Origin of the sequence: Agathobacter rectalis ATCC 33656 (genome assembly GCF_000020605.1) — a bacterium.
GTDB lineage: Bacteria > Bacillota > Clostridia > Lachnospirales > Lachnospiraceae > Roseburia > Roseburia rectalis.
In genome coordinates this window covers 2982571-3040241 of the sequence record NC_012781.1, presented here as the reverse complement: position 1 = coordinate 3040241, position 57671 = coordinate 2982571, and the positions used below count along the sequence as shown (strand labels likewise).

Here is a 57671-nt window from a genome sequence, read left to right as displayed (position 1 = left end):
TTGAGACAGTAGCAGCTATCAATCTGTTTGTAGGAACTGACATTAAGTATGATGAAAAGGAAGAGGTGGTAAATATGTGTAAGGCATGGGATGATCATAAAAAGCTTGGCATTCAGGAGGGGATACAACAAGGACTGCAACAAGGAAGATGCCTTGAAGTATATTCACTTGTTCAGGATGGTATATTAGAGCCCGAGGTGGGCGCAAAGAGAGTAAGTATGTCATTAGATGACTTCGTAGACGCAATGCAAAAAGCGGGCTACAAAATTCCTGAATTGGTGTAGTTTGATAGCTTAAAAGTATAACAGTAATTGCCCCGACCTATGTGTGTTGGGGCATGATTTTTATATGACAGGGGAAAGTAGATGTATCTTGTATCTGTATATTTTGACAAGACGGCAGTTCATATTTTACAACGATATATAAATAAAATAGCTGAGAAAACAGGTAATTCATTCATGGTGGATAACAATGTACCGCCACACATGACGATATCGGCAATAGAAGCCCGAAGTGAAAATGCTTTATTGGGAGCAATGGATAATCTGCGAAATTCACTGTTTAATGGGACGATTAGCATTGTGTCAGTTGGACAATTGCTGCCATATGTATTTTATGCCACGCCGGTGCTTAACGGATATTTACAGGATTTATCGGAAAAAGTATTTGATGAGGTGAAAAGCATTCCGGAATCTACAGTGAGCAGATATTACAAGCCAATGAGCTGGCTGCCACATATTACACTTGGAAAGACACTGACAAAGGAACAGATGCAGATGGCATTTTCAGTAATGCAGGAAAGCTTTGTGCCTTTTGAAGCGGCAATTACGGAGATTGGACTTGCCAGAGTTAATCCACATAGAGATGTGGTGCGATGGGAGTTAAAACAGCAGCAATAAAGCCACAGATAAACCGGTTTTTTGAAAGGATAATAAACATGATAATAGATAGAGAACGAGTAAAAAACACATTCGCAGAGTACACATCAGGATATAATGCCACAGACCCAAAGATTAAGCTTAAAATAGACCATACCTATAGGGTAGCGGAGCTTTGCGAGCTGATAGCAAGGAATTTAAAGCTTGATGAATATGAGACAGATGTGGCATGGCTCACAGGGATGCTGCATGATGTCGGAAGATTTGAACAGATTAAGTGCTATAACACATTTAACGATGCACTGTCTGTTGATCATGCCAATTTTGGAGCCGACCTGCTGTTTAAGGAAGGACTTATCGACACATATGTGGATGGATTTCATGATGATAAATACGGCACAATTGTTGAAAATGCGATAAGAAATCACAGCGCTTTCAGGATAGATGAGAGGCTTGACGAGTATACGGTTATGTTTTGCAATATACTAAGGGATGCTGATAAGGTGGATATTTTCAGGGTAAATGTAGATACTCCGGCAGAGGATATATATAATGTGACAACGGAGGAACTGAAAAATTCGCAGGTGAGTCCTGAGGTTATGGCAGCCTTTGATGAGAGGCACGCAGTACTTCGTTCCTGCAAAAAGACCGTGGTAGACCATGTGGCAGGGCATATTGCACTGACATTTGAGCTGGTTTATCCTATCAGTCTTCAGATAGCAAATGAGCGTGGATATCTTGACAAAATGATGGCATTTGAGTCGGATAATGAGGTTACAGGAAAGCAGTTTGAAGAGATAAGAGCGAAGCTAAACGAATATGTGGCGTCAGTCAAACCATTATAGTGACTAATGCAGGGCAGATGAAAAATATAGGGGAAAGGGATATGGCAGGCTGATGGTTGATCATGTTAAGAAGCTTGCCAAAGCGCGTGGCTGCAAGGCAATCATATTGGATTCAGGTATGCCTCGAAAAGCTGCACATACATTTTATGAGAAGTATGGATTTGAGAAAAGCTGTTATGGGTTTGAGTCGTTTTTGGAATAGCAGGTAGCTGAAATATAAAAATATAATGACAAGCTTACTTCTGTGTGCTACAATCAACTCAAAGCATTATATTTCTGTAAATACGACACCACAGCATATTTTTCCGGTGTGTATCACTTTGAAGAGGGCAGACCACTTCGCATTTTTCGACAAAGACATGGAAATTTTCAATGCTTTATGTTACCAGTTAATAGCAGGAAAATTGAAATGTCAGATGTGAAAACATTGCGAGAAAAGCGGGGTGTGGGGATTTTGCCGGCTTTTATATTAGCATACAGTATTTTAATTCGATTTCGAATTTTCCTGCTCACACAAGAAGAGGAGGTTAATTTGGGTACAAAGGACTCGAAGGCGAAGGAGTATTTGTCAGACAATACGAGGTTCAGTGAAATCTGCAATTATGTATTGTTTGACGGTGAGAAGGTTATCAAACCGGAGAATTTAAAGGAATGTGACACCACAGAGGTGTTATCAGTTTTCGGTATTGATAGGAAGCAGATTGTTAAGCAGAAATGGAGAGATTTGCTAAAGGGGGTGTCTGTAAAATATACAGAATCAGTATACATCGTACTGATGGGGATAGAGGCACAGACAGATGTTCATTATTCGATGCCGGTTAAGACCATGATTTATGATGCCATGAATTATGGAGAACAGGTCAACGAGGCGAAGAAGCAACATCAGAAAAACAAAGATTATAAATCATCAGATGAGTTTTTATCAGGGTTTACACTTGAGGATAGGCTGACACCGGTGATTACAATTACATTATATCTTGGAACAAAAAACTGGGATGGTCCAAGAAGTCTTGTTGAGATGATGCCTCATATGGACGAGAGATTTCGGCCATTTATCAACGATTACAGGATTAATCTGTTGAATCCACTGGAGATTACGGATTTTTCCAAGTTCAAAACAGGACTGAGACCACTGTTTGAAGTGCTAAAAAATGCTTCAGATGAGGGAAAGCTGAATGATTTAATTACAAAAGACGAAACCTTTACAAGGGTTGACGTTGAGACGATTGCGGCTATCAATCTATTTGCAGGAACTGACATTAAGTATGATGAAAAGGAAGAGGTGGTAAATATGTGTAAGGCATGGGATGATCATAAAAAACTTGGCATTCAGGAGGGGATGAAGCAAGGAATACAACAAGGAATGCAACAAGGAAGATGTCTTGAAGTATATTCGCTTGTTCAGGATGGTATATTAGACCCTGAGGTAGGGGCAAGTAGAGTAAGTATGTCATTAGATGACTTCGCAGACGCAATGCAAAAAGCAGGCTACAAACTTCCTGAGATGGTGTAGTATAATAGCTTAAAAGTATAGAAATTGCCCCAACTGATTTGTGTTGGGGCATGATTTTTATATGACAGGGGCAGTAGATGTATCTTGTATCTGTATATTTTGCCATGCAGGTGATTAATAGATATTTGCAGGAATTTATTTTGAATATGAAAAGGAATAATTTATGAATTATATAGGCACACAGAATTTTGAAACAAAACGATGCTTTTTACGAAGAATCAAACTATCCGATTATACTATGATGTATGAAAATTGGGCTAAGTATGATGAAGTTTGCAGATACTATCCATTTAATCCTGTTGATGACATAGAAATATATAGGGACAAGGTAAAGCATTGGATATCTAATTATGAGTCGGATTCATATTTTCATTGGGTAATTGAGTGGAAAGAAACGGGAGAATTGATAGGAACAATTAATTTGGGAAATGTGGAAGAAGCATGTCATATGTGTGATACATGCTATATGTTGTCTCCCGGATTTTGGAATAAAGGCATTATGACAGAAGTATTGGAGGCTGTCTTAGATTATGCCTTTGATAGAGTTGGATTTAACAGAGTTCAGGCAGAAGTATTCTATGGAAATGATGCTTCCTCTGCGGTATTAAAGAAATGCGGCATGGTGTTAGAAGGCATTGCCAGACAAAAATACTATAAAAATGGTGAGTATATCGATACTGCTTTATGGGCAATTATTGCAGGTGATAGGTTATATTGAGACAAGAACTGATATTAAGTATGATGAAAAGGAAGATGTGGTAAATATGTGTAAGGCATAGGATGATCATAAAAAGCTTGGCATACAGGAAGGAATACAACAAGGCAGATGCCTTGAAATATATTCACTTGTTCAGGATGGTATATTAGAACCTGAGGTAGGCGCAAGTAGAGTAAGTATGTCATTAGATGACTTCGCAGACGCAATGTAAAAATTAGGCTACAAACTTCCTGAGATGGTGTAATAATTAGAACAAGGATGTTGATAGTAAATATCAATGTCCTTGTTTCTTTGTAGAGCTGTTATGGGTTTGAATTGTTTTTGGAATAGCAGGTTAATAAAGTGAAATTGAAAAATTTGGACTGCACGATGCGATCCACACCAAATCAGCATAGTGTCATTGACATTTTGCCAATGTGTAGTATAATACTTATACAAGAGATTGCCAGTTTGTCCTCCGGTGTCCTTCGGACCCGGGGGCTTTTTATATATAGGAGGTACCATGGCAGATAAATCATACAAAAAGTATTAAAAATTTCTCCGTTTTAGGGATTGTACGTGCCAAAGATGGCGCCTATACTTATGGAACTAATGATGCATACGCCATAGCTATAATGTTTGCGCTATTACTAAGCAAATCCGACTTAAAGGACTTTATTTCATCTATGAGAACTGCTTTTGGCAAACTTCAAAAACAGTTACATACCATTTCAGCCACAGATATCATGTCCATAATGGGTTATGATGCAAATTGGACGAACTTAGCAAACTTAATATAATATACATTTTGCCAGAGACACTGACCTCTGGCTTTTTTATTAAAACACCAGCATGGAAAGGGTTAGGCACTGTTAACATCAAAAGCTATATTCTGTGTAGCTGAAATGACAAATAAAAAAAATAAAGCAAAAAGTTTTATAACTTGCAAGCAAAAGGGATCGAATCCGTACTTAATAAATAAAGGAAGAGTTGTAATGGACGATAGAGAAATAATTAAACTATATAATTGCCGATCTGAGGATGCATTGCTAGAAACAGAGAAGAAATATGGGAAACTTGTATCATTTATAATTGGCAAGCTGATAAAGAATCAGTTAGATGTTGAAGAATGTACAAATGATACATATTTAGGTGTCTGGTTTACGATTCCCCCAAAAACACCAGATAACTTGAAAGCTTATATTTTAAAAATTGCAAGGAATCAGGCGCTAAAAAAGTATGAACATATTCATGCGGCAAAAAGAGATATAGATATGTGTTTGCCATATGAGGAATTGAGTAATTATCTGGCGAAAGTGGGAGGAGAAAATTGGGAAAATAATGAATTGAAAGATATTGTTGAGGATTTTTTGGAATCGTTGCAAAAACCTCATCGACAAGTTTTTGTATTAAGATATTGGTACTTTATGTCGGTAAAAGAGATTATGAAATGTTGTAATATGAGCAAAAGCAAAGTCGAAACAATCTTATTTAGAACAAGAAAAAAGCTGAGAGAACAATTAGCGGAAAGGAAGTATTTATGAAAACTTTGAAATCAGATATTTTTTATGCAATGAATGAAATTAACGATAAATATATCCTAGAGGCTGCACAATGTTTAGAGCAAAAAAAGAAAAGCGATATTTCCTCACAAAAGAAGATCAAACTATTTAATGAAAGTAACGCACATAGCCGTAAACGGTTGGCTCGCGTTGCAACTGCAATGGCGGTAAGTATCATTCTTTTTACAACAGGAGGAATTGCCAATGCAGCGACAGGAGAGAAACTGGTTCAATGGATTAATGGGCTGTTTGGTGCGGAATTAGTTACAGATGAAAACGAAGGATTGATCGGAAAAGAAGTCATAGATAATTCGGAACCGGAGGTTACGCATGGTGAAGAAAGCGATATAGGGAATGCTGAGGGAAGAGCTATAACTGAAAGCCATATTATAAAGAGTGTCGCAGATGATAATATTGTGCTGCCATTATCTGTTTCTGAGTTTAAGGTGGAGAATGATACGACACCTGAAATTATTATGACTAACGGAAGTATGGCAGTATTTTATCTGGAGGATTATGCAGGTTGGAATTGTAAAGCAGGGGATATATTAACCTTTTCGTTTGAAAAATATGAGTCAGATGCGGTTTCTAATCAGGCGCTGGTTATAGGATATATTAAAGATGGGGTTATGTATGACGGAGAAAGTTTTGGAAGTCTAAGCGGAAGTTACGAATTAAAAGTTAGAGAGGGGGGAGAATACAATTTATATATTATTAGCGCAACTTCCGATTATTTAACATTGAAACAAGGCACTATCAATCTTAGTAAATAGAGAGGAAAAGTCAAATGGATTGGAAAGGGAGTACATCTTACCAAACTCAATTTAATTCTGCCGTAAGCACATGGAATAATTATAAATCTGGTGTTATTCGCAAAGACGCTTGGAATACGATTAACGATGTTACCATTTCTGATTACAATGAGGTAAGCTCAACTGCTGGAGTTACTTCTTCGGCTGGTACAATTAAGTTCAATACATATCAGATGGATAATTTTACATCTGCTCAGAAACGGAATGTATGCACACATGAGTTGGGTCATGCCTTAGGATTAGCTCATAATGCGAAAGGCGATGTTATGTATGCGTATGTAAGCTCAGTAACAAGTCTTTCTGCCAACGACAAGGCTTCCTATGACGCAAGTTATAAAAGATATTAAAGAAGGGAGGAAGATCTATGAAATTTCAGTCTAAAACCAAAATTGGTATTTTTATCGGAGCTGTTGTGATTTTGCTGGTTATTGGTGTGCTGTTTTTTTGCATTGCGAAACCTTCAACTTCTGACGAAATTAAGACATCATATTTGAGAGGTACTTTTTCGATTGATTATAGCGATCTGAATGCAGTTGTAGGCGATGCTGATTATGTATTCGTTGGTACGGTCGCAAGTGAAGAAGGTACTGTTTATAAAGATGCTGTTACGGTTGAAACAGACGATGGAAAGACTCGTGAAGTTTCCGGCCCATACACAAATTATACTGTGAACGTCACAAAAAATATCAAAGGCAATTTAGTTACTGACACGGCTATCCCGATTCAAAAATCTGGCGGACTTTCGGAAGATGGCTCACAATATTTTGTTTATGAGGGTGATGAGCTTCCGGTTGTAGGAAATGAATATATCTTTTTTGCTTATGCCCAGCCGGACGGGTCATTGTTAATTTCCGGTCCTGTTTCTAACATGAGTGTATCTGACAATACAAGCGATATTGCTCCTTTTAGCGATTCAACGGAATATAGCGACATTGTAGATGCGTATAATAATCAAGTCGATTCTGGACGGACTAGGTTTACTTCTTCTTATGAGGCAAAATAAATTAAAATTGCAGGAAATGTAAGAATGCTTTCCGATAGCTATATGATACTTATAACTTCGGATCAATGCGATCCGAAGTTATTTTTAGGCGTTGAAGAAATGACTTGAACATGTTTATATTGCCCGATAGTATCTTAAAAGGCATATTTTGATATGCTTTTTGGATTCACTTTAGTAATCAGTGTAAAAAGATTGCAGTATGGGCGAATTTAACTCGGTCGCGGAAAAAATAGGGTTTATATTGAAATGAGCTTTGGAGAAAGATGCCAACTATTCCAGCACTTTAAGTTTCTCTGTCAAGTAAGAATATTTTCCAGTAACTATATAATACTTATTTTTTGGAGCATACATGTTTGGTATATGGTAATTAGAGTGATAGGAAAAAAAACAGGAGGGGTCAATATGATTAAGAAAGTCATTAGCGTGGTAATTGCAATATGTTTGATGTTTATTTCAACCATTGGAAGTTCTATTCAGCCGATATATGCAGCATCATCGGCTCGGATTAATCCGGATGATATGTTGACAGTGCTGAACGATATAACAGTAGCGGGACAGTCATGGGAGAATATTGGTTTTGATTCGGAGGATATTGCCAATATAATGCAGATGCAAAGGAAAGATGACTCATATTATGCGTCGTTGAACACGGACATAGCTAGATTATCAGTAGAAACAGTAGAAACAAAGGCATTAGAAAACGCAATAGCAGGGCAAGGGTATATTCAATCTTATGCACAGAACGGTAATCCGCCAGCAACCCCACAAGAACAGAATGAAAGGATGCAATATGTTACACAAGTAGCATTAGAGAGATATGGTAATACATATAACACAGCAGATTTTAACAAATATGTACTTTATCTTTATATGTCCCATTATATAGACAATCCTAATTATACTAAAGAAAGTCCAGGATTTGATAATATATATGCTTATGTTATTACTTCAGATGATATTACAGCATATGAGAATTTTATAGCACAAAGTAAGTTTTCTATGTTCTCTACAAATCTGGTTAATTTTATGGATGAGTTCAAGTCTGCGGTAAATAATTCGTCAGACATTCTAACCGCGGTGGATGAGGGAAAAGTTATATCCATAAATACCGCAAATGCGATATATGGTTTATCTACGTTTGATCCGGAAAAAACCGCATCAAGAGCAAAGTTAATTGTCACTTCATTTAAGGACCACTATGAGAGTACGGCTTCTGTAAATGAATTATTAAATGCAATGTATGTAGATTTGGAGCCGGAGGATGTCAGCCAACAGTATATTGATGCATGTGTTACGGGATTTTTAGGAGTATTGGCAGGAACAACATTATTTGGCTTTGGTATGTCAATATCGCTATGTTATTATAACGTGTATGCAAATTTGTACGATAAGGCAAAGCTAACAGCATTGCATTATTCATTGTCAGGAAGAGTGGCTATCAGGCTTGATGAACTGATTGGGGGCTAAGTTATGAACGACGACAATGAAAATGTGTTGATTATTGCATATAACTTGTTCTGCACCATACTAATACCAGCAGTAATAGTATTGACAGGAATTTGGTCTTTGGAGTCGGAGAGCGATTTCACACATGGACGAACAGGAGGATTGCCGATGGGGGCATTGACTGTATTCGTTCCAGAGGTTATATTGGGTTTGAAGTGGAAAATGAAAAGGGCGTTTACAATTCCATGCTGTATTGCGTGGTGTATCTTCCTTCTTAAGATGGCACATTATTTCTTTGCTGTGGTTACAAATGCACCAATTACATATTATGGAACGGTGTGCATTGTGCTGTCTGGATTAATGTGGAGTATAGTCATGGAATTGAAGCAGGAATTAAAAGAATACCTTTTGGGGTTTCCACAGGAATATTGGCTTGTTCCGTGTTCTAATAGTTCGAGATATAACAAGGTGTTTCGCTTTATATGGTTAGTAGGCGTCGTTTTAGGAACGATATTTTTATTAATGATTAAATGGGGATGAGTCTTTGATAAAAGTTATATTTTATTTTTTGCTTGTAAGTATAGGAGCAGGTTTGGTGCAGATGAAAATACCGCTGTTTGGTCGTCATAGCAAGCGGTGGGAAGAACAAAATTATGCACAGCGGTTTGGCGGTATCTTTTTTCCGACATTCATTGCGCTTGTAGTTATCTTTTTATTTAATGAGTATAAGACGGCTCAATTACCCACTTTGAATGAAGAAATGCTGATGAATGGAGCGGAGTATTGTTTGGTAACTGATCTGAATGAGATAGGAGATGCGGATTATGCTTATGAGATAAAAAGCGGAAGCTCACAAGAGGAGATTTGCGGAATTATATCAAGTATATGTATAGACTTAAAAAGGGAAGATGATTTTGTAAATGTCAGATATGAAAACGGAGAATATATTATCATCAACAATGGCATAACAATAGGACGGGCTGTCATAAATGACAAAGCAACAACAGATTTGTTGAAAATATACTTTTGCAACTAAAAGTGGATGAGCGTTTCAGTGTAACCTTTAGGCGAGAATATCAAAAAATACAAAAAAATACAATTTATTCGGTTGACCAAATGATACTTTTGTCATATAATCTAATCAAAAATAGTAATAATTACTAATTTAACTGGAGATTATTAGCAGGAGGTACCTATCATGGACAAGAAGATTACAGACAGCATTATTTACATCGGTGTGGATGACAAGGACATTGATTTATTTGAGAGCCAGTATGTTGTTCCAAACGGTGTTTCATACAACTCATATGTGATTATGGATGACAAAATTGCAATCATGGATACAGCAGATGCAAGAGTTACGGATAAGTGGTTTGCCAATTTGAGAGAGGCGCTCGGTGATAGAAAGCCGGATTATCTCGTTGTTTCCCATTTGGAGCCGGATCATGCTTCCAATATCCAGAAGGTTGCAGAGGCATATCCTGATATGCAGATTGTAGGTAATGCAAAGACATTTAACATGATGGGACAGTTTTTCGATATAGACTTAACGGACAGAAAGGTTGTAGTGGCAGAGGGAGACAAGCTTTCTCTTGGAAAGCATGAGCTTACATTCGTCATGGCTCCTATGGTTCACTGGCCGGAGGTTATGATGGAGTACGAGTCAACAGACAAGGTGCTTTTCTCAGCAGACGGCTTTGGTAAGTTTGGTGCGCTTGATACTGATGAGGACTGGACATGTGAGGCAAGACGCTATTACTTCAATATTGTTGGAAAGTATGGTGCTCAGGTGCAGGCAGTTCTCAAAAAGGCAGCAGGGCTTGACATTGAAAAGATTTGTCCTCTTCACGGACCGATTCTCACAGAGAACCTTGGCTTCTACATAGATAAATATAATACATGGAGCAGCTATCAGCCTGAGGATGAGGGAATCCTTGTGGCATGTGCTTCTATTCACGGTAATACAAAGAAGGCAGCGGAGCTTTTAGCAGAAAAGCTCAAGGCTACAGGTGTAAAGGTTGCATTTACAGACCTTTGCAGGGATGATATGGCAGAGGCTGTTGAGGATGCGTTCAGATACGACAGGCTTGTGCTCTGCGCATGCACATATGATGGAGGCATTTTCCCACCAATGGAGGATTTCTTACATCATCTCAAGGCAAAGGCTTATCAGAATCGTAAGATTGCCTTCGTGGAAAACGGTTCATGGGCTCCTACAGCAGCACGCCAGATGAAGGCTATTGTTGAGGGCTTCAAGAATATTGAGTGTGTTGAGCCGGTTGTTACAATTAAATCTACTCTCAATAAGGCATCTGAAAAGCAGATGGATGAGCTTGTTGCAGCACTTACCAGATAGAATTATGGATTAACGAAGACCCGGACGTTTGTCCGGGTTTTTGTATTAAAGTATATATAAATATGCTATCATACAAACAAAGAAAAAAGCCATAATAGTACAATGTCAAATGAGGTAAACTATATGCAGCAGCGAATTACCATAAATCTTAACACAGATAGCAAAACAACCGACAAAACCACTATTCTTGAATACTGCCGCAGTCACGGCATTGCAGGGATAGAAACACCGTGCGGTGGAAAAGGAACCTGCGGCAAGTGCAAGGTGACGGTGGCAAAACCATACTATAAGGACGTGCTGGCCTGTCAGACGAAGATTTGTGACGGTATGGAAATTATTGTTGGAAGAAAAGAAAGCACCGGAACCAAAGAAGACAGCATGGTTGTTCTGACAAATGGAGAAAATGTATCGGAAAAATTTAATGAGCATGTGAATAGGAATGTTGAAGACACTCTGGCGGCCTGTGATATCGGAACCACAACAGTAGTCTGTTATCTGATTGATAAAGAGACCGGGCAGATTATCTCAACCAGAAGCGGTGCCAATCCACAGCGCAGCTTTGGAGCAGATGTACTTTCCAGAATTGATGCGGCAGCGAGGGCGGATGATAACGATAAAGCGAATGGCGGCCTGCAGATGATGCAGACACAGATAGTGTCCCTGCTTAACGGCTGGATATCAGAAATGCTCACGGAATGTGGCAGAACTAAAGTAAGCCGGTTTTCAGTTGCCGGAAACACAGTTATGTGTCATCTGCTTATGGGAATTTCACCGGAAAAGCTTGGCAAGGCACCGTTTATGCCGGATGAATATTTTGGCAGGGAATTTAATCCTTTGGATATAGGACTTGAGAATTGTCAAACCATGATTATATTTCCGGCTGTATCAGGCTTTGTAGGCGGAGATATTACAGCGGGTATGATGGAGACAGTGAACTGCAACGAGCTGACGCTATATCTGGATATCGGAACAAACGGTGAGATGGCGCTTGGAAAAGGCGACAGATATGTGTGCTGTGCCACCGCGGCAGGACCGGCTTTTGAGGGTGCGCAGATTGAGCTGGGCATGCCGGCGGCTAAGGGAGCCGTGGATAAGGTATGGCTGGAAGGGCGCAGAATTAAGTATTCGGTTATCGGAAATGACAGACCTGTTGGACTGTGTGGTTCGGGGCTTATCGATGCGCTTGCCGTTCTTCTGAAAGCCGGAATCATAGATGAAAACGGCACGATTTTAAGCGGACAGGAGCTTCCTATACTGTTTAGGTCGTATGTGTTTGAGGTGGAAGCGGAGGAGACTGCACAGAGCACAGAGTCCTCTCTCGCCGTTCATATTGCACCTGGAGTCTACATTACGCAGGAGGATATCAGGAAGCTGCAGCTTGCGAAGGGCGCGATAGCCGCCGGAATAGAAGTATTGTTTAAGGAATATGGCTGTACGCCTTGTAATATTGATGTTCTCACATTTGCAGGAGGCTTTGGAAACTACATTGACAAAGCAAGTGCGGCTGCAATAGGATTGTTTCCACAGGAGCTTTTGGACAAGGCAAAAGAAGTGGGAAATGCGGCAGGAAACGGAGCTGTTTCGGCAGCTTTATCGCAGGAAGCCTGGGAAAGAGCACTGGAGATAAGCGGGAACATGCGTTACATCGAGCTGGCATCGTATCCGCATTTCAATGAAATGTATGTGGAGCATATGAATTTTTAAATAATTGAAAAATATATATTTTTACTTTATTGTTGAACAAAATTGTCATATAATGACTTCGGGTGAGATTATATTTTTAAAAGAAAAGCTGATAGGGTGATCAGCATCAGGAGGAATATTAATGCGTAAAACAAAAATTATCTGTACTATTGGACCGGCCAGTGAACATGAGGATGTCCTCACCAGGATGATAAAGGCAGGTATGGATGTTGCCAGATTGAATTTTTCTCATGGCTCACATGAGGAGCATCAGGGCAAAATAGATTTAATCAAGAAGGTAAGACAGAAGCTTCATATGCCAATCGCAATCATGCTTGACACAAAGGGACCTGAGTATCGTATCAAGACCTTTGAGAATGGCAAAATAGAGCTCAAGGATGGAGATACCTTCACACTTACCACTGACGATATTGTAGGAAATCAGGAGAGAGTATCAGTAAACTATGAGAATTTGATCAGGGATTTAAAGGTTGGTGACCGTGTGCTTGTTGCGAACGGAATCATCATTCTGCAGGTCCGAGAGCTTAAAGGAAACGATGCAATCTGTGATGTTATCGCAGGCGGTACACTTTCAGACAGAAAGAGCATGAACTTCCCGAATAAGGTCATGAAGCATGCATATTTAAGCAAGCAGGACAAGGATGATCTGCTTTTTGGTATAAAAAACGAGGTGGATTATGTTGCCGCATCATTCGTTTCTACAAAGCAGGATGTAGCTGATCTGAGAAGCTTTTTGGATGAAAACGGTGGAGAGGACATTGATATCATCGCAAAGATTGAGAACCGTTCAGGTGTAGATCATGTGGAGGAAATCTGTGAGATAGCAAATGGAATCATGATAGCAAGAGGAGATCTCGGTGTTGAGATTCCGGGAGTTGAGGTACCGGCAATACAGAAGTATCTTATCAACAAGTGCCGTATGCTTGGTACACGCGTAATCACAGCAACAGAGATGCTTGAGTCCATGATTCACAATCCACGTCCTACAAGAGCTGAGCTTTCGGATGTAGCCAATGCTGTATACGACGGCTCATCAGCTATTATGCTTTCGGGAGAGTCTGCAGCAGGTAAATATCCTGTAGAGGCTGTAAAAAATATGGCAGAGACAGCAGAGTATACAGAAAAGCAGATAAACTACGGCAAGAGATTTGCCAATGCTGAGTTCCAGACAAAAAGCATAGTCGATGCCATTTCACATGCTACATGTGCCATGGCAATAGATGTGGATGCGAAATGTATCGTAGTCAGCTCGCTGACAGGCCGTACAGTGCGCATGGTCAGCCGTTTCCGCTGTCCTGTTGATATAATAGGCATGACAACCTCTGAAAAGGCATGGCGCAAGCTGAACCTGAGCTGGGGTGTAAAGCCGGTTCTGTGCGAGGAATACAACTCAATGGAGGTTATGTTCTACAATGCGATGAACGAGGCAAAGAGTGTCATGAAGCTCAAAAAGGGTGATCATATAGTGCTCACAGGAGGTCTTATCAATGGTAAGACAGGCAACACCAATGTAATTAAGGTTGAGACAGTTTAGTACATTTATACTATTGATTAAATCGTATATATGTCATATAATTCTTAACGATTAATAAAAACAATAAATTTAAAATAAACAATTTCGAGATGAAGTTTGCAGGAAAACGGCAGCGATTTTACATTATCAAAGCCTACCGAAGGAGTAAAACTCTCAGGTGCCGCAGCAGGCGGTGCAACTGTAAATGGATCGACTCTCTGGAGACACCCGCTTGGCGGGGGCCGAAGGTGCAACGTACGAATAGGAAGCAGTAGGAGTGCAGTGACTATGAATATATCATGGCACAGGCTGCTTCTCGTACGAATCTCTCAGGCAACAGGACGGAGAAGATATTGGACAGATATTCTTAAGATAATCTTCTTAATCCCATGTATCAGACTGTATATGCAGTGTATATGGGGTTTTTTATTTCAATTCACGTAAGTGCTGCTAAGCCTGCTTTTTCAATTGTTTCCAGATGAAATTATTTATATCAATAGTATTTGCTCAAAACACAAAGATCTTGTGTTTAGATAAAAAAGAGAGGCAGGAGTATTTCAATGTGGAACACAATCAACAATTTTCTTAGTGCAGTGGACAATTTCGTCTGGGGAGTGCCGCTCATGGTGCTCATCATGGCAGGAGGTATAATGCTCACAGTTCGTCTGGGACTTCTTCAGATGAGAAAGCTTCCTCTGGCACTAAAGTGGATGGTCAAAAATGAAGAGGGCGGCGATGGCGAGATTACGAGCTTTGGCGCACTCTGTACCGCGCTTAGCGCAACAATCGGAACCGGCAACATAGTCGGTGTAGCAACTGCAGTCGGTGCAGGAGGACCGGGAGCGCTTTTTTGGATGGTGCTTGCAGCCTTCTTTGGCATGGCAACAAAGTATTCAGAGGGACTTTTGGCTGTAAAATATCGTGTCATCGGCAAGGACGGACATAGTCTCGGCGGACCATTCTACTACATAGAGCAGGGAATGGGTGCAAAATGGAAATGGCTTGCAAAGATATTTGCATTTTTCGGCGTATGCGTTGGTCTTTTCGGAATAGGAACATTCAGCCAGGTAAACGGAATATCAAGTGCTGTAAACAACTTTTTTGACCCTAAAAACCAGCATACAGTAAAGGTTTTACCGTTCCTTGGTGAGTATTCATGGTCGGTTGTCATTGCTTCGCTTGTACTGGCATTCTGCGTGGCAGCAGTGCTTATCGGCGGAGTAAAGCGTATTGCAAGTGTCAGCCAGATAATAGTTCCTTTTATGGCTGTTATATATATTGTATTTGTGCTCGTGCTTGTGGTATGCAATATCACAGCGGTTCCGGCAGCGTTTGCTACAATAGTAAAGGCAGCGTTTTCACCGAAGGCCATAACAGGCGGTGCCGTGGGAAGCTTTCTTGTTGCAATGCAAAAGGGTGTTGCCAGAGGAATCTTTTCAAACGAGGCAGGACTTGGTAGTGCCCCGATTGCAGCGGCAGCAGCCCAGACAAAGGAGCCTGTACGTCAGGGTCTTGTCAGCATGACAGGAACCTTCATTGATACAATAGTTATATGTACACTTACAGGACTTTCCATCGTGCTCACAGGCGCATGGCAGGTTGACGGACTCGAGGGCGTGCAGGTTACTACATACGCATTCCAGAATGGTCTTCCTTTACCGAAAGAGTTATCAGCATTTGTACTTATGCTGTGTCTTGTATTTTTTGCCTTTACAACTATACTCGGTTGGGATTATTATAGTGAGCGGTGCTTAGAGTATTTGAGTGGCGGAAGGATGAAATATGTAAAGGTTTATCGCTGGATATATATACTTGCAGTTTTCATCGGACCTTATATGACTGTAAGTGCGGTGTGGACTATCGCTGATATCTTCAACGGTCTCATGGCTCTGCCAAATATGATAGCGCTGTTTGCTCTTAGTGGTGTTGTTGTTAAGGAGACAAGGCATTTCTTCGAGAGACATAGAAATGGAGAAATCGAGGATTAATTATGTTTTATATTTTGCGACATGGAAGAACAGATTGGAATGAGGAGCACAGACTGCAGGGTGAGGTGGATATCCCACTCAACGAAACCGGCAGGCAGATGGCTTACGATGCCGCAGAAAAATATAAGGATATAGATTTTGACATATGCTACTGCTCCCCGCTTAAGAGAGCACAGGAGACGGCAAGGATTTTTCTTGCAGACAGAAACCCTGCAGTAGAGATTATCACTGACAACAGGCTTCACGAGATGTGCTTCGGTGATTATGAGGGAGTGAAGAACATCAGACAAAAGCCCGAATGCCCTGTATACCTGCTCTTTGAGGAGCCGGAAAAATATGTGGCAAAGGACGGCGCAGAGAGCTTTGAGGAGCTATATCACAGAACAGGCGAGTTTATAGAGCAGGTGCTGAGACCGCAGCTTGAGGCAGGCAAAAATGTGCTTGTCGTGGGACACGGTGCAATGAACTGTAGCATAGTCAATCAGTTTCGCGGCACACCTATAAAGGATTTCTGGAAGGATATGCAGGGAAACTGCGAGCTGCTTAGGGTTGAATAAATTTAGATTATTCTGAATAGTTATATCGTTTGTAATAGATAGGGCATACCGGTTATGGGGTGCCCTATTGCTGTCAGAAACTAATTTCAATAGCATTTATTTATAAGTAAATGGATATTATATTATAAGTAATACTAAATTGACCACATAGCCTTATGCTCGTAAAATAATTTTGTAAATTTTTTATTAAATTAAGAGTATAATTATTTGGAGGAACCAATGAAAAAGACAACGAACTCTTCACCTTACCAGTTTGAGGGCAGAATACCTCTGTCTCAGGCTATTCCGCTTGGACTGCAGCATGTTATGGCTATGTTCATCGGAAACCTTACACCTCTTATCATTGTTATGGGAGCATGCGGGCTCACAGCGGACGCTGGCTTTGCGGAGCTTAGAACAGCTCTCTTACAGAATGCAATGATTATCGCAGGTATTGTAACATTAGTACAGATGTTTTCCATCGGACCTGTCGGAGGAAAGGTACCTATCGTTATGGGAACCTCTTCGGGCTTTCTTGGAGTATTAAATAATACAGTTGCAGCGTGTGGCGGCGGAGTTATAGCATATGGAGCTATTATGGGAGCCTGCCTTGTAGGAGGTATCTTCGAGGGCATACTCGGAGCCTTCTTAAAGCCTTTGCGCAAGTTTTTCCCGGCAATCGTTACAGGCTCAGTTGTTATAGCAATCGGACTTTCACTCCTTGGAGTGGGAATCAACTACTTCTGTGGTGGAACAGGCAAAAATGATTACGGCTCACTGCCAAACCTTTTTATTGGAATGGTTGTACTTATAGTAATCGTGCTTCTTAAGCATTTTGCACCATCGCGCAGTATTTTTTCATCATCTGCCATCCTTTTTGGTATCCTGGCAGGATATGTTGTAGCAATCATTATGACACTTACCATGTCACACACAGGTGTGACCGCTGACGGTGTTAAATACACATACTCATGGGTTGTAAACTTTGATGAGGTTAAAAATGCGGCATGGATAGCAGTTCCAAGCTTTATAGGTTTTGGAAAGTTGTCAGATGTGGGAATTTCCTTCCATGCCAATGCAATCATCCCAATCGGTATCATGTTTATCGTTACTGCAATCGAGACAGTTGGCGATATTTCAGCCTGTGTGGAGGGTGGAATGGACAGAGAGGCTACAGATTCAGAGCTTTCAGGCGGTGTTATCTGTGATGGTCTTGGTTCATCATTTGCAGCGCTTTTCGGAGTACTGCCAAATACCTCATTCTCACAGAATGTAGGTCTTGTTTCAATGACAAAGGTTGTCAATAGATTTGCTATTTCAATGGGAGCTATATTCCTCGTTATTTGCGGCTTCTGCCCAAAGATTGGAGCTCTCATGTCAATCATGCCTCAGTCAGTGCTCGGCGGAGCTGCTGTTATGATGTTTGCCTCTATCCTGATTTCGGGAATTGAGCTCATCACAAAGGAGCCAATCGGCAGCCGTGAGATTACAATTATCTCAGTAGCAATCGGTTTAGGCTACGGACTTGGCGCTACAACCGGTGCTACATCACATCTGCCATACTATGTACAGCTTATATTTGGCGGTTCAGGTATCGTGCCTTGCTCACTTTGCGCTATTCTTCTCAATATTATTTTGCCGAAGAAGTCAAAGAACGCGCCATATATGTGGGATATGGACGAGAAAGACGATGTGAAGCGTGTGGATGACTAACGCTTAGGATTTTGAAGCCGTCCGGTGCATTAAGTACACCGGCGGCTTTATTGTTTGTGGGAAAGTATGGAAATATATGGAAAAAGTGATTTCAATAGTGGGCGCAGGTGGCAAGACCACACTCGTTCATAAGCTTGCAAGGGAATATCACAGGAGTGGAAAAGGTGTGCTTGTCACAACGACAACGCACATGTATGTCGAAGCTGACACTGACCTATCCTGCGATTTTTTTGCGTTAAGGGATAAAATAATAAAAGATGGATATTGTATGGCGGGGCAGAAAATATCTGAACAGAAAATATCAGAGCAGTCAAAGCCAAAAATGTGCGGACTGCCGTATGATTTGCTCGATAAACTGATTAAAGACATGCCACAGGCGTTAGATTATGTTATAATCGAAGCAGATGGGGCAAAGCACCATTCCCTCAAATATCCGGCAGCGGATGAGCCGGTCATATATCCGGGTACCACAGATGTTATCATAGTGCTTGGCACATGGGAAAAGGGCAGGTCATGTAAGGACGTTGTATTTCGATATGAGCTTATGCAAAAGGAGCTTGGAACGGCAGAGGATGCAGTGGTTGATGATTCGGTTATAGATACGCTGCGGCAGGTCTATGTCAGAAAGCTGCGCGATAGCGGGTTTGAAGGACGAATATCGTGCGTTTTTGCGAATGAGCGTTGGTGGTTCTGAATAGTTGCAAATATGGAAATAATAAGGTAACAGGGTAATTAATCAGATGAGCATGAATCAGAGCAATAATCAGATAATAAAGAAAAATTTGTTAATCATATGCCGCGGTGCAGGAGACCTTGCGACCGGCATCATCCACAGACTGCACCGGGCAGGGCATAGGGTGATAGCGCTTGAGACAGACTATCCGGCTGCCATACGGCGCCAGGTGTCCTTTTGTGAAGCAGTGTATGATGGGAGCGCAGCTGTAGAGGGTGTGACAGCCAGACTTGTTCCTGCCTTGGCTGATGCAGAGACATATTCAGGGATAAGTGACACACCGGCAGCTCATATTGCATCAGAAAAGTGGGATAGTTCAGCCATCGAAGCTGTGCTTGAAGCCGGAGAGGTCCCGCTTCTTATAGATCCAAAGGGTGAGTCAATTGAACTTTTGAAGCCGGATGCTGTGGTAGATGCCATAATAGCAAAGAAAAATCTGGGTACCACAATCAATATGGCCCCGCTTGTGATAGGAGTAGGCCCGGGCTTTACGGCAGGGCAAGACGTGCATCTGGTGATTGAGTCCATGCGTGGGCACAATCTGGCGCGCATCATTACCGATGGCATGGCACAGCCCAACACAGGTGTTCCGGGAAATATCGCCGGCTTCACAAGTGAGCGTGTGATTCACGCTCCGGCGGCAGGATATATTCATGACGTCAGAAAAATCGGAGACATCGTGCAAAAGGGCGATGAGATAGCGCGGATATATCCGGATAAAGAAAGCTATGACAATGCATTGTCTGAATATGTCCCTGTGAATGCTACAATTACAGGCATCATACGAGGCCTTATCCGTGAGGGTTATTATTTCAGGAAAGGCTTCAAGATAGCGGATATCGACCCGCGCGAGAGTGAGATAACAAATTGCTTTACAATCTCTGACAAGGCAAGGAGTATAGCAGGCAGTGTGCTTGAGGCGGCATCGGCATTTGAGCACGGCGTAAAGATTTATTAAATAATAAATGAGGGTAACTATTAAGGTGTTTTCAGTGGTTCTGAATAGTTACAGTGAGGATAAATAGATTGACGCAGGAAAACGAATTAGATATCAATAATCAGGAACAAAATAAAGGAAAGCTCACACATTTTAATGAGGCAGGGGAAGCTCACATGGTGGATGTGCATGCAAAGGATGACACATACCGCGTGGCGAAAGCCTGTGGCACGATAAAGGTAAATGACGCCGTATACAAGGCGGTATCTACGGGCACAGCTAAAAAGGGAGATGTGCTGGCAGTAGCGAGGATTGCGGGAATCATGGGCGCAAAGAACAATTCCATGCTCATTCCGCTCTGTCATGCTATTGCCATGACAAAGTGTGATGTTGAGTTTGAGCTGGATGAAAAAAACAGCAGTATCACGGCAATCTGCACGACAGCCTGTGTTGGCAAAACCGGTGTAGAGATGGAGGCCATGACAGGGGTCAGTGTGGCGCTTCTTACCATATATGATATGTGTAAGGCACTGGACCGTGGCATGGAAATCGGGCAGATACATCTGCTGGAAAAATCCGGTGGCAAGAGCGGGCATTACGTTGCTGTTCACAATTAACAATTTGACCGGCAACGATTACAGCTCATTTAAAATGCTGAGAAGTTAAAAATACACAATTAATCAAGGATAACAGGGTGATGTAATGTATACTGTAGGGATTATAACGATAAGCGATAAAGGCGCAACGGGCCAAAGAGAGGATAAAAGCGGTCCGAAAATAAAGGAACTGCTTCCCAAAGATAAGTATGATGTGGTTTCATATAAAATCATACCGGATGAGAGGGAGCAGATTGCAGACGAGCTTGTCAGGCTGTGTGATGATGTGAAATGCAATCTGGTGCTTACAACCGGAGGTACCGGTTTTTCACCGAGAGATATCACACCGGAAGCTACAATGGATGTTGCAGAGCGTAATGCACCGGGTATCGCTGAGGCACTGAGAGCGTACAGCATGAGTCTTACACCTAAAGCCATGCTTGGCAGAGGAGCTTCAGTTATCAGGAAAAACACACTTATAGTCAATCTGCCCGGCAGTGTGAAGGCAGTGTCGGAGAGCATGGATTTTCTGATGGGAAATATAGAGCATGGACTTGATATTTTATTGCAGTATGACAGTGAGTGCGGCCGGTGACGGAAATGCACGGGGTATGGTTTAGGACAGTAACTATTTACAAAAATAATATTTGGAGTGTGGGATTATATGAAGCTTATGAAGACAACGGAGGCAGTCGGACAGGTGCTCTGCCACGATATCACACAGATTATCCCCGGTGTGAAAAAGGATGCGGTTTTTCGCAAGGGACATATTATAACAAAAGAGGATATACCGGTGCTGCTTAGCGTTGGAAAAGACACCATATATATATGGGAAAATGATGAGACCATGATGCACGAAAATGAGGCAGCAGAGGTGCTTTATCGTATGAGCGCATGTGGCACAAATAGCAATGAGACCGACGGCGAACGTCATTGTGAAGCCGCAGAATCCGGCGCTTTTGGTGGCACCGCAAGTAAAATGCATCCATCCCCTGTAAAGGAAGGCAAGATAGAGGTGATTGCTGACTGTGACGGACTGCTTAAGGTGGACAGCGAAAAGCTGAAAAAGGTCAACTCCTTTGGTGAAATGATGATAGCAACAAGGCACGGCAATACCACTGTGAAAAAGGGGGATAAGCTTGCCGGAACAAGAATCATACCGCTTGTCATAAAAAAGGATAAGCTGGAGGCGGCTTCGCACATATGCGATGACGGACCGATTCTTGATATAAAGCCGTTTGTGGTCAGAAAAGCAGCAATAATCACAACCGGAAATGAAGTGTTCCACGGCAGGATACAGGATGCGTTTACCCCTGTCATCGAGAAAAAAATAGCAGAGTTTGGTGCACAGATGATGTTTCATGAGGTGTTTGATGATGATGACCAAAAAATAACAGACGGCTGCTTACGTGCAATAGAGGCAGGAGCGGAGATTGTATTCTGCACAGGCGGAATGAGTGTGGATCCTGATGATAAAACACCGCTTGCCATAAAAAATACAGGCGCGAGGATCGTGTCGTACGGTTCACCGGTGCTGCCGGGAGCCATGTTTTTGCTGTCGTACTATGATGCAGGTGACAGGCTGGTGCCGATATGTGGACTGCCCGGCTGCGCCATGTACAACAAGCGTACGATATTTGATATTGTATTGCCGAGGCTTATGGCGTGTGATATGATTTTGGCAGATGAGCTTGCCGGACTTGGAGAAGGCGGACTCTGCCTGAATTGTGATGTCTGTACGTTTCCTAACTGCGGTTTCGGGAAGGGCTTTTAATATGCGCGATAGATTTGGCAGAGAGATTGACTACATGCGCATATCGGTGATAGATAGCTGTAATCTGAACTGTTATTATTGCAACCCACAGGACAATAATAAAAATTGTCAGGCAATAAATATACTTAGCGTAAAAAAGGTGCTTTGTATAGTCCGCGCAGCCACAAGGATTGGAATCACGCATTTTCGTCTGACAGGCGGTGAGCCGCTTCTGCATCCGCAGATTGATGAGATGGTTTCACAAATCAAAAAGATACCCGGTGTCAGGAGTGTATCACTCACCACAAACGCAGTATTGCTTGCGCAGCATGCAAAGCAGCTTAAGGAAGCCGGCATAGACAGTATAAATGTGAGCCTGGACACGATAGATGCGTCAGAATATGAACATATCACAAAAAAACCGCTGCTTCATAAAGTAGAGCATGGAATCGATGCTGCCATAGAGTGTGGAATAAGAGTGAAAATCAATGTGGTGCTCACACCGCAGACAGATGTGGTGGCTCTCACACGGTATGCTTCCAAAAAAGGCACAGATATCCGTTTTATAGAGATGATGCCGGTAGGTGAAGGGCATACCAACGGAGTCGAGCCGTATGAGAAGGTTATTGGCGCACTTTTAGAAGTATATGGAACTTTTTGCCATATAGATACTGAAAATAGAGAAGAAATTAATTCGGGATATAATAATTCAGATAACGGTCCGGCAGAGTATTACAGTTTTCATGGACTTAATATCAGAGTAGGGCTGATTCAGGCAATCCATGGGAAGTTCTGCGATACCTGTAACCGCATACGTGTTACGGCTGACGGCAGGCTTATGCCATGCCTGGGAAGCAGCGTGACGATGGATTTAGTACCTGATTCATGCGAATTTACAGATGATTTGGAAAAAGATTTTGTAATAGTTCAGGCACTAAAGGCTGCCATAAAGGCAAAGCCGGGGTGTCACAATTTTAATGATAATGCAGTGACATATACAAAAACTACAGAGACAAAGACTGTAGAGACAAAGGCTACAGAGCTGAAAGCTGCGGAAGTAAATGCAGCAAGAAATATGAGCCGGATAGGAGGCTGATAGCAAATCATGGGAAAGCTTCTTGCAATCAATATAAGCAAAGAGAGAGGAACTGAAAAGAGAGAGGTGCCACAGGCGGAGCTTGTTGCAGACTATGGCATCATGGGAGATGCACATGCCGGAAAGTGGCACAGGCAGGTCAGCCTGCTTTCCGCAGAGAAAATAGATGCCTTCAGGGCAAGAGGAGCGCAGATAGACAACGGCGCATTTGGCGAAAATTTAATTATATCAGGATTTGATTTCAAGAATTTACCGCTTGGAACACGCTTTTGCATAGGAGATGCTATTCTGGAGATGACGCAGATAGGCAAGCAGTGTCATTCGCATTGTGCTATCTACAAGAGGATGGGCGAGTGCATTATGCCAAAGGAGGGCGTGTTTGCAGTAGTCATAAGAGGCGGCCAGATTCATACCGGTGACGAGGTGAAGCTGATTCCGGCAAACATATATGCTTCGATAAAGGACAGACCGGCGGACAGTCGCTGTGAGCTTTTGACAGTCACAGAAGGAGCACATGCCGGTGAAAAGGCGCTTTATATAGATGGCAGAATAAGAGTGGCATCAGGCAGTGCATGGGCAGATGAAATAAATGACAATGATAATTCCATTGTGATGTTTAAACAGCAGATAGGCAGCAGACCACGCCTCATAATCTGCGGAGGAGGTCATGTATCGGCGGCACTTGTACGCATGGCATCACTTTTGGCCTTTGACATATGGGTGATAGAGGACAGACCTCTGTTTGCCGATAATGCAAAGCGCCAAGGAGCAGACCATGTAATTTGCGGCGATTATAAAAAAACTCTCGCCAGGCTGGAGCCACAGGCGGATGATTACTATGTATGCATGACAAGAGGTCATCGCTTTGATATGGAGTGTCTTACAGAGATATTCAGAAAGCCATACGCCTATGTGGGGATGATGGGCTCAAAGAAAAGAGCTGCCATAGTAAAAAAAGACCTTGAAGAATCGGGATTTTCACGGGAAAACATATCCGGATTACATTCTCCGATAGGCCTTGCAATAGGCGGACAGACACCGGAGGAAATTGCGCTTTCGGTGATAAGTGAGATAGTAAAGTGCAAAAATGAGCGTACCGGCTGCACACAGGTGGATAACGAAGTGCTTGATGCACTTATTGAGGCATCAGATGAGAAGTATATACTGTGTACCATCATAAAAAAGAATGGCAGTGCACCGCGCGGAGTCGGAACACAGATGCTCGTGAGCTCAGACAATCGGATCATCGGAACTATAGGCGGCGGTTGTGCGGAGGCAGAGGTTATAAGCCAATGCAGGAGACTGTTTCGCAAGCAGGAGTTCAAATGCGGTTTGATGGATGTGAGCATGAACACTGACGATGCCGAGAAAGAGGGCATGGTGTGCGGAGGCAGTATTTCGGTGCTGCTGGAGCAGCTTGGATGATGAAATTATCATATATTATTAAATCAAGACAAGCCGAATATGAATATTAATCACATGCATATTTAATTTAAATAAAGGAAAAGAAAGGTTAAAAGTATGAGCTTAAGAATAGCGACAGGTACTGACGGATCAAGAAAGGAGCGCAAGGGCTTAAAGAGAAAATTTGCAGCATATGCAGGACTTGCGTTTGGACTTATCCTTATAGCAGGACTTTTTGCGGGCTGTGGAAAAAAGGATACAGCAGATGCAGATGTCGATTTATCAATTTTTGCGGCAAAGAGCTTAAACGGTGTTATGGATGAAATTTGTGCAGCCTACACCAGGGCGCATCCAAATGTAAACTTCCGGAACAACTATGACAGCTCCGGAACTCTGATGGCACAGATTAAAGAGGGTGCGAAGTGCAACATCTTTTTCTCAGCAGGAGTGGCACAGATGGATGAGCTTCAGAATGGCTACGACGGAGGAAGCGTGGTGGACGGTACTCGTGTTGACCTATTAAATAATCAGGTGTGCCTTGTTACATATAAGAATAGTGGCACGGCAGTTACCGGGTTTGCAGACATCTCAAAGGCTAAAAATATGGCGCTTGCTGACGGAACAGTTCCTGTAGGACAGTACACCAGGGCAGCACTGGTAAATTCAAAAATGGTTGAAGGTGATGCTTCAAATCCACAGGCTATTTCAGATTCTGATATCTCTAAGGCACTTGACGGTCTGGAAATAAACAGCTGTGCCAATGTAGGTGCGGTTGCATCTGCCGTAGCTGAGGGCGCAAATGAGATAGGAACAGTTTATTATTCAGATACATTCGGATACGAGAACCAGCTTGATATTATAGAAAAGCTTCCAAACAGCTTAACAGGCGATGTCATCTATCCGATAGCAGCCTTAAAGGGAGACAGCACTACATCAGATGAGCTTGAAGCAGCAAAGGAATTTATCGCATACCTTCAGACAGATGAGGCAATGTCAGTATTTGAGAAATATCATTTTTCGGTAAATGCATAATGGGACAGATTGATTTTTCACCGCTTTGGGTGACATTAAAAACAGGAATAGTAGCGTCAGTTTTTTCTTTTTTTATAGGAATAGCTTTTGCTGAGCTTGTCATAAACACAAAGGGCAGAGTGAGGGCGTTCTGGGATGGACTGCTGACACTTCCGATGGTGCTGCCGCCTACCGTGGCTGGATACATTCTTTTAAGGATTTTCAGCACAAGGCGTCCTTTTGGAAGCTTTTTAAGCCATAGCATGGGGATACAGGTAGTACACACGTGGCTTGGCTGTGTGGTGGCAGCAACCATCATTGCACTCCCTCTCATGTACAGAAATGCGAGAGCGGCATTTGAGCAGATAGATGAAAATGTCATATATGCGGCGCGCACTCTCGGCATAAGTGAGTGGAAGATTTTCTGGAAGATACGTCTGCCGATGGCAAAGCCCGGTATCATATCGGGTGTCACACTGGCTTTTGCCAGAGCTATCGGTGAGTACGGTGCCACATCGATGCTTGCCGGAAATATAGCAGGAAAAACATCGACCATATCACAGCAGATAGCAATGGTCGTCCAAAGTGGAGACTATGCCACAGCGGGCTTCTGGTGCATAGTAATCATAGCGATTTCGTTTGCATGCCTTGTATCGATAAATATGATATGCGGCAAAAGCAAGGGCATAAAGAGAAAGAGAAAAAATAATGTCGCTCATAGTAAAAATAAAAAAACAGTTGGATAATTTCATGCTCTCGGTTGACATGGAGCTTACGGACGAGGTTGTGTCCGTAATCGGTATGTCGGGCTCAGGAAAGAGTATGACATTAAAGTGCATAGCAGGGATAGAGACACCGGACTCAGGCTTTATATCATTAAACGGCCGTGTGCTGTATGATTCGAAAAAGCGTATAAATCTGCAACCGGGTAAGCGCAGGGTAGGCTATCTGTTTCAGGACTATGCATTATTTCCGACAATGACTGTGATGGAAAATATATGCATAGCAATGGGTCAGCGTAACGAGGAAAAAGTGAAGGGCTGGCTGAAGAGGTATGGGCTTGAGGGCATGGCATACACATATCCCAACCATCTCTCAGGTGGTCAGAGGCAGCGCGTGGCAATGCTTCGCATGCTTGCGGCTAAGCCGGAGTGCATACTGCTCGATGAGCCTTTTTCGGCACTGGATGAGCATGTAAAAAGAAGCATGGAATCAGAGCTTATGGAGATGCTGACAGATTTTCACAATCCTGTTGTTTTTGTGTCACACAATCGCGATGAGGTGTATCGCCTGGCCGAGCGTATCGGAAGCATGGAGAGCGGTGTACTGAGTACAGTCCGCGACAAAAAAGATTTCTTCATGCGGCCTATGTCTGTGGAGCAGGCACTGCTTGTGGGCTGCAACAATATATCAGAGGTAAAATGGCAGGATAAGCATCATTTGCTTGCGGTGGAATGGGATAGCGTATTTGAGGTCACTGATGAGCAGCTTGAACAGACTGCAATGAGTATGGACGGCATATCGCACATAGGTGTTTTCCCACAGGATATTATAATATCTGCAGGCAAAACAAAAACGGCACTTGCATATGCTGATAAAAATATAATCAGGATTAAAGATTATAAAATGATTGAAGAACTGAAAAGCTGGGAAGTATTGTGTAAATTAAATAACGATTCAATAATTTACGCAAGCCTTCCGAGGCATACAGAAGCAAATATGCTTAACAAAAATATAAATGATGAGCTTTATATAAAGAATTTTTATCTGCTTGGATGAGAAGTAAATGAGGACATACTATGATTTACCTGGACAATGCTGCCACAACAATTAAAAAGCCGGATGCGGTATATGATGCAGTGCTTGATGCAATGAAGCACTGCGGCAATTCCGGGCGCGGGGCATCGGATGCATCGCTTGATGCGTCGAGGAAAATATATGAGGCCAGAATGTGCCTTGCAGAATTTTTCGGCGGAGATGATGCGGCCAGACTCGTTTTTACGGCAAATGCCACTGAGGCACTAAACATTGCAATCCACGGACTGTTTGAGCCGGGGGAGCATGTGATTACAACACAGCTCGAGCATAATTCCGTGCTCAGACCTCTTTATATGCAAAGGGAGCGGGGCGTGGGTGTGGATATTGTACCATGCAGTGATGCAGGCATAAAAAGGGGGATAATTTCCCCATCGGACATAGAGGCTTTAATCCGTCCGGATACAAAAGCCATCGTATGCACACATGCTTCAAATCTCACAGGCAACGTGGTGGATATTAAGTCGATAGGTCAAATCGCACGAAAGTATAACCTTTTATTTATAGTCGATGCATCGCAGACAGCCGGTGTACTTCCTATAAATATAAGGGAAATGAATATTGATGTGCTCTGCTTCACAGGCCATAAGGGTTTGATGGGACCGCAGGGCACCGGAGGCCTTTATGTGGGAGAGAGAGCAGATATAAAGCCGTTTAAGAGCGGTGGCACCGGCGTGCTAAGCTTTCTTGAGAACCAGCCTATGGAGCTTCCGACAAGACTTGAGGCCGGTACCTTAAACGGTCCGGGAATCGCAGGGCTTTTAACTGGTGTCATGGAGCTTGAGAAAATCGGCCTCGACAATATATACGCTAAAGAGCATGAGCTGATGCAGGCATTTATGGGAAAAATAAAGACAATCCCGGGAATCAGGATATATGGAGATTTCGATGTGCTGTCCGACAATGGTCTGCACTGTGCGATTGTTTCTGTAAATATAGCTGATATGGACTCGGCGGAGGTGTCAGACATACTTATGAATGAGTATGGCATAGCAACAAGGAGCGGTATACACTGCGCACCACTGATGCATAAATTCTTTGGAACACAAAAACAGGGTATGGTGAGATTCTCATTTTCATATTATAATACAGTTGATGAGATAAATGAGGCCGCTGAAGCGCTTATGCAGATTGCGGCATTGCGATAAATAGTATTAAACAATTGAAAGGAGCAAAAATGCCACAGGAAATAGTGTTTTGCAAGGGCGGTGGCTGTACCGCAAAGCTTGGTCCGGATTTGTTAAGTCATGTTTTAGCAAAGCTGCCAAGGGGTGAAAAAGACAGCAATCTGCTCATCGGATATGATAGCTGTGATGATGCGGCAGTGTACAAAATTTCAGATGACACGGCGGTAGTCCAGACGCTTGATTTTTTTCCGCCGATGGTTGATGATCCGTATACGTTTGGACAGATAGCGGCTGCAAATGCGCTCAGTGATATCTATGCGATGGGCGGCACAGTAAAGACCGCATTGAACATCGTCTGTTTCCCTGAGAAAATGGATCTGAATATACTTGGCAAAATAATGCAGGGCGGTGCCGATAAGGTGATAGAGGCCGGCGGCACACTTGCGGGCGGCCATTCTATAGCAGACAGTGATGTAAAATACGGACTTTCAGTCATGGGTACGGTCCACCCGGAGCATATTTACAGCAACAATACAGGGCAGCCGTCAGATGTGCTTATACTTACAAAGAAACTCGGAGTGGGGCTTGTATGCAACGCAAACCGCGTCGGGGAAGCTCCGTTAGGTGCAATTGAGGATGCGGTAAGCTCTATGACCACACTGAATAAGGCAGCATCCGAAATCAGTCATGCTTTCGATATACATGCATGCACGGATGTCACGGGATTTAGCTTTTTAGGGCATCTGAGTGAGATGTTAAATGATGATATAACAGCACTTATCGACTCGATTTCCATCCCGGTCATTACCGGAGCACTGCGATGCGCAGATGAGTTTTTCCTCACGGCAGCGGCCCAGCGCAACAGAAACCATGTAGGTGATAAGGTGTGCTTTGCAAAAAATATACCTTTTTCAATGGAGGAGGTACTTTTCGATCCGCAGACCTCCGGAGGATTGCTGTTTGCAGTAAAAGCCTCTGAGGCAGATGCATTTTTGCATGAGCTTAAAGCCGCAGGGCTCCCGGCTGCAAAGGTGGGACGATTTGTTAAGCGTCGCGATGTGCCGATATATGTGAACTGATTTTAAGCTGCCATAGCTTATGCAAATTTGCTGACAGGCTGCATGCCCGGCTTTTGAGGGCTGACGAGTTGAAATAACATAGGGAGGATTATAAATATGATAACAGTAAATGCAATAGGGGATACATGTCCAATCCCGGTAGTAAAGACAAAGAAAGCGATAGAGGCTCTCACACAGCCGGATACGGTTGAGACACTTGTGGACAATGAAGTTGCAGTGGAAAATTTAAAAAAGATGGCTGCACAGAAGGGCTATAGCTGTGATAGCAGTAAGCTCGACGACGGAAGCTACAGCGTAAAGCTGACAATTGAAGCTGTAAATGCCGATGAGCTTTCGGATACAGACGAGGCTTCACAGTATGCATGCAGGCCGGCCGCAGATAACAGGGTTGTTGTAATCCGCTCTTCATATATGGGAGAGGGCAGCGAGGAGCTTGGCAAGGTACTTATAAAGGGCTTCATCTATGCGCTTTCGCAGCAGGACAACCCGCCTGAAACCATGCTTTTCTATAATGGAGGAGCGAAGCTGACCTGTGAGGGCTCAGAGTCACTTGAGGATTTAAAGGAGCTTAAGAGCCGTGGGGTGAAAATTTTTACCTGCGGAACATGCCTGAACTACTATGAGCTGTCAGATAAGCTTGCAGTCGGAGAGGTGACCAACATGTATGATATCGCAGAAAAGATGGCTGGGGCATCTCTTATTGTAAGTCCGTAGAGTTATACAAGGTGTGAGGTAATGGATAAAAATTTGGCAAGAGAAAAGAAAAAACGGCTAATCATCACCTTCGAGACTAACACAGCACCGTTGAAGCTTGATATCAAGGGCAAGGCATGTGGTATTCCGGGACGCACGATTCCTCTTCCGTCTGTCATATCGGCGGGCTGCGGGCTGGCATGGAGAGCAGAGCTTTCTGACAGGGAGTGCCTCATAGCCTTTATGAAGGAGCATGACATCAGGTGGGAAGCGATGTATGAAATCGAAATGAGGTAACTGATAGTTACCTATATAGCAGGATAACAGGAGAAAAATATGTTTTATTACAATCAGTATGTGAGGGCGCAAAGCCTTGATGAAGCTTATGAGCTTTATCAGAAAAAACCGAATTTTGTGCTGGGCGGCATGCTCTGGCTCAAAATGAAAAATAAGACGCTTGGCACGGCAATTGACCTGTGCGATCTCGGACTTGACCAAATTGATGAGGATGAGAACGAGTTTAGAATCGGTGCATATGCAACACTCAGGCAGATAGAGACACATGAAGCACTGAATGCATATACACACGGCGCAATCGCAGAGTCGGTCAGACACATTGTCGGAGTGCAATTTAGAAATGTGGCAACTGTCGGAGGAAGCATCTGGGGCAGATTCGGATTTTCAGATGTCATGACGATTTTCAGGGCACTGGGAGCAAAGGTGCAGCTTCACAAGGCGGGAATTATGGATTTGGATGAGTTTGCGGCACTTCCAAGAACCACGCGCGATGTGCTTGTGTCAGTAATAGTACCGAAAAATGCAAAGGGCGTAGTATACTTAAGCCAGAGAAACCAGTCAACAGACTTTCCGGTGCTCACATGTGCAGTGGCAAACAGAAGCGGCAGGTATGTGGCGGTTATCGGAGCATCACCATATATGGCAGAGCCTGTGTGGGATGAGGATGGCATACTCGATGGCATAGCAGATGCAAAGACAGATGGTAATGCAGCCTTGACAGATAACTCCGAAACCAATGCCAAAATAGATAAATTTGCCGAATATGTTGCAGAGCATATCCGTTTTGGAAGCAATATAAGGGCAGGGGCTGAGTACAGAGAGATAATCTGCAGGGTGCTTACACGCCGCGCTGTTACACAGTCGCTTGACATCTGCGATGATATTAAGCACGAGCATTAAGTAGGAAGGAATTCATATATATGGATGTTAAAATAAAATTAAATGGAAAGTTAATAACCGACTCGGTAGACCAGGATATGGTCCTTTTAGACTTTTGCCGTAAGCACAATTGCTTTTCGGTGAAGAGAGGCTGTGAGTCAGGCAACTGTGGTCTTTGTACAGTGCTTCTGGATGGAAAGCCTGTGCTGTCATGCAGCACGCCGATAGGCAGGGCAGACGGCAGAGCGGTGGACACCCTCGAGGGACTTGAGGAGGAAGCTAAGCAGTTTACAGGATTTTTTGCTGCACAGGGAGCGGATCAGTGCGGCTTTTGTAATCCGGGTTATATTGTAAATATTGTGGCGCTTCTGAGAGAAAATCCTGACCCGACTGATGAGGAAATTCTTGAATATCTTTCAGGAAATCTGTGCCGTTGTACAGGATATCAGAGTCAGCTCCGCTCAATCAGAAATTTCTTAAACAGTAAGAAAGAGGGCGCACCTCTTAATCTTGAGGCAGGCGTCTATGGAGAGGATATCGGAAAGGAGTGGCAGGATGAGCACAAATCAAACTAATGAAAACAGCTTCAACCGCGCCAGAAGGGATTACCACGCGGTTGGAAAATGTATACCTAAAAAGGACTCGAGCCAGCTTTTACTCGGAAAGCCGGTATTTACCGATGACATCACACCGCGTGATGCGCTTGTCATAAAGCTTCTTAGAAGCCCATATGCAAATGCAATTGTCGAGGATGTAAAGACAGATATCGCTCTTAAGGTGCCGGGCATGGTCGCAGTATACACCTGGGAGGATGTTCCGAAAAAGCGTTTTTCTATCGCAGGCCAGACATTTCCGGAGCCGTCACCATATGACAGATTAATCCTTGACCGCCATGTGAGAAGCGTAGGTGACGCCGTCGCTATAGTAGTCGGAGAATCTGAAAAGGCGGTGGACAAGGCTCTTAACATGATAAAAGTAAAGTACACGGTGCTTGAGCCGGTGCTTGACTTCAGAAAGTCGCTGGATAACAAGGTGCTCGTGCATCCTGAGGATGACTGGTCATCCAGCATAGATACAGGCGATGTAAAGCGCAATCTCATTCACCACGAAGAGGATGAGCATGGAAATGTGGAGAAAATTCTGTCAGAGTGCGATGAGATTATTGAGCACACATATCGCATAAAGGCAGCGCAGCAGGCATATATGGAGACCTGCAGGGCATACTGTGAGATAGACAGATACGGCAGACTTCACTGTATCAGCTCGACACAGATAGTTTTCCACCTGCGCCGAATACTGGCAAATGCACTTGATATTCCAAAGTCTATGGTGCGCGCTGAAAAGCCGCGTATCGGAGGCGGTTTCGGTGCCAAGCAGACAGCGGTCTGTGAGGTGTATCCGGCATTTGTTACCTGGAAGACAAAGCGTCCAAGCAAGATAATCTACAGCAGAAAAGAGTGTCAGACTATCGCGTCACCGCGTCATGAGATGGAAGTTACCGTGCGTCTTGGAGCGATGAAAGATGGTCATATAAGGGCGATAGATCTTTATACGCTGTCAAATGGTGGAGCATACGGAGAGCATAGCACTACAACAGTAGGACTCTCCGGTCATAAATCGCTTCCTCTTTATACAGGAGGCTGCGAGGCAACCAGATTTTCGTGCGATGTTGTGTATACAAACGTGCAGGCGGCAGGAGCATACAGAGGCTATGGAGCCACACAGGGTATATTTGCACTTGAATCAACCGTCAATGAGCTTGCAGAAAAGCTGCATATAGACCCGGTTGAGCTTCGTTTGAAAAATATTGTACGTGAGGGCATGTTTATGCCGGCATATTTTGGCGAGACAGCCAATGCATGTGCACTTGACAGATGTATAATGCACTGCGCGGACAATTTCCACTGGGCAGAAAAGTATCCTGTCCGCGATATGGGAAATGGCAAGGTTCGTGCGGCAGGCATGGCGCTTGCAATGCAGGGCTCCTGCATATCCAATGTAGATGTCGGCTCGTGTACCTTAAAGCTTTCAGACTGTGGCACCTACAATATGATGATAGGTGCGGCAGACATGGGAACAGGCTGTGATACAATACTTGCGCAGATGGCGGCTGAGGTACTTGACTGCGAGCCGGATGATATAACAGTGTTTGGAGCGGATACAGATGCTTCTCCTTATGACTCGGGTTCATATGCCTCATCAACCACCTACATCACAGGAATGGCCACACAGAATGCAGCACTTGAGCTTCGTGAAAATATAAAGAAAATCGGTGCACAGCTGCTGGGCTGTGCTGCATCAGAGGTGGATTTCGACGGTAAAGAGGTGTATATCATAAATCCGGACGGTGCAGACAATGTGGCAGTTTCCGTAAGTCTTTCCGATATAGCAACAAAAGCACAGGTCAACAACACGATACCTGTAGATGTCACCGCCACATATTCATCACCTGTTTCACCGCCACCATACATGGTAGGCATGGTCGAGATAGAGCTTGATAAGGAGACCGGAGCAGTTAAAATACTTGATTATCAGGCTGTCGTGGACTGCGGAATTCCGGTCAATCCAAACCTTGCACGTGTGCAGACAGAGGGTGGCATAGGTCAGGGAATCGGCATGGCACTTTATGAGAATGTCACCTACAATGCCGGTGGTAAAATCGCAGAAAATGATTTCATGCAGTACAAGATACCGACACGACAGGATGTGGGACATATCAACGTCGAATTTGAGACAAGCTATGAGCCTTCAGGCCCATTTGGAGTCAAGTCAATCGGCGAGATAGTTATCAATACACCGGCTCCTGCGCTGGCACATGCCATTTATCGCGCAACAGGCGTATGGCACAGGACAGTTCCGTTTACCCCGGAGAAAATACTTATGGGAATGGCAGACCCAAACTGGCACGAAAAGGACCTAAGAGTGAAATGATTCATATCATATACATGGCGGCTGGAAACAGCCGCCGTTTTGGAAGTAACAAGCTGTTTTATGAGCTGAATGGAAAACCTATGTACAGGCATCTGCTTGAACGTTTGATAGAAATTAAAGATAGATATAATAAATTAAAAAATGCAGAATCGAATAACCCGGTCATAGATATAACCGTTGTTACACGTTATCGGGAAATACTGGACTACTGCGCATGTATCCCGGATTGCCATGCAGTCTTAAGTCCGGACAGCGAAAAAGGCATATCCTACACCATAAAAGCAGGAATTATGGCGGTGCAGGAGCAGAAAAAGACTGGTATGCAGGACTACTACATGTTTGCAGTAGCTGACCAGCCATATTTAAAAAGTCAAAGCGTGATTAAATTAATAGATAAAGTGCTTGAAAATAAAGGAAATATGAAATCAGTTTTTTCACTTCGCTGTGGAGATACCGTAGGTAATCCGTGTGTATTTCATTCATCGCTTATCCCGCAGCTTTTATCACTGGAGGGTGATAAGGGTGGCAGAAGTGTGGCAAAGAAGTATGACTGTGTATATGTGGATATCGCAGATGAGCGTGAGCTGACGGATATAGATACCTTATCAAATTCAAAACATACCGTGACATTATAAAAGCTATTATGAAAGAGCACTGTATCAGTGCATATCGAATGTATATTTTATTCAAATTCCCATATACTACCTCCAAAGCATGAATGCAAATGCAAAAAAGTAACCGGAGGACAATAAAGTGAAAATCACAGGATTGACCAGAAGAGTAGATTCCCTCGGCAGAATAGTTATACCAAAGGAGCTTCGCAGGATGCTGCATATAAAAGAGGGAAGCCCACTGGAAATATATATGGATGCGGACGAGACGATAGTGCTAAAGAAGTATTCGCAGGTTGGAAGCCTGAAGAATATATCACAGGCATATGCACAGAGCCTGTCAAAGGTAACAGGAGCCATGGTATGTGTGGCGGATAGGGATGAGATAATAGCAGCAGCCGGCAAAAACCACAAAAATTATATAGGCAAGGCTTTGTCAAAAGAACTCGAGAATATTATGGATAAGAGAAAAAGTGCATTGTACAGTAAAAAAGACGATACCCTGATACCTGTGGTAAAGGACGATAAAGCTGACTGTGAAGCGCAGGCAATAGCAGTAATAGTGCATGATGGTGATAGCGCGGGAGCCGTTATACTGTGTGTTTACGATGAAAAAGCCGATAAGTCTGAGATTGCCGAAAAGCTGGCGGGTGCAGCAGCAGAATTTCTGGCTGACCAGCTTGGCTAGAGATAGCAAAAAGCAATGTAAAAACTATTTACTTGACTACAACAGTAATAAAGATGTAAAATAGCTTGATAAAGGGAGCAATTAGCTTCCTTTTGTGCTATAAAGGTATAATAGAAAATTAAGCAATTATTAATTATCTGATGTAGAGGCATTGTAGTATAATAGACAGTACATATTGGATATAGTTGTCAATTATCTATAAAGTATGCCGATATACAATGGTATACCGATAGTTTGGAGGTAACGTTTAGAAATGGCAAAACAGAAAAAGAAAAAGAAGAAAAAGCAGCATCGCGTTTTCTGGTTTTTCATAAAGCTTCAGATTTTTCTGATGGTACTGATACTTGGTGGATTATGCTTTTATTACTTTGGAGGCTATGCAGACAAGGTGGCGAAGCTTCACTCAGAGGCAGTAGAGCTCGTGCAGAAATCTGACAAAAACACATTTTTACCGGCGCGCACGAGTACACTCTACGATACAAACGGTGATGAGATATCAGAGACGGCCACTACCAAAAAGGCTGACTATGTGAAGTATGAGGATATACCGCAGAACTTCGTAAACTGCATGGTCAGTATCGAGGACAAGAAGTTCTACAAGCACAATGGTGTGGACCTAAAGGCAATAGTGCGTGCCGCAAAGTCCATCATAAAGAACAAGAGAATTACCCAGGGTGGCAGTACCATCACGATGCAGCTCGCCCGAAATATTTATCTGGATACGAACAAGAACTGGCAGCGAAAAGTCAAGGAAATGTTCATAGCGATGGAGCTTGAAAGGAAATATTCAAAGAACGATATTATGGAGTTCTACCTGAATAATGTCTATTTCATGAACGGATATTATGGTATTCAGGCAGCGTGCCATGGCTATTTTAACTGTGAGCTTTCGGATCTTGATTTGTCGCAGACTGCCTTTTTGTGTGCGATTCCGAACAGCCCGACATACTATGACCCGATAAACAACAAGGATCATACATTGACACGTCGCAATCTCATATTGAAAAATCTAAGGGAAGATGGCAAAATCACACAGCAGGAATATGAGGCCGCTATAAACGAGGAGATAACCCTCAATATGCCTGAGAAGGATGACACGGTCAAGTACAATTATGTGGATACCTATGCATATTACTGCGCTACGAGGGCGCTCATGGAGAATGAGGGCTTCAAGTTCAAGTATTACTTTGACTCAGACGATGAAGAAAAGGAGTATGATGCTTCATATGATGAGATGTATTCATATTGTCAGAAAAAGCTCTACTCAGACGGTTACAAGATTTATACATCAATTGATCTGACTATGCAGCAGCAGCTTCAGGATTCAATTGACCTTACGCTTTTGGACTTTACAGACACGACCGATGATGGCACATTTAAGCTGCAGAGTGCTGCAACCTGTATAGACAACGACACAGGCGAGGTGGTTGCAATAGTTGGTGGACGAAGCCAGGATGCGGTCAGTCATACGCTAAACCGTGCTTTCCAAAGCCATCGTCAGCCGGGAAGCTCAATCAAGCCGCTCATTGTGTATACACCATCATTTGAGCGTGGTAAGACACCGGATACCATCGTAAATGACCACAAGTTTGATGGAGGACCGTCTAACTCGGGTGATTCATATTACGGTGATGTGACTATCAGGTTTGCCGTTCAAAAATCACTGAATACTGTAGCATGGCAGCTATATGATGAGCTCACGCCAAAGGTAGGCTTACAGTATCTCAAGGATATGAATTTTACCAATATTGTAAAGGATGACTATGTCACAGCAACAGCACTTGGAGGTTTTACAACAGGTGTATCCACACTGGAGATGGCATCTGCATATTCAACACTTGAGAACGATGGAATGTACAGGAATCCGACATGTATTAAGTCGATTGTAGATTCTGACAACAATATCATATATACATCATCGCAGAAGGATACCGTCATATATACAGAGACAGCATCACGTATGATGACAGATGTCATGACAGATGTTATGAAATCAGGAACCGGACGTAGCGCTAATCTGGACAATGGCATGCCTTGCGCCGGCAAAACCGGAACCACAAACGATAAGAAGGATGGCTGGTTCTGTGGCTTTACCAGATACTACACCACATGTGTATGGGTAGGCTGCGATATGCCTGAGACAGTCAAAAAACTGACAGGAAGCTCTTACCCGGCAGAAATATGGAAGAACTACATGGATCAGATACATGCTGACCTTACACCAATAGATTTCCTGCCATATGCCCAAATATCGGATGATTATCAGGACAGCCAGGAGACACAGGATACACCTGCCGATGACCAGACGCAGAATAATCCTACAGATCAGACAGTGACCGCACCTGATGCAGGAACCACCACACCGGATAAGACAACAACAGACACGAATAAGACAGATGCTGCTGGTGGAAATCATGAAAAAACACCTACTACACCATCAGAAAATCCATCAGGTGGAGCCGGAGACAGTGGTTCAGCCGGAGGCACAGGTGGAGCTGGAGACAGTGGTTCAGCCGGAGACACAGGTGGAGCCGGAGACAGTGGTTCAACCGGAGGTGCAGGTGGAGCTGGAGGCAGTGGTTCAACCGGAGGTGCAGGTGGAGCCGGAGGCAGCGGTTCAACCGGAGGCACAGGTGGAGCTACCGGTGGTACCACCGGAGGCGAAGCAGCCCAGTAGATTTTTCTTTGCAGTGCTGTCGGGAGTTGTGTTCTTTGCAGCATACGCATCTGTCACGATAGGAAACAAGACGATAGATGCGCTCATATATTCAGTGACCTACAACGGCTCATACCTTGCAGTAGAGGAAATTATCACAATCATAGTGATATCAATCCCACCGGTTAAGAAGGCGCTCGACTATGTGAAGCAGATGGCGAACAGCCGGTAGATAATCTATATTTAAATAATTAAAATATGTAAAAAAGAGCAGAATAGGTAGAAATACTTGTCCTGCTCTTTTTAGTATTCGAAAAAAGTAAAATAAAACACTCGAAAAATATAAAATAAAACATTAGAAAAATATAAAACAAAACACTCGAAAAACATAAAATAACCTTGTATAATCTGTGAATTAAATGGTATAATAACCATGAAGGGAGCAGATATTTATGGAATATATAAGCAGAATTGTTGATGATGTGATAGATAGAAAAACAGAGGCATTTAATGCAGTGAGCATCACAGGACCAAAAGGATGTGGAAAGACAAGAACAGCAAGAGAACGATGTAAAACTGTTATTGAATTTCAGGATGAAGACAAGAGAGAGGGGTATCTTGCAGTAGCAGAAACTGCACCTAAGCTCTTTTTAAAGAATCCTAAGCCAATACTGTTTGACGAGTGGCAGGATGCCCCAAAGATATGGGGAACAATAAGAAAAGCGTGCGATGACAATCCGGAGAGTGTAGGAGAGTTTTATCTGACAGGCTCATCAAGTAAGAAGATTAATACACCCCATACAGGTACAGGACGAATAACAGAGGTTACGATGTACCCTATGACTTTGTTTGAGACAGGAGAATCAAACGGAAGCATATCGTTGTTTAAATTATTAGAAGATGAAGCATATGATATTGATGGACTTACCACAGATATAAAGCTTGAGGATTTGTTTTTTGCGGTCTGTAGAGGTGGATGGCCGAGATGCATGGCACTTTCAAAGGACAGTGCAAAGCTTGAAATAGCTAAGGATTATTATAGGCAGATTTATCAGAAGGACATATCAGCCATTGATGGAGTAAACAGAAATCCGGAATGGGCAAGGACACTGCTTTGGTCGTATGCCAGAAATATGGCTACTACAGCAAAACGCAAGAATATATTTTCAGATGTAAAAGCCACACAGAATGTTACAGATGTAACGCTTTCTTCATATATAGATGCTCTGGAGCTATTGTATGTTGTAAAGGATATAGATGCCTGGACACCGCATTTGCGTTCGAAAACAGCTATCAGAGCTGCCAAAAAGCATATATTTGTTGATCCCTCTATAGGATTGGCTGCGCTTGGTGTTAATCCGGACTATTTTATCAACGATTTGGATCTATTTGGGCATGTATTTGAAAATATGGTGCTTAGAGATTTACTTGTATTTGCTGAAAAGCACAATGCCAGAGTGATGCATTATACAGATGATATGGGCGTAGAAGCAGATGCAGTCTATCAGTTGGAGGACGGCCGTTATGCGCTTATTGAAATAAAAACCGGAGTGAACAAGATTCCGGAAGCGGAAAAATCCTTGCTGCGATTCAAGGATATTATCTTAAAATATAATGAGAAAGCATTGGAAAAAGAAAAACATCCACGTGATGTATATAAAGAACCATCGGCACTGATTGTGATTTGCGCAAATGCAACCATGGCATATACCACGGAGTCAGGAGTTCGGGTTGTGCCGGTTGGGTGTTTGAGAGATTAATATAGAGCAGACTGTAAAATTGAGCTGACCACTCATAATTACAGTCTGTTTTTTAGTGTATATTATTGTCACAGTGTAAGGGAGCAGGCGGGCAGAAAATTGCCCATCCAATGAGTTTGTACGAAGCTGCTTAGAGGCTGTTGGAATTGTAATAGGTACACAGTAGCGCACGTGCATGGAAGCACGGGCGAGGCGTTACCGCGCCAAGGACGGCGCGTAAAAGCCGGCTGCGTCAGGCATAGAAAACCTGACTTACAATTCTTACAGCCTCTTGGCTGCTGGTAGGAGACGTTTTGGATGGGTAATTTTCTGCCCGCCTGCTCCCGTACCATATAAAAAATGAAAAATAAAAATACTTTGACTTGACAACTATTTTAAATGTGATATACTTTCACTGTCAAATGATTTGATGATGAAAATATTTGACGTGCAAACTAGTGCAAATATACCAGCGCACAAAACCGAAAATAAACACAGAAAAAGGAGAACAGAAATATGTTGGAGAAAATCAAGGAAATCGTAGCAGATCAGTTAGGAATCGACGAGGATGATATCAAATTAGAGTCAAACTTCAAGGAGGATCTTGAGGCAGATTCATTAGATCTTTTCGAGCTTGTAATGGCACTCGAGGAGGAGTACGGAGTAGAAATCCCTTCAGAGGATTTAGAGAAAATCGCAACAGTTAACGACATCATTGAGTATCTTAAGAACAAAGGTGTAGAGGCTTAAAAGACATGGAAACAAGAATAACAAAGCTTCTTGGAATCAAATATCCGGTCATTCAGGGTGGCATGGCATGGGTAGCAACCCATGAGCTTGCCAGCGCTGTGTCCAATGCAGGCGGACTTGGCATCATCGGAGCAGGCGGAGCCCCGGCTTCATGGGTAAAGGAGCAGATAGTCGCTGCAAAGAAGGAGACAGATAAGCCGTTCGGAGTCAACCTCATGCTTATGAATCCGGAGGCCGATGAGATAGCAAAAATCATCGCCGAGGAAAAGGTAAAGGTAGTCACCACCGGCGCAGGAAACCCTGCAAAGTACATGGATATGTGGAAAGAAGCAGGCGTCATCGTAATCCCTGTAGTTGCAAGCGTAGCACTCGCAAAGCTCATGGAGAGAGGCGGGGCAAGTGCGGTAATCGCCGAGGGAATGGAGTCAGGCGGACATATCGGAGCACAGACTACCATGACACTTGTGCCACAGGTTGTTGATGCAGTGAGCATCCCTGTTATCGCAGCAGGCGGAATTGCAGACAACAGAGGCTTCAATGCAGCATTTGCACTCGGGGCAGAGGCAGTCCAGATGGGTACACGCTTTGTCACCGCAAAAGAATCGATAGTACATGAAAACTATAAGCAGAAGGTCATTAAGGCCAAGGATATAGATTCCGAGGTTACAGGAATGAGCACAGGCCATCCGATCAGAGTGCTCAGAAACAAGATGACCAGACAATATCTCAAGCTGGAAAAGGAAGGAGCTCCATTTGAAGAGCTCGAAAAAATGACACTTGGCGCACTCAGAAAAGCCGTTGTGGACGGAGATACCGTATATGGCAGCGTCATGGCAGGTCAGAGCGCAGGCCTCGTAAAGAAAGAGGAAACCTGCAAAGAAATCATTGAGGATGTAGTGGGACTGAACAAATAGACAGTATTCACTTTTACATGCAAATTTAAGGATACCGGGCCGCCTGGAAAGAGTGGCTTACGGTATCCTGTCAGAAATAAGGAGAAACCGAAAATGGGTAAGAGAGTATTTATGTTTCCCGGACAGGGCTCACAGTATATAGGAATGGGTAAGGAGTTTTACGATACAATGCCAAATGCAAAGGCAGTAATCGACCTTGCCAGTGAACAGACAGGCTTGGATATTCCGGCATTATGCTTTGAGGAAAATGACAAGCTGAATATTACAGAGTACACACAGATATGTATGCTTGCAGTTGAGGCAGCTATATATCAGGCAATCATTGACAAAGGTATCACACCTGATGTCACAGCTGGATTAAGCCTTGGGGAATATGGTGCTCTCATCGCATCAGGAGCCATGACTATGGCAGATGCATTTGCAGTTGTCAGAAAAAGAGGAATCTACATGCAGGAGGCAGTTCCTACAGGTGGAGCCATGACAGCGGTTTTAGGACTTGATCCGCAGGTCATTGAGGATATATGCAAAAAGACAGCAGATGAGACAAATTCAGTTGTATCGGTAGCCAACTATAACTGCCCTGGGCAGATTGTTATCACGGGAGAAAAGGTAGCAGTAGATGCCGCCGCAGCAGCATGCAGCGAGGCAGGCGCCAAGAGATGCGTACCGCTCAAGGTCAGCGGACCTTTCCACTCAGCAATGCTTAAGGGTGCAGGAGAAAAGCTCGCAGATGCACTTGAGAGTGTAGAAATCCACGATATCAAGGTGCCATATATCACAAACGTCACAGCAGACTATGTGAAGTCACCGGCAGACGTCAAGGATTATCTGACACAGCAGGTTTCATCGTCAGTGCGCTGGCAGCAGACCATCGAGCGTCTTATCGCAGACGGTGCAGATGAGTTCGTGGAAATCGGACCGGGACGCTCACTCAGCGGATTTATGAGAAAGATAAATAGAGACGTAAAAGTCGTAAACATAGACAAACTGGAGGATTTTGAAAAGTATGTTAACAGGTAAAAATGCCCTGGTTACAGGCGCAAGCCGCGGAATTGGAAGACAGATAGCTCTTACACTTGCCGCAGCACACGCCTTTGTAATAGTAAATTATAATGGTTCAAAGGAAAAGGCGGATGCCGTTGTTGCAGAGATAAAGGCAGCAGGCGGTGATGCAGTTTCTTATCAGTGCAATGTATCTGATTTTGACGAGTGCCAGAATATGATAACAGCGCTCATCAAGGAGTACAAGCACATAGATATCCTCGTAAACAACGCAGGAATCACAAGAGACGGTCTCATCATGAAGATGAGCGAGGCAGACTATGACGCAGTGCTCGACACAAACCTTAAGGGTGCGTTCAACACAATCCGTCATATGTCACGCTATTTCTTGAAGCAGAAATCAGGAAGAATTATCAATATTTCATCAGTTTCCGGAATACTCGGAAATGCAGGACAGGCCAACTACAGCGCCAGCAAGGCAGGAGTTATAGGACTCACAAAGGCTGTAGCCAGAGAGCTTGCCAGCCGTGGAATCACAGCAAACGCAGTGGCACCGGGCTTTGTAGAGACCGAGATGACAGATGTGCTTGCCGATGCGGCAAAGGAGAATCTTTTATCACAGATTCCGCTTGGCAGACCGGGAAACACAAAGGATATCGCAAACGCAGTATTATTTTTAGCATCAGATGCAGCAGGCTACATCACAGGCCAGGTGCTGTCTGTTGACGGAGGAATGGCAATATGAGTAGAAGAGTAGTTGTAACAGGACTTGGAGCAGTAACACCAATCGGAAATAATGTGGACGATTTCTGGACATCGGTAAAGGCCGGAAAAATCGGATTTGACCACATCACAAAATTTGACACAACAGATTATAAATGTCACATTGCAGCAGAGCTTAAGGACTTTAACCCACAGGATTTTATGGACAGAAAGGCTGCAAAGAGAATGGAACCATTCTCACAGTACGCTGTAGCTGCTGCAAAGCAGGCAATTGATGACAGCGGACTTGATATCGAAAAGGAAGATCCATACATGGTTGGATGTGCCATCGGTTCAGGTATCGGAAGTCTTCAGGCTATGGAGCGCGAGACACAAAAGCTTTATGAAAAGGGACCAAACAGAGTCAATCCTCTGCTTGTTCCGCTTATGATCTGTAACATGGCAGCAGGAAATGTTTCTATCCAGTTCGGTCTCAAGGGAAAGAGTATCAATGATGTAACAGCCTGCGCTACAGGAACAAACACAATCGGTGAGGCATACAGAAGCATCCAGTACGGTGAGGCTGACGTGATGGTAGCCGGTGGTACAGAGGGCAGTGTATGTCCTATCGGAATCGCAGGATTTACAGCACTTACAGCGCTTTCTACAGTAGATGATCCGACAAAGTGTTCACTTCCGTTTGACAAAAACAGAAGCGGCTTTGTAATGGGTGAGGGCGCAGGAGTTGTTATCCTTGAAGAGCTTGAGCATGCAAAGGCAAGAGGTGCAAAGATTTATGCAGAGGTAGTCGGATACGGCTGCTCATCTGATGCATACCACATCACATCTCCGCAGGAGGATGGCGCAGGCGCAGCAAGAGCCATGACCAATGCCATGAGCGATGCAGGTGTCACACCGGCAGATGTAAAATACATCAATGCTCACGGAACAGGCACACATCACAATGATCTCTTTGAGACAAGAGCGATCAAGCTTGCGTTCGGTGATGAGGCTGCAAATCTTAAAATCAATTCAACAAAGTCTATGATAGGACATCTGCTCGGAGCAGCGGGAGCTGTTGAGTTTATAACATGTGTGAAGGAAATTCAGGATGGATTTATACATAAGACTGTTGGCTATGAGACTCCTGATGAGGAGATTGACCTCAATTACTGCAAGAACAGCTATGAGGAGCCTGTTGAGTATGCACTTAGCAATTCACTGGGATTCGGTGGACATAATGCAAGTATTCTGCTCAAGGCGTATAAATAAATAGCTTCTGCTTTTTAAGGGGCTTCGCGCATTCAGGCTGTGAGGTCCGGTGGAGCACACAGTATATTCCTCATAAAAAATATGAAGTCAGTCACGGCATTTTGCACGGACAGGCTGTGATATGGTGTTAGTGCCTCATGCTATTGGAGTGGATGGAACGCCGTGACAGTTCATATTTTTTATTCAGAACACACTGTGTGCTTCCCGGCTCCACTTTGCGGAGCGCGAAGCATGTAGATAAATTGCTACTGCTTTTTAGGGGCTTCGCGCATTCAGGTTGTGAGGTCCGGTGGAGCACACAGTATATTCCTCGTGAAAAATATGAAGTCAGTCACGGAATTTTGCACGGGCAGGCTGTGGTATGGTGCTAGTGCTTCATGCTATTGGAGCGGATGGAACGCCGTGACAGTTCATATTTTTCATTCAGAACACACTGTGCGCTTTCCGGTCCACTTTGTTGAGCGCGAAGCGTGTAGATAGTTTAGAGCGAATTGAGAAAGGATAGATGTATATGTCAATTATGAATACGCAGCAGATTATGGATATTCTGCCGCACCGCAGTCCGTTTCTTCTCATTGATACGGTTGAGGAGCTGCAGCCGGGCGTGAAGTGTGTGGCTAAGAAGAATGTGACTATGAATGAGCCACATTTTATGGGACATTTTCCGGGAAATCCGGTGATGCCGGGAGTGCTTATTATTGAGGCTTTGGCGCAGACAGGTGCAGTTGCCATTCTTTGTCAGGATGAGTGGAAGGGCAAGACTGCATATTTTGCAGGCATCAATAATGCCAAGTTCAAGCAGAAGGTGGTTCCGGGAGATACTCTGGAGTTGACCACTGAGATTATAAAGGTTAAGGGTCCTATCGGTGTGGGCAAGGCTGTTGCCAGGGTAAATGGCAAGGTTGCCTGTATGGCGGAGCTTACATTTGCAATAGGTTAATTGCATAAGGAGACATGATGAAGTTATTCAAGAAGAAAGATAAAAATATAGAGGCTGAAGAGACTTTAGCAAAGAACGCTGAGAGCGAAAAAACAGCCGCAGATGGCAAAAATGCCGGTGTAGCACAGGAAACAAAAGAGGATGCCCCTGAGACAATCGTTTGTCCCAAGTGTGGCAAGACTGTGCTCAAATCAGTTGTAAAACAGCACAAATACGTCTGCTATGAGTGTAATTATTATTTCCGTGTGCGTGCTAAAAACAGAATCAGAATGGTTTCCGACAAGGAAGCATTTGAGCCATGGTTTACAGAGCTTACAACAGGAAATCCTCTCAATTTCCCTGAGTATGAGGAGAAAATTGCAAAGACTCAGGAGAAAACAGGACTTTCTGAGGGTATTGTCATCGGTAAGACAAAGATTTACGGCGAGGAGACAGTGCTTGGTGTAATTGATTCAAGATTTATGATGGGAAGCATGGGCCATGTGGTTGGTGAGAAAATCACAAGCGCATTTGAGCGTGCCACAGAGGAAAGACTTCCTGTTATATTATTCTGCTGTTCAGGCGGTGCCAGAATGCAGGAGGGTATCATTTCGCTGATGCAGATGGCAAAGACCTCAGCCGCAGCAAAACGTCATTCAGAGGCAGGACTTTTATATGTGCCTGTACTCACAGATCCTACAACAGGTGGTGTGACAGCCAGCTTTGCAATGCTTGGAGACATCATTCTTGCAGAGCCAAAGGCACTTATCGGCTTTGCGGGTCCTCGTGTTATCGAGCAGACCATCGGACAGAAGCTGCCTGAGGGCTTCCAGAGGGCAGAGTTCCAGCTTGAGCACGGCTTTGTAGATATGATAGTTGAGCGTGAGGATTTAAAGAAGACTCTTTACAAGATTTTACGTGCTCACAGACCTACCACAGGCTATGCCAATTTTGACCCGCTTCACTCAGACGACAATTACGAGCCGACAGAGCTTATGAAGGAGCGCGAGGCAAAGGCTAAGCCATTTAAGGTATGGGACAAGGTCAGCGCCGCAAGACAGATTAAGAGACTTGCATCGGTTGACTATATGGACTATATCTTTGATGAGTTTATGGAGCTGCACGGAGACAGATATTTCCGCGATGACCCGGCTATCGTAGGCGGAATCGCATATTTAGACGGCCAGCCGGTTACAGTTATCGGTGTCCACAAGGGAAAAGACCTTGAGGACTGCGCAAAGAGAAACTATGGTATGCCATCACCGGAGGGCTACCGCAAGGCACTGCGCCTCATGAAGCAGGCAGAGAAATTCAACCGTCCGATCATAACCTTTGTCAATACATCAGGAGCTTATCCGGGAATGGAAGCAGAGGAAAACGGACAGGGTGAGGCAATCGCAAGAAACCTTTATGAGATGAGCGGCATCAAGGTGCCAATCCTTTGTCTCATGATAGGAGAAGGCGGAAGCGGCGGAGCTTTAGCTCTTTCTGTAGGAAATGAAGTGTGGATGATGGAAAATGCCACATACTCAATCCTTTCGCCAGAAGGCTTTGCATCTATCCTCTGGAAGGACGGAAAGCGTGCAAAGGAAGCCGCAGAGGTAATGAAGATTACAGCACACGACTTAAAGGAGCTTGATGTCGTGGATGATATAATACCTGAGTTTGGCGGAGCCGACGAGGATGCCCTTTCATCAATCGGAAACTACATGAAGGGCAACATGAAGAAATTCTTGGAAAAAGAAAGCAAATTGACAAAGGACCAGCTCTTGGAGGAAAGATACAAGCGTTTCCGCAAGTTCTAGTCCCGGAAAGGAAATTCTATGAAGATAGTTGGAACAGGAAGCTGCCTGCCACAGAGAGTGGTCTCAAACGATGACCTGGCAGCCATAATGGACACATCTGACGAGTGGATCAGCTCGCGTACAGGAATAAGAAACAGACACATTGCAACGACTGAGACAACCACCTCACTTGCCTGTGATGCAGTAAAAAGTGCGCTGCAGGATGCGGGGATTGACGGAAGTGAGATAGACTTGATAATAGCGGCAAGCGTATCCACAGACAAAATCGTTCCATCGCTCGCATGTCAGATTCAGGCTGAGATAGGTGCAGGCAGTGCAGTGGCATTTGACATAAATGCCGCATGCTCAGGCTTTTTATTCGGGCTTGCCACAGCGGATGCATATTTTAAGACCGGCAGGTTTCACAAGGCAGTCGTAGTGGGAGCAGAGGTTCTTTCAAAAATAATGGACTGGAATGACAGAAGCACCTGTGTACTTTTCGGAGACGGAGCAGGAGCAGCCGTTGTGACAGACGAGGGCGATGCTTTTAAGGGCTTTGTACAGGGCTCGGACGGAAAAGGCGGTGAGGCGCTTGACGGAGACAACCGTCCTGTAGTCAATCCGTTTACCGACAATGGAAAGCAGTCTGCACTCGGTGGCTATGTCACTATGGACGGTCCTGCTGTATACAAGTTTGCGGTAAAGACAGTGCCAAAGGCTATAAATGAGCTGCTTGATGAAATCGGCTGGAGCGTAGATGATGTGGATGTCTATGTGTTGCATCAGGCCAATATACGTATTATTGAGTCGGTTGCCAAGAGGCTTAAGCAGCCTATGGACAAATTCCCGACCAATTTACAGCATTGTGGAAATATTTCTGCGGCAAGTGTGCCGATTTTGCTTGATAAAGTCCGCAAAGATGGTATGATAAAGCATGAGGAAAAAATAATTTTATCAGGCTTTGGAGCAGGACTTACATGGGGAGCCTGCGCCATAGAGTGGCAATAGAAAGAGGTATTTATGACGGCAGATGAAACTTTAAATGAATTATTGGTGTGTCTGTTCAAGGATTTGACAGAGATAGAGGGCAGATGTCTGATAACAGACGAATTTTCTGATATTTCTATCAACGATATGCATATAATAGAGGCAATAGGAGTCGATGAGCCAAAGCGCTCCGGCACCGTAGCCAAGCTTATGTCTATCACTCTGGGCACACTGACAAAGGCAATAGATGGTCTCACCCGCAAGGGATACGTGAACCGTATCCGCAGTGAGGAGGATAAGCGTGTGGTAAAGCTCTCACTCACTGGCAAGGGAAAGAGTGCATACTATCATCATGAGCAGTTTCACCGTCATATGATAGAGCATATAAAGGACGGTCTTTCGGATGACGAAATGAAAGTTCTTATAACTTCACTTGCAAAACTCTCGGATTATTTCAAGGTGGTATATTCCGATGATGAGGAGAATCAGTACCAAAACTGGGATAATATAAATGAAGATAATAAATAAAATGAATTTTTTTTATATAAAACTTTCAAAAATTACTTGATTATAGCAATAGATTTATATAAAATAAACTTGTTGATGTGAAAAATAATTTTGTAAAGGAGATATAAAAATGAGCTATGTTGATGAAGTACTCGAAGTAGTAAAGAAGAAAAACGCAGATCAGCCTGAGTTCTTACAGGCAGTAACAGAGGTTCTTGATTCTTTAAGACCTGTGATCGATGCAAATGAGGAATTATACAGAAAGAATGCGATTCTTGAGAGAATCACAGAGCCGGATCGTCAGATCATGTTCAGAGTACCATGGGTAGATGACAATGGTCAGGTACAGGTAAACAGAGGTTTCCGTGTACAGTTCAATAATTCCATTGGACCATACAAGGGAGGTTTAAGACTTCATCCTTCTGTAAACCTGGGTATTATCAAGTTCTTAGGTTTCGAGCAGGTATTTAAGAATTCTCTTACAACACTTCCAATCGGTGGTGGTAAAGGTGGTTCTGATTTCGATCCTAAGGGTAAATCTGACAGAGAGATCATGGCATTCTGCCAGAGCTTCATGACAGAACTTTGCAAATATATCGGAGCAGACGTTGATGTACCGGCCGGAGATATCGGAACAGGTGCAAGAGAGATTGGCTTCTTATTTGGACAGTATAAGAGAATTCGTGGATCATACGAAGGTGTGCTGACTGGTAAGGGTCTTACCTATGGTGGATCTCTTGCACGTACACAGGCTACCGGATATGGTCTGTTATATCTTACTAACGCATTATGGAAAGATCATGGTATGAGCCTTGAGGGAAAGACAGCAGCAGTTTCCGGATCTGGTAACGTTGCTATCTACGCAATCGAGAAGGCACAGCAGCTCGGTGTCAAGGTTGTAACATGTTCTGATTCTACCGGATGGATTTATGATCCAAACGGAATTGATGTTGCTCTTCTTAAGGAAGTTAAGGAAGTTAAGCGTGCCCGTCTTACTGAGTATGCAGCTGCTAAGTCAACTGCTGAGTATCATGCAAAGCAGAACGGTGAGCACGGTGTATGGCAGTACAAGGTAGATCTTGCTCTTCCATGTGCGACTCAGAATGAGTTAGACATTGAGGATGCCAAGATGCTCGTTGCTAACGGTGTTACATCTGTAACAGAGGGTGCTAACATGCCTACAACTCTTGAGGCTACAAAATATCTTCAGGAGAACGGAGTACTCTTCGTAGGTGGTAAAGCTGCCAATGCAGGTGGTGTTGCTACATCAGCACTTGAGATGAGCCAGAACTCTGAGAGACTTTCATGGACATTCGAAGAGGTTGACGGAAAGCTCAAGGGTATCATGGAGACAATCTACGCTAACATTAGTGATGCTGCTAAGAGATACAATGCAACAGTTGGTGGAAAGACTGACTATGTTGCAGGTGCAAATATCGCAGGCTTTGAGAAAGTAGTTGACGCTATGCTTGCTCAGGGTGTTTGCTAATCTTGTAGGCACTTATTGAATAATGACTATAAAAACCCCTCCCACAGATAGAAGTCTGTGGGAGGGGTTTTGTAATAATATTTCAAAGAGAAAACTAATTTATTTTTTTATTAGCAAATGCTTTAATACCGCCTGCTACAAAAAGTATAGAGGCGATAATAACACCGGACACAAGCACAATAGCGTAAACATTGGCATTCACGCAGATATTGGAAGTCCAGTCAGAAAAATTCACGGACTTTATAGTAATTTGTCTGGTGCCCAAAATTAAAAACTCGCATATGTCATCGGCAAAAGCTGTCCAAACCGAAGCTATCAAAACTATAATTGCGGATTTTATAAATCCGTTTGCGTTTAAATATCGTGCATCGAAAAATATGAGCCAGGCTGCAAGTACAAAGACAAATGCTATAATACAGCCGGCCTTCATTCCGGCAACATCGTTTGTATGACCACATACCTCAATGATTGTGAGGAAAAGCCATAAGGTATCCCACAGCATAGTGATAAGAGCTTTTTTGTCTGATAAAGCAGGTGGAAGCTCAATTCCTCGGATGACAAACGGAAAAAGAACAATTGATAATCCAAATATAGTTGGAACAGACCAAAGCATAAATTCATTTGAACTATACATTCTGTCAACAAAAAAGAATATCAAAAGCAGAGCAAAAACACCGCAGATTATGCATTTGGTAAGTTTTTTCTGCTGTGCCATAAGTGGAACAACTGTCATTGCAGCCACAAGAAGCATAGATGCTGTTACCACCGCAAAGGTATTTAAACCATCGCCATTTGACAGGCACACTATGAAAGTGATGAGTATTGGGATAAGCAGTAGTCCGGCTATTATGACTCCGGTCTTGTAGGCAGCAGTTTTTTCCTTTTTTTCATGCTGCTTTAATACACTGTCGGCCTCTTTTTTTATCATTGAATCAATAGAATCGTTTTTTAGCTCATTGTATGTATTTTGACATTTTTCACAAGTCTTAAGGTGTTTTTCAACAAGCCTTTTGCTTGAGGGACTGCATACATCGTCATAGTATAGTGGGAGTAAATCCTGAACTATATTGCAGGTTTCATCGGTTGATTGTGTAATTGGATTATTCATTTCTATCCATCCTTTCTTTGATTTTCAGTCTGGCTCTATGGTAAGTTACCCGTGCCCAGTTCTCTGTTTTTCCAAATATCATGCCTATTTGGGAGAATGGCAATTCACCAAATATTCTAAGCTGAAAGACCTCCTTGTAGGGCTCATCAAGCTCGTGCAGTATAAGATGAATCTGAAGAGCGGTATCTTTATTTTCCAGGCTTTTTACCATATTATCGGGTTGTTCGAGCTGCTCTTCGTCAAGCTCTGTAAATTTTGTGCTTTTTCGGCATTCGTCCATTGCCAGATTTCTTGCTATGCTGCAAAGCCAGGTCTGTTCGCTTGATTTGCCGGCATATGCCTTCTTTGCGGTCATGGCCTTATAAAAAGTATTCTGGGTAATTTCCTCAGCCTGATGTTGATTTTTTACAATTGTCATTACATATGAGTATACTTGCAAGTAATAGGAATTGTACAATTTCTCATAATCCAGAACTGTCACCTCCTTTGTTCATAGGTTAGACGTAGAAAGGATTGTTTTGTTACAAAAAATTTTAAGATTTTTAGATTATATCATAAAAGGTAGTTATAAGGCAGGTGGAAATAAGCATATATTTACAGACCAAGAGCTTTACGAAGAATACAACCTTACTGATGAAGAAATAAATATCATAGAATCAGTCATCAAAGAACGAAAATAACAATACCAATACCCTTTGTCATGTGGTAAAATAAAGAAAAACCTATTATGAAATCTAAGGGAGGATTGGACATGAAAATTTTGAAAAGTATTCTTAATTATATTCCATTAGCCACGTTTATCATATTTGTGGTTACTGATGGAATTATTTCTTTAACATCGGCATTAATTTTTGTTATTTCCACGATTGGTCTACTGATTAATTGGAAAAGAAAAAAACCAGCGATGAAGAATTAAGAAAATTCCAATTTATCAATTACAGGTGACATTGAAAGAGTCAGCCCATTCAAGGTGCTGGCTCTTTAAAAATTACATTCTAATAAATTGCACGACAACTTATAAAAAAATATGCTCCACATTATAAAAATAATCTTGACATACAAGCCACAAAGGTTTACTATGGTTAGCGTAAGCTAATTAAATAATTATTCTTCAGGGCAGGGTGCAATTCCCTACCGGTGGTATAGCCCACGAGCCGCAAGGCATGATTTCGGTGAGATTCCGAAGCCGACAGTAAAGTCTGGATGAAAGAAGATGTGAATATGATATATGCAGAGTATAGATAGCTGGGTTTCAGATTCAGTTTCAGATATAGATACAGCACATATCATAGTTATAACAGATATCTACTCTGGAGTGTTTTGATACATTCCAGATTTTTTTTGTCTCAAAATTCATTTATGATGAAATGCAGCTTGTGCATGTTTATCTGAGATTATGATATTTGAAATCATTAGGCCCTGAACGATAATAGTTCAGGGCTTTTTTATGCAGAAAGGAACCCAAATGACTGATGAACAATATATGAGAAGGGCGATTGAGCTTGCAAAACGCGGCATGGGATATACCTCGCCAAACCCGATGGTCGGAGCTGTGATTGTAAAGGACGGCAGGATAATCGGAGAGGGCTGGCATGAGAGATACGGAGAGCTGCACGCGGAAAGAAATGCGTTAAAGCATTGCAAGGAATCGCCACAGGGAGCGGATATGTATGTGACTCTCGAGCCATGCTGTCATCATGGCAAGCAGCCGCCATGTGTGGAGGCAGTGATAGAAGCCGGTATAAAAAGAGTATATGTGGGCTCGGATGACCCGAATCCGCTTGTCGCCGGGGGAGGTATCAAAATCCTTAAAGAGCATGGGATAGAGGTTGTTACGCAGGTGCTTAAAGACGAGTGCGACAGGCTGAACGATGTATTCTTTTACTTTATACAGACCAGACGTCCATATGTCGCTATGAAATATGCCATGACGATGGATGGAAAGATAGCCACATATTCAGGACTATCAAAGTGGATAACAGGAGAAAAAGCGAGAGAACATGTGCAAAACCTGCGCCACAGATATAAAGCCATAATGGCAGGAATAGGAACAGTGCTTGCAGACGATCCACTGCTTACATGCAGAATCGAGGGCGGAGTAAATCCAATCCGCATAATATGCGATACGCACCTTAAGCTTCCACTGGAATCGCAGATAGTAAATACTGCAAAGGAAGTGCCGACGATTGTTGCAGTCAGTGAGCGATATCATGAAACCGCACAGTCAGAAGCCTTACCTGATACTGAAAAAGATAGTATAGAAGAAAACAATAATTATCAAAAAAACAGAAAAATAACACGGCTTGAAGAAAACGGAATAGAAATTCTGTATGTAGCTGAAAAAAACGGTCATATTGATTTAAATGACCTCATGCAAAAGCTCGGCGAAAGAAGCATAGACAGCATTTTGCTTGAGGGAGGCGGAATACTCAACTGGTCAGCCCTTAAGAGCGGGATTGTGAATAAGGTATACGCTTACATTGCACCAAAGCTTTTCGGAGGGGCGGATGCAAAAACTCCGATAGAGGGAATGGGAACCGACTCGCCGGCACATGCCGTGATGCTTGGAAACAGTAAGGTAACAAAGCTTGGTGATGATTTCCTCATCGAGAGTGATGTTGTGAATATTTAAAAAGAAAGGCGATACACAATGTTCACAGGAATAGTTGAAGAAGTTGGAACAATAGATACAATTTCACGTGGAGCAAACTCAGCAGTACTTACAATCAGAGCTGAAAAAGTGCTAGCTGGAACAAAGGTCGGAGACAGCATAGCGGTAAACGGTATCTGCCTCACGGTCACAAGGCTCATGCCACATGCTTTTACAGCGGATGTCATGCACGAGACGCTAAACCGTTCATCGCTTGCAAATGCGATGAGAGGAGCACATGTCAATTTGGAGCGTGCGATGGCAGCAGATGGCAGATTCGGCGGGCACATAGTGTCGGGACATGTTGACGGAACAGGCAGGATTGTGGAGGTCAAAAAGGATGACAATGCCATCTGGTATACGATACATGCCGCACCACAGCTCATTCGCTATATAGTCGAGAAGGGCTCCGTCACAATCGATGGAATAAGCCTCACAGTCGCAAAGGTTGCAGAGGATAATTTCTCGATATCAGCGATACCGCACACGGTAAGCCAGACTGTGCTAAAGGACAGAAAAGTGGGAGCTGTCGTAAATCTGGAAACAGATATCATAGGAAAATATGTTGAGAAGCTGTTGTTTAAAGGGCAGTCGGAAGGAATAACAGAAGAAATGACAGGAGCACAGACAATTAAGGAAAATGTACCACATAAATCCGGCGAAAATAAAAAACAACCGGATGTAATAACAAGAGATTTCCTGGCAAAATACGGCTTTTAACATAAAAGCACGGGTATTGTGCGGGTTTGCAAATGTGCGTGGGCTGAATGGTTAAAAAATTATGTAATTGAACAGCTTCAAAATCATAAGAGAAAGGATATAAAATATGAAATTCAACACAGTAGAAGAAGCACTTGATGAGCTTCGTGCAGGAAAAATAATACTTGTCACAGATGATGAGGACAGAGAGAATGAGGGCGATTTCATCTGTGCGGCAGAATTTGCCACAACAGAAAACATCAACTTTATGGCGATGCACGGCAAGGGTCTGATATGCATGCCGATGTCGCAGGAATATGTAAAGAAGCTTCGTTTTCCGCAGATGGTGCAGGAAAATACAGACAATCATGAGACAGCATTTACAGTCTCAATAGACCATGTCTCAACAACCACAGGTATTTCCGCAGCAGAGCGCTCAATCACAGCAATGAAATGTGTCTCTGATGACGCAAAGCCTGAGGATTTCAGACGTCCGGGCCACATGTTTCCGCTTCTTGCAAAGAAAAACGGCGTACTGGAGAGAAACGGACACACAGAGGCAACAGTCGATCTGTGCAGGCTTGCAGGACTAAAGGAATGTGGACTGTGCTGTGAGATAATGCGTGAGGACGGTACCATGATGCGCACAACAGAGCTCATGGAGCTTGCAAAAAAATGGGACATCAAGTTCATCACAATAGCGGCACTTCAGGAATACAGAAAGATACATGAAAAGCTCGTTGACCGTGTCACAGAGGTAAAGCTGCCAACCAAATACGGCGAATTCAAGGCATATGGCTTCGTCAACAGATTAAACGGAGAGCATCATGTGGCACTTGTAAAGGGCGAAATCGCAGATGGAAGAGATGTGCTCTGCCGAGTACACTCTGAGTGTCTCACAGGAGATGTATTCGGCTCACAGCGCTGTGACTGTGGCCAGCAGCTTGAGGCGGCCATGAGACAGATAGACGAGGAGGGCAGAGGAATACTGCTCTACCTGCGTCAGGAGGGCAGAGGCATCGGCCTGATAAATAAGCTGAAGGCCTATGAGCTTCAGGAACAGGGTATGGATACACTCGAAGCAAACCTCGCACTCGGCTTTGCCGGAGATGAGCGCGAGTACTATATCGGAGCCCAGATATTAAGAGAGCTTGGCGTACACAGCCTGCGCCTTCTCACAAATAACCCTGACAAGGTATACCAGCTCTCAGAATTTGGTATGGAAATCAGCGAGCGAGTGCCAATCCAGATGAGCGCCACAGCGCATGACCTGTTTTATCTGAAAACAAAGCAGAACCGCATGGGACATATACTCTCATACTAGCAAAAATAAAAAAACAAAAGGAGAACAAAAATGAACGTAATCGAAGGAAAAATGACACAGGATGGAATCAAGGTAGGAATCGTAGTAGCAAGATTCAATGAATTTATCACATCAAAGCTCTTAGGAGGAGCAAAGGACGGACTCGTAAGACACGACGTGCCGGAGGAAAACATAGACGTAGCATGGGTGCCGGGAGCATTCGAGATACCACTCATCGCAAAGAAGATGGCAAAAAGTAGAAAATACGATGCAATCATCTGCCTCGGAGCAGTAATCAGAGGCGCAACAAGCCACTATGACTATGTGTGCAACGAGGTATCAAAGGGAATCGCATCAGTATCACTCGAATCAGAAATCCCGGTAATGTTTGGAGTAGTCACCACTGAAAACATCGAGCAGGCAATAGAAAGAGCCGGAACAAAAGCCGGAAACAAAGGATATGACTGTGCACTCGGTGCAATCGAAATGATAAATCTCGTTAGACAAATCGGATAATATAATTATATAGCATAATCCCAGAGGGTCAAATATCATCGATATTTGACCCTCGAATATTTATTATATCTCAAATTGTAAATTATTGTCACAACGTAAGTGGCGTAAGCGCCGGGCATCCGGCAGCGCACACGCACTCCCGCGCAGGCGAATAGCGAAGCTGCATAGAGACTGTAGAATTATGCCCAAGAAAAACAGAAATGCCCGGCCATGGACGGCCGGGCAAGGCGTTATGCGCCATGGACGGCGCATAAAAGCCGGTTTCGTCAAGCATAGAACCACCCCAAGGCATAATTCGTACAGTTCTCTTAGCAGCGTAGCGTAGCAGGCGCGGGAGTGCGTGTGCGCTGCACGGATGCCCGGCGCTTACGCCACGCCCTCCCAACAAAAAAGAAGAAAAATTTAATATCTAAAGAATTGCACGAAAAATCTGTATATAGTATAATGATAGTTCAGGA

The 57671-nt window shown here is 43.4% G+C and carries 59 protein-coding genes and 2 riboswitches (1 of these 61 running past the window's edge); of the genes, 57 read left to right on the top strand and 2 right to left on the bottom strand.

All coding sequences use genetic code 11. The features are described 5' to 3' along the window. The 51 genes from EUBREC_RS17825 to gdhA all read left to right on the top strand — a co-directional run. Nucleotides 1-284: the 3' portion of a hypothetical protein gene (locus tag EUBREC_RS17825; RefSeq protein WP_012743947.1), read on the top strand. It extends 685 nt beyond the left edge of the window; 284 of the gene's 969 nt are visible here — the last part of the coding sequence; the start codon falls outside the window, past its left edge; its stop codon occupies nt 282-284. An 81-nt stretch (nt 285-365) separates the two neighbouring features. Beyond that, a complete protein-coding gene (locus tag EUBREC_RS14320; protein WP_012743946.1) occupies nt 366-899 on the top strand; it encodes a 2'-5' RNA ligase family protein in 534 nt (177 codons plus the stop codon). Further along, nucleotides 875-1723 carry an HD domain-containing protein gene (locus EUBREC_RS14315; RefSeq protein WP_022293834.1) on the top strand — a complete coding sequence of 283 codons (849 nt, stop codon included), beginning with the start codon at nt 875-877 and terminating at the stop codon, nt 1721-1723. The genes EUBREC_RS14320 and EUBREC_RS14315 overlap by 25 nt, the downstream gene beginning before the upstream one ends. Nucleotides 1724-1775: 52 nt before the next feature. Further along, nucleotides 1776-1925: a GNAT family N-acetyltransferase gene (locus EUBREC_RS14310; RefSeq protein WP_012743944.1), complete on the top strand. Its 150-nt coding sequence runs from the start codon at nt 1776-1778 to the stop codon at nt 1923-1925. 330 nt (nt 1926-2255) lie between these two features. Next, nucleotides 2256-3236, top strand: a complete 981-nt coding sequence (locus EUBREC_RS17820) for a transposase (RefSeq protein WP_167527332.1) — start codon at nt 2256-2258, stop codon at nt 3234-3236. 163 nt (nt 3237-3399) lie between these two features. Continuing rightward, nucleotides 3400-3954 carry a GNAT family N-acetyltransferase gene (locus EUBREC_RS14300; RefSeq protein WP_012743942.1) on the top strand — a complete coding sequence of 185 codons (555 nt, stop codon included), beginning with the start codon at nt 3400-3402 and terminating at the stop codon, nt 3952-3954. A gap of 974 nt (nt 3955-4928) precedes the next feature. Further along, complete coding sequence (locus EUBREC_RS14290; RefSeq protein WP_015568589.1) at nt 4929-5477, top strand: RNA polymerase sigma factor; 549 nt, start codon at nt 4929-4931, stop codon at nt 5475-5477. Continuing rightward, complete coding sequence (locus EUBREC_RS14285; RefSeq protein WP_012743938.1) at nt 5474-6268, top strand: hypothetical protein; 795 nt, start codon at nt 5474-5476, stop codon at nt 6266-6268. Before EUBREC_RS14290 ends, EUBREC_RS14285 begins: the two co-directional genes overlap by 4 nt. A 14-nt stretch (nt 6269-6282) precedes the next feature. Next, nucleotides 6283-6654: a matrixin family metalloprotease gene (locus tag EUBREC_RS14280; RefSeq protein ID WP_012743937.1), complete on the top strand. Its 372-nt coding sequence runs from the start codon at nt 6283-6285 to the stop codon at nt 6652-6654. Between the two features lie 17 nt (nt 6655-6671). Continuing rightward, on the top strand, nt 6672-7310 hold the full coding sequence (locus tag EUBREC_RS14275; protein ID WP_012743936.1) for a hypothetical protein: 639 nt from the start codon (nt 6672-6674) through the stop codon (nt 7308-7310). A gap of 402 nt (nt 7311-7712) precedes the next feature. After that, a complete protein-coding gene (locus EUBREC_RS14270) occupies nt 7713-8777 on the top strand; it encodes a hypothetical protein (RefSeq protein WP_306718527.1) in 1065 nt (354 codons plus the stop codon). Between the two features lie 3 nt (nt 8778-8780). After that, the gene (locus EUBREC_RS14265; RefSeq protein WP_012743934.1) at nt 8781-9296 is read left to right on the top strand and encodes a hypothetical protein; all 516 of its coding nucleotides are present in this window, start codon (nt 8781-8783) and stop codon (nt 9294-9296) included. Nucleotides 9297-9357: 61 nt separating this feature from the next. Next, nucleotides 9358-9792 carry a hypothetical protein gene (locus EUBREC_RS14260; RefSeq protein ID WP_306719352.1) on the top strand — a complete coding sequence of 145 codons (435 nt, stop codon included), beginning with the start codon at nt 9358-9360 and terminating at the stop codon, nt 9790-9792. A gap of 162 nt (nt 9793-9954) precedes the next feature. Next, nucleotides 9955-11112, top strand: coding sequence for an FprA family A-type flavoprotein (locus EUBREC_RS14255; RefSeq protein WP_012743932.1), 1158 nt, complete (start codon nt 9955-9957; stop codon nt 11110-11112). Nucleotides 11113-11235: 123 nt separating this feature from the next. Continuing rightward, nucleotides 11236-12816 carry an ASKHA domain-containing protein gene (locus tag EUBREC_RS14250; RefSeq protein ID WP_041254270.1) on the top strand — a complete coding sequence of 527 codons (1581 nt, stop codon included), beginning with the start codon at nt 11236-11238 and terminating at the stop codon, nt 12814-12816. A 121-nt stretch (nt 12817-12937) separates the two neighbouring features. Next, on the top strand, nt 12938-14350 hold the full coding sequence (pyk, locus tag EUBREC_RS14245; RefSeq protein WP_012743930.1) for a pyruvate kinase: 1413 nt from the start codon (nt 12938-12940) through the stop codon (nt 14348-14350). A 187-nt stretch (nt 14351-14537) separates the two neighbouring features. Further along, a riboswitch (glycine riboswitch) is annotated at nt 14538-14684 on the top strand. Between the two features lie 205 nt (nt 14685-14889). Then, nucleotides 14890-16317 carry an alanine/glycine:cation symporter family protein gene (locus EUBREC_RS14240; protein WP_012743927.1) on the top strand — a complete coding sequence of 476 codons (1428 nt, stop codon included), beginning with the start codon at nt 14890-14892 and terminating at the stop codon, nt 16315-16317. A 2-nt stretch (nt 16318-16319) separates the two neighbouring features. After that, complete coding sequence (locus EUBREC_RS14235) at nt 16320-16874, top strand: histidine phosphatase family protein (RefSeq protein WP_012743926.1); 555 nt, start codon at nt 16320-16322, stop codon at nt 16872-16874. A gap of 219 nt (nt 16875-17093) precedes the next feature. Beyond that, nucleotides 17094-18566, top strand: a complete 1473-nt coding sequence (locus tag EUBREC_RS14230; protein ID WP_012743925.1) for a uracil-xanthine permease family protein — start codon at nt 17094-17096, stop codon at nt 18564-18566. A 76-nt stretch (nt 18567-18642) separates the two neighbouring features. Further along, the gene (gene yqeC / locus EUBREC_RS14225) at nt 18643-19260 is read left to right on the top strand and encodes a selenium cofactor biosynthesis protein YqeC (protein WP_012743924.1); all 618 of its coding nucleotides are present in this window, start codon (nt 18643-18645) and stop codon (nt 19258-19260) included. Between the two features lie 46 nt (nt 19261-19306). Next, nucleotides 19307-20257 (top strand): selenium-dependent molybdenum cofactor biosynthesis protein YqeB, encoded by a 951-nt coding sequence (gene yqeB / locus EUBREC_RS14220; RefSeq protein WP_080515348.1) that lies wholly within the window; start codon nt 19307-19309, stop codon nt 20255-20257. 155 nt (nt 20258-20412) lie between these two features. Continuing rightward, entirely contained in the window at nt 20413-20853 is a 441-nt protein-coding gene (gene moaC / locus EUBREC_RS14215; RefSeq protein WP_306719350.1) for a cyclic pyranopterin monophosphate synthase MoaC, read from the top strand. A gap of 85 nt (nt 20854-20938) precedes the next feature. After that, entirely contained in the window at nt 20939-21427 is a 489-nt protein-coding gene (locus tag EUBREC_RS14210; RefSeq protein ID WP_012743921.1) for a MogA/MoaB family molybdenum cofactor biosynthesis protein, read from the top strand. 69 nt (nt 21428-21496) lie between these two features. Continuing rightward, nucleotides 21497-22606 (top strand): molybdopterin-binding protein, encoded by a 1110-nt coding sequence (locus EUBREC_RS14205; protein WP_012743920.1) that lies wholly within the window; start codon nt 21497-21499, stop codon nt 22604-22606. 1 nt (nt 22607) lies between these two features. After that, nucleotides 22608-23681 (top strand): GTP 3',8-cyclase MoaA, encoded by a 1074-nt coding sequence (moaA, locus tag EUBREC_RS14200; RefSeq protein WP_012743919.1) that lies wholly within the window; start codon nt 22608-22610, stop codon nt 23679-23681. A gap of 9 nt (nt 23682-23690) precedes the next feature. Next, nucleotides 23691-25106: an XdhC family protein gene (locus EUBREC_RS14195; protein ID WP_012743918.1), complete on the top strand. Its 1416-nt coding sequence runs from the start codon at nt 23691-23693 to the stop codon at nt 25104-25106. A 96-nt stretch (nt 25107-25202) separates the two neighbouring features. Continuing rightward, nucleotides 25203-26117: a molybdate ABC transporter substrate-binding protein gene (gene modA, locus EUBREC_RS14190; RefSeq protein WP_012743917.1), complete on the top strand. Its 915-nt coding sequence runs from the start codon at nt 25203-25205 to the stop codon at nt 26115-26117. Beyond that, complete coding sequence (modB, locus tag EUBREC_RS14185) at nt 26117-26842, top strand: molybdate ABC transporter permease subunit (protein ID WP_012743916.1); 726 nt, start codon at nt 26117-26119, stop codon at nt 26840-26842. Before modA ends, modB begins: the two co-directional genes overlap by 1 nt. After that, nucleotides 26805-27875 (top strand): sulfate/molybdate ABC transporter ATP-binding protein, encoded by a 1071-nt coding sequence (locus tag EUBREC_RS14180; protein WP_012743915.1) that lies wholly within the window; start codon nt 26805-26807, stop codon nt 27873-27875. The genes modB and EUBREC_RS14180 overlap by 38 nt, the downstream gene beginning before the upstream one ends. Nucleotides 27876-27895: 20 nt before the next feature. Beyond that, a complete protein-coding gene (locus EUBREC_RS14175; protein WP_012743914.1) occupies nt 27896-29059 on the top strand; it encodes an aminotransferase class V-fold PLP-dependent enzyme in 1164 nt (387 codons plus the stop codon). A 29-nt stretch (nt 29060-29088) separates the two neighbouring features. After that, nucleotides 29089-30117 (top strand): selenide, water dikinase SelD, encoded by a 1029-nt coding sequence (selD, locus tag EUBREC_RS14170; RefSeq protein ID WP_012743913.1) that lies wholly within the window; start codon nt 29089-29091, stop codon nt 30115-30117. A 96-nt stretch (nt 30118-30213) separates the two neighbouring features. Then, the gene (gene yedF, locus EUBREC_RS14165; protein ID WP_012743912.1) at nt 30214-30831 is read left to right on the top strand and encodes a sulfurtransferase-like selenium metabolism protein YedF; all 618 of its coding nucleotides are present in this window, start codon (nt 30214-30216) and stop codon (nt 30829-30831) included. A 21-nt stretch (nt 30832-30852) separates the two neighbouring features. Next, nucleotides 30853-31107: a putative Se/S carrier protein gene (locus tag EUBREC_RS14160; RefSeq protein WP_012743911.1), complete on the top strand. Its 255-nt coding sequence runs from the start codon at nt 30853-30855 to the stop codon at nt 31105-31107. 39 nt (nt 31108-31146) lie between these two features. Continuing rightward, nucleotides 31147-32007 (top strand): FAD binding domain-containing protein, encoded by an 861-nt coding sequence (locus EUBREC_RS14155; RefSeq protein ID WP_012743910.1) that lies wholly within the window; start codon nt 31147-31149, stop codon nt 32005-32007. Nucleotides 32008-32027: 20 nt separating this feature from the next. Beyond that, nucleotides 32028-32561, top strand: a complete 534-nt coding sequence (locus EUBREC_RS14150; protein ID WP_012743909.1) for a (2Fe-2S)-binding protein — start codon at nt 32028-32030, stop codon at nt 32559-32561. Then, the gene (locus EUBREC_RS14145; protein ID WP_012743908.1) at nt 32542-34917 is read left to right on the top strand and encodes a xanthine dehydrogenase family protein molybdopterin-binding subunit; all 2376 of its coding nucleotides are present in this window, start codon (nt 32542-32544) and stop codon (nt 34915-34917) included. Before EUBREC_RS14150 ends, EUBREC_RS14145 begins: the two co-directional genes overlap by 20 nt. Beyond that, the gene (locus tag EUBREC_RS14140; RefSeq protein WP_012743907.1) at nt 34914-35552 is read left to right on the top strand and encodes a nucleotidyltransferase family protein; all 639 of its coding nucleotides are present in this window, start codon (nt 34914-34916) and stop codon (nt 35550-35552) included. The genes EUBREC_RS14145 and EUBREC_RS14140 overlap by 4 nt, the downstream gene beginning before the upstream one ends. Nucleotides 35553-35670: 118 nt before the next feature. Continuing rightward, nucleotides 35671-36216, top strand: a complete 546-nt coding sequence (locus EUBREC_RS14135) for a stage V sporulation T C-terminal domain-containing protein (protein ID WP_041254267.1) — start codon at nt 35671-35673, stop codon at nt 36214-36216. 253 nt (nt 36217-36469) lie between these two features. Next, the gene (locus tag EUBREC_RS14130) at nt 36470-38893 is read left to right on the top strand and encodes a transglycosylase domain-containing protein (protein ID WP_012743905.1); all 2424 of its coding nucleotides are present in this window, start codon (nt 36470-36472) and stop codon (nt 38891-38893) included. Continuing rightward, the gene (locus EUBREC_RS17815; protein WP_158555589.1) at nt 38850-39104 is read left to right on the top strand and encodes an energy-coupled thiamine transporter ThiT; all 255 of its coding nucleotides are present in this window, start codon (nt 38850-38852) and stop codon (nt 39102-39104) included. The genes EUBREC_RS14130 and EUBREC_RS17815 overlap by 44 nt, the downstream gene beginning before the upstream one ends. 220 nt (nt 39105-39324) lie before the next feature. After that, nucleotides 39325-40632 carry an ATP-binding protein gene (locus EUBREC_RS14120; protein ID WP_012743903.1) on the top strand — a complete coding sequence of 436 codons (1308 nt, stop codon included), beginning with the start codon at nt 39325-39327 and terminating at the stop codon, nt 40630-40632. Nucleotides 40633-41127: 495 nt separating this feature from the next. Further along, nucleotides 41128-41361, top strand: coding sequence for an acyl carrier protein (gene acpP / locus EUBREC_RS14115; RefSeq protein ID WP_012743902.1), 234 nt, complete (start codon nt 41128-41130; stop codon nt 41359-41361). A gap of 5 nt (nt 41362-41366) precedes the next feature. Further along, nucleotides 41367-42275 (top strand): enoyl-[acyl-carrier-protein] reductase FabK, encoded by a 909-nt coding sequence (gene fabK, locus EUBREC_RS14110; RefSeq protein WP_012743901.1) that lies wholly within the window; start codon nt 41367-41369, stop codon nt 42273-42275. A 93-nt stretch (nt 42276-42368) separates the two neighbouring features. Next, nucleotides 42369-43295 carry an ACP S-malonyltransferase gene (gene fabD / locus EUBREC_RS14105; protein ID WP_012743900.1) on the top strand — a complete coding sequence of 309 codons (927 nt, stop codon included), beginning with the start codon at nt 42369-42371 and terminating at the stop codon, nt 43293-43295. Beyond that, a complete protein-coding gene (gene fabG / locus EUBREC_RS14100) occupies nt 43282-44022 on the top strand; it encodes a 3-oxoacyl-[acyl-carrier-protein] reductase (RefSeq protein ID WP_012743899.1) in 741 nt (246 codons plus the stop codon). The genes fabD and fabG overlap by 14 nt, the downstream gene beginning before the upstream one ends. Further along, complete coding sequence (gene fabF, locus EUBREC_RS14095) at nt 44019-45251, top strand: beta-ketoacyl-ACP synthase II (RefSeq protein ID WP_012743898.1); 1233 nt, start codon at nt 44019-44021, stop codon at nt 45249-45251. The genes fabG and fabF overlap by 4 nt, the downstream gene beginning before the upstream one ends. A gap of 511 nt (nt 45252-45762) precedes the next feature. Further along, nucleotides 45763-46191, top strand: coding sequence for a 3-hydroxyacyl-ACP dehydratase FabZ (fabZ, locus tag EUBREC_RS14090; protein ID WP_041254688.1), 429 nt, complete (start codon nt 45763-45765; stop codon nt 46189-46191). A gap of 14 nt (nt 46192-46205) precedes the next feature. Further along, nucleotides 46206-47975, top strand: a complete 1770-nt coding sequence (locus EUBREC_RS14085) for an acetyl-CoA carboxylase carboxyltransferase subunit alpha (RefSeq protein WP_012743895.1) — start codon at nt 46206-46208, stop codon at nt 47973-47975. 18 nt (nt 47976-47993) lie between these two features. After that, entirely contained in the window at nt 47994-48962 is a 969-nt protein-coding gene (locus EUBREC_RS14080; RefSeq protein WP_012743894.1) for a beta-ketoacyl-ACP synthase III, read from the top strand. A 12-nt stretch (nt 48963-48974) separates the two neighbouring features. Beyond that, nucleotides 48975-49469, top strand: a complete 495-nt coding sequence (locus tag EUBREC_RS14075) for a MarR family winged helix-turn-helix transcriptional regulator (protein WP_012743893.1) — start codon at nt 48975-48977, stop codon at nt 49467-49469. Nucleotides 49470-49578: 109 nt separating this feature from the next. After that, nucleotides 49579-50937 carry an NADP-specific glutamate dehydrogenase gene (gene gdhA, locus EUBREC_RS14070; protein WP_012743892.1) on the top strand — a complete coding sequence of 453 codons (1359 nt, stop codon included), beginning with the start codon at nt 49579-49581 and terminating at the stop codon, nt 50935-50937. A 94-nt stretch (nt 50938-51031) separates the two neighbouring features. Here gdhA and EUBREC_RS14065 read toward each other — a convergent pair whose 3' ends face one another. Both EUBREC_RS14065 and EUBREC_RS14060 read right to left on the bottom strand, forming a co-directional pair. Continuing rightward, the gene (locus tag EUBREC_RS14065; protein ID WP_012743891.1) at nt 51032-52045 is read right to left on the bottom strand and encodes a zf-HC2 domain-containing protein; all 1014 of its coding nucleotides are present in this window, start codon (nt 52043-52045) and stop codon (nt 51032-51034) included. Beyond that, entirely contained in the window at nt 52038-52463 is a 426-nt protein-coding gene (locus EUBREC_RS14060; RefSeq protein ID WP_012743890.1) for an RNA polymerase sigma factor, read from the bottom strand. Before EUBREC_RS14060 ends, EUBREC_RS14065 begins: the two co-directional genes overlap by 8 nt. A gap of 100 nt (nt 52464-52563) precedes the next feature. Between EUBREC_RS14060 and EUBREC_RS17810 the strand changes: the two genes are divergently transcribed. The 6 genes from EUBREC_RS17810 (at nt 52564) to ribH (ending at nt 57213) form a co-directional block, all read left to right on the top strand. After that, a complete protein-coding gene (locus tag EUBREC_RS17810; RefSeq protein ID WP_012743889.1) occupies nt 52564-52725 on the top strand; it encodes a hypothetical protein in 162 nt (53 codons plus the stop codon). A gap of 71 nt (nt 52726-52796) precedes the next feature. Beyond that, nucleotides 52797-52961 (top strand): hypothetical protein, encoded by a 165-nt coding sequence (locus EUBREC_RS17805; RefSeq protein ID WP_015568559.1) that lies wholly within the window; start codon nt 52797-52799, stop codon nt 52959-52961. Nucleotides 52962-53148: 187 nt separating this feature from the next. Next, nucleotides 53149-53264: riboswitch (FMN riboswitch) on the top strand. A gap of 246 nt (nt 53265-53510) precedes the next feature. Further along, nucleotides 53511-54677, top strand: coding sequence for a bifunctional diaminohydroxyphosphoribosylaminopyrimidine deaminase/5-amino-6-(5-phosphoribosylamino)uracil reductase RibD (ribD, locus tag EUBREC_RS14055; RefSeq protein ID WP_041254265.1), 1167 nt, complete (start codon nt 53511-53513; stop codon nt 54675-54677). Between the two features lie 18 nt (nt 54678-54695). Beyond that, complete coding sequence (locus EUBREC_RS14050; protein WP_012743886.1) at nt 54696-55415, top strand: riboflavin synthase; 720 nt, start codon at nt 54696-54698, stop codon at nt 55413-55415. Between the two features lie 106 nt (nt 55416-55521). Further along, nucleotides 55522-56718, top strand: a complete 1197-nt coding sequence (locus EUBREC_RS14045) for a bifunctional 3,4-dihydroxy-2-butanone-4-phosphate synthase/GTP cyclohydrolase II (RefSeq protein WP_012743885.1) — start codon at nt 55522-55524, stop codon at nt 56716-56718. Between the two features lie 30 nt (nt 56719-56748). Beyond that, complete coding sequence (ribH, locus tag EUBREC_RS14040; protein ID WP_012743884.1) at nt 56749-57213, top strand: 6,7-dimethyl-8-ribityllumazine synthase; 465 nt, start codon at nt 56749-56751, stop codon at nt 57211-57213. Nucleotides 57214-57671: the final 458 nt, after the last annotated feature.

What these genes read in the sequence shown, in the direction of transcription:
- acpP (WP_012743902.1), top strand. Translation starts at nt 41,128, where the DNA reads ATGTTGGAGAAAATCAAGGAAATCGTAGCAGATCAGTTAGGAATCGAC.
- EUBREC_RS14155 (WP_012743910.1), top strand. Translation starts at nt 31,147, where the DNA reads ATGTTTTATTACAATCAGTATGTGAGGGCGCAAAGCCTTGATGAAGCT.
- EUBREC_RS14045 (WP_012743885.1), top strand. Translation starts at nt 55,522, where the DNA reads ATGAAATTCAACACAGTAGAAGAAGCACTTGATGAGCTTCGTGCAGGA.
- EUBREC_RS14175 (WP_012743914.1), top strand. Translation starts at nt 27,896, where the DNA reads ATGATTTACCTGGACAATGCTGCCACAACAATTAAAAAGCCGGATGCG.
- moaA (WP_012743919.1), top strand. Translation starts at nt 22,608, where the DNA reads ATGCGCGATAGATTTGGCAGAGAGATTGACTACATGCGCATATCGGTG.
- ribD (WP_041254265.1), top strand. Translation starts at nt 53,511, where the DNA reads ATGACTGATGAACAATATATGAGAAGGGCGATTGAGCTTGCAAAACGC.
- EUBREC_RS14210 (WP_012743921.1), top strand. Translation starts at nt 20,939, where the DNA reads ATGTATACTGTAGGGATTATAACGATAAGCGATAAAGGCGCAACGGGC.
- EUBREC_RS14085 (WP_012743895.1), top strand. Translation starts at nt 46,206, where the DNA reads ATGATGAAGTTATTCAAGAAGAAAGATAAAAATATAGAGGCTGAAGAG.
- yedF (WP_012743912.1), top strand. Translation starts at nt 30,214, where the DNA reads ATGATAACAGTAAATGCAATAGGGGATACATGTCCAATCCCGGTAGTA.
- EUBREC_RS14250 (WP_041254270.1), top strand. Translation starts at nt 11,236, where the DNA reads ATGCAGCAGCGAATTACCATAAATCTTAACACAGATAGCAAAACAACC.
- EUBREC_RS14315 (WP_022293834.1), top strand. Translation starts at nt 875, where the DNA reads ATGGGAGTTAAAACAGCAGCAATAAAGCCACAGATAAACCGGTTTTTT.
- gdhA (WP_012743892.1), top strand. Translation starts at nt 49,579, where the DNA reads ATGAGCTATGTTGATGAAGTACTCGAAGTAGTAAAGAAGAAAAACGCA.
- fabK (WP_012743901.1), top strand. Translation starts at nt 41,367, where the DNA reads ATGGAAACAAGAATAACAAAGCTTCTTGGAATCAAATATCCGGTCATT.
- EUBREC_RS14065 (WP_012743891.1), bottom strand. Translation starts at nt 52,045, where the DNA reads ATGAATAATCCAATTACACAATCAACCGATGAAACCTGCAATATAGTT.
- EUBREC_RS14275 (WP_012743936.1), top strand. Translation starts at nt 6,672, where the DNA reads ATGAAATTTCAGTCTAAAACCAAAATTGGTATTTTTATCGGAGCTGTT.
- EUBREC_RS14075 (WP_012743893.1), top strand. Translation starts at nt 48,975, where the DNA reads ATGACGGCAGATGAAACTTTAAATGAATTATTGGTGTGTCTGTTCAAG.
- EUBREC_RS14140 (WP_012743907.1), top strand. Translation starts at nt 34,914, where the DNA reads ATGATTCATATCATATACATGGCGGCTGGAAACAGCCGCCGTTTTGGA.
- EUBREC_RS14130 (WP_012743905.1), top strand. Translation starts at nt 36,470, where the DNA reads ATGGCAAAACAGAAAAAGAAAAAGAAGAAAAAGCAGCATCGCGTTTTC.
- EUBREC_RS14080 (WP_012743894.1), top strand. Translation starts at nt 47,994, where the DNA reads ATGAAGATAGTTGGAACAGGAAGCTGCCTGCCACAGAGAGTGGTCTCA.
- EUBREC_RS14290 (WP_015568589.1), top strand. Translation starts at nt 4,929, where the DNA reads ATGGACGATAGAGAAATAATTAAACTATATAATTGCCGATCTGAGGAT.
- EUBREC_RS14195 (WP_012743918.1), top strand. Translation starts at nt 23,691, where the DNA reads ATGGGAAAGCTTCTTGCAATCAATATAAGCAAAGAGAGAGGAACTGAA.
- EUBREC_RS14230 (WP_012743925.1), top strand. Translation starts at nt 17,094, where the DNA reads ATGAAAAAGACAACGAACTCTTCACCTTACCAGTTTGAGGGCAGAATA.
- EUBREC_RS14265 (WP_012743934.1), top strand. Translation starts at nt 8,781, where the DNA reads ATGAACGACGACAATGAAAATGTGTTGATTATTGCATATAACTTGTTC.
- EUBREC_RS14060 (WP_012743890.1), bottom strand. Translation starts at nt 52,463, where the DNA reads ATGACAATTGTAAAAAATCAACATCAGGCTGAGGAAATTACCCAGAAT.
- moaC (WP_306719350.1), top strand. Translation starts at nt 20,413, where the DNA reads ATGGTGGATGTGCATGCAAAGGATGACACATACCGCGTGGCGAAAGCC.
- fabD (WP_012743900.1), top strand. Translation starts at nt 42,369, where the DNA reads ATGGGTAAGAGAGTATTTATGTTTCCCGGACAGGGCTCACAGTATATA.
- modA (WP_012743917.1), top strand. Translation starts at nt 25,203, where the DNA reads ATGAGCTTAAGAATAGCGACAGGTACTGACGGATCAAGAAAGGAGCGC.
- fabG (WP_012743899.1), top strand. Translation starts at nt 43,282, where the DNA reads ATGTTAACAGGTAAAAATGCCCTGGTTACAGGCGCAAGCCGCGGAATT.
- EUBREC_RS14280 (WP_012743937.1), top strand. Translation starts at nt 6,283, where the DNA reads ATGGATTGGAAAGGGAGTACATCTTACCAAACTCAATTTAATTCTGCC.
- EUBREC_RS14310 (WP_012743944.1), top strand. Translation starts at nt 1,776, where the DNA reads ATGGTTGATCATGTTAAGAAGCTTGCCAAAGCGCGTGGCTGCAAGGCA.
- ribH (WP_012743884.1), top strand. Translation starts at nt 56,749, where the DNA reads ATGAACGTAATCGAAGGAAAAATGACACAGGATGGAATCAAGGTAGGA.
- selD (WP_012743913.1), top strand. Translation starts at nt 29,089, where the DNA reads ATGCCACAGGAAATAGTGTTTTGCAAGGGCGGTGGCTGTACCGCAAAG.
- EUBREC_RS14260 (WP_306719352.1), top strand. Translation starts at nt 9,358, where the DNA reads ATGAAAATACCGCTGTTTGGTCGTCATAGCAAGCGGTGGGAAGAACAA.
- EUBREC_RS14255 (WP_012743932.1), top strand. Translation starts at nt 9,955, where the DNA reads ATGGACAAGAAGATTACAGACAGCATTATTTACATCGGTGTGGATGAC.
- EUBREC_RS14235 (WP_012743926.1), top strand. Translation starts at nt 16,320, where the DNA reads ATGTTTTATATTTTGCGACATGGAAGAACAGATTGGAATGAGGAGCAC.
- fabZ (WP_041254688.1), top strand. Translation starts at nt 45,763, where the DNA reads ATGTCAATTATGAATACGCAGCAGATTATGGATATTCTGCCGCACCGC.
- EUBREC_RS14285 (WP_012743938.1), top strand. Translation starts at nt 5,474, where the DNA reads ATGAAAACTTTGAAATCAGATATTTTTTATGCAATGAATGAAATTAAC.
- EUBREC_RS14205 (WP_012743920.1), top strand. Translation starts at nt 21,497, where the DNA reads ATGAAGCTTATGAAGACAACGGAGGCAGTCGGACAGGTGCTCTGCCAC.
- EUBREC_RS17805 (WP_015568559.1), top strand. Translation starts at nt 52,797, where the DNA reads ATGAAAATTTTGAAAAGTATTCTTAATTATATTCCATTAGCCACGTTT.
- EUBREC_RS14150 (WP_012743909.1), top strand. Translation starts at nt 32,028, where the DNA reads ATGGATGTTAAAATAAAATTAAATGGAAAGTTAATAACCGACTCGGTA.
- EUBREC_RS14050 (WP_012743886.1), top strand. Translation starts at nt 54,696, where the DNA reads ATGTTCACAGGAATAGTTGAAGAAGTTGGAACAATAGATACAATTTCA.
- yqeB (WP_080515348.1), top strand. Translation starts at nt 19,307, where the DNA reads ATGAGCATGAATCAGAGCAATAATCAGATAATAAAGAAAAATTTGTTA.
- EUBREC_RS14240 (WP_012743927.1), top strand. Translation starts at nt 14,890, where the DNA reads ATGTGGAACACAATCAACAATTTTCTTAGTGCAGTGGACAATTTCGTC.
- EUBREC_RS14320 (WP_012743946.1), top strand. Translation starts at nt 366, where the DNA reads ATGTATCTTGTATCTGTATATTTTGACAAGACGGCAGTTCATATTTTA.
- EUBREC_RS14180 (WP_012743915.1), top strand. Translation starts at nt 26,805, where the DNA reads ATGTCGCTCATAGTAAAAATAAAAAAACAGTTGGATAATTTCATGCTC.
- yqeC (WP_012743924.1), top strand. Translation starts at nt 18,643, where the DNA reads ATGGAAAAAGTGATTTCAATAGTGGGCGCAGGTGGCAAGACCACACTC.
- EUBREC_RS14270 (WP_306718527.1), top strand. Translation starts at nt 7,713, where the DNA reads ATGATTAAGAAAGTCATTAGCGTGGTAATTGCAATATGTTTGATGTTT.
- fabF (WP_012743898.1), top strand. Translation starts at nt 44,019, where the DNA reads ATGAGTAGAAGAGTAGTTGTAACAGGACTTGGAGCAGTAACACCAATC.
- pyk (WP_012743930.1), top strand. Translation starts at nt 12,938, where the DNA reads ATGCGTAAAACAAAAATTATCTGTACTATTGGACCGGCCAGTGAACAT.
- EUBREC_RS14300 (WP_012743942.1), top strand. Translation starts at nt 3,400, where the DNA reads ATGAATTATATAGGCACACAGAATTTTGAAACAAAACGATGCTTTTTA.
- modB (WP_012743916.1), top strand. Translation starts at nt 26,117, where the DNA reads ATGGGACAGATTGATTTTTCACCGCTTTGGGTGACATTAAAAACAGGA.
- EUBREC_RS14145 (WP_012743908.1), top strand. Translation starts at nt 32,542, where the DNA reads ATGAGCACAAATCAAACTAATGAAAACAGCTTCAACCGCGCCAGAAGG.
- EUBREC_RS14120 (WP_012743903.1), top strand. Translation starts at nt 39,325, where the DNA reads ATGGAATATATAAGCAGAATTGTTGATGATGTGATAGATAGAAAAACA.
- EUBREC_RS14160 (WP_012743911.1), top strand. Translation starts at nt 30,853, where the DNA reads ATGGATAAAAATTTGGCAAGAGAAAAGAAAAAACGGCTAATCATCACC.